Source organism: Rhodococcus sp. NPDC056506 (genome assembly GCF_042794945.1).
In the GTDB taxonomy this organism is placed as follows: domain Bacteria; phylum Actinomycetota; class Actinomycetes; order Mycobacteriales; family Mycobacteriaceae; genus Rhodococcus_F.
Map to the genome: position 1 here is coordinate 54,818 of NZ_JBHTSW010000011.1, position 56,844 is coordinate 111,661.

The 56,844-nt window shown below is 63.8% G+C and carries 57 protein-coding genes and 1 riboswitch (2 of these 58 only partly in view); of the genes, 26 read left to right on the forward strand and 31 right to left on the reverse strand.

What is annotated here, in order from left to right; all coding sequences use genetic code 11:
- Window positions 1-270, forward strand: the 3' portion of a protein-coding gene (locus tag ACFQ6H_RS12375; protein WP_378537292.1) for a nucleoside deaminase. Its footprint begins 228 nt before the window's first position; the window shows 270 of its 498 coding nt (coding positions 229-498); the start codon falls outside the window, past its left edge; the stop codon is at window positions 268-270.
- A 28-nt stretch (window positions 271-298) separates the two neighbouring features.
- On the opposite strand, the gene ACFQ6H_RS12380 is transcribed toward ACFQ6H_RS12375, so the two are convergent.
- Window positions 299-1,240, reverse strand: a complete 942-nt coding sequence (locus ACFQ6H_RS12380; RefSeq protein ID WP_378646323.1) for an alpha/beta hydrolase — start codon at window positions 1,238-1,240, stop codon at window positions 299-301.
- A gap of 114 nt (window positions 1,241-1,354) precedes the next feature.
- On the opposite strand from ACFQ6H_RS12380, the gene ACFQ6H_RS12385 reads away from it, so the two are divergent.
- From ACFQ6H_RS12385 to ACFQ6H_RS12410, 6 genes are all read left to right on the forward strand, one after another.
- Window positions 1,355-2,089 carry a hypothetical protein gene (locus ACFQ6H_RS12385; protein WP_378646325.1) on the forward strand — a complete coding sequence of 245 codons (735 nt, stop codon included), beginning with the start codon at window positions 1,355-1,357 and terminating at the stop codon, window positions 2,087-2,089.
- Window positions 2,089-2,562, forward strand: coding sequence for an RDD family protein (locus ACFQ6H_RS12390; RefSeq protein WP_283305840.1), 474 nt, complete (start codon window positions 2,089-2,091; stop codon window positions 2,560-2,562). Before ACFQ6H_RS12385 ends, ACFQ6H_RS12390 begins: the two co-directional genes overlap by 1 nt.
- Window positions 2,559-2,906 carry a YidH family protein gene (locus ACFQ6H_RS12395; protein ID WP_378548969.1) on the forward strand — a complete coding sequence of 116 codons (348 nt, stop codon included), beginning with the start codon at window positions 2,559-2,561 and terminating at the stop codon, window positions 2,904-2,906. Before ACFQ6H_RS12390 ends, ACFQ6H_RS12395 begins: the two co-directional genes overlap by 4 nt.
- A 95-nt stretch (window positions 2,907-3,001) precedes the next feature.
- Window positions 3,002-4,015: a glucose-6-phosphate dehydrogenase (coenzyme-F420) gene (gene fgd, locus ACFQ6H_RS12400; RefSeq protein ID WP_003944371.1), complete on the forward strand. Its 1,014-nt coding sequence runs from the start codon at window positions 3,002-3,004 to the stop codon at window positions 4,013-4,015.
- Window positions 4,016-4,161: 146 nt separating this feature from the next.
- On the forward strand, window positions 4,162-6,240 hold the full coding sequence (gene pta / locus ACFQ6H_RS12405; RefSeq protein ID WP_317552592.1) for a phosphate acetyltransferase: 2,079 nt from the start codon (window positions 4,162-4,164) through the stop codon (window positions 6,238-6,240).
- Window positions 6,241-6,242: 2 nt separating this feature from the next.
- Window positions 6,243-7,442 (forward strand): acetate kinase, encoded by a 1,200-nt coding sequence (locus ACFQ6H_RS12410; RefSeq protein WP_378646327.1) that lies wholly within the window; start codon window positions 6,243-6,245, stop codon window positions 7,440-7,442.
- 33 nt (window positions 7,443-7,475) lie between these two features.
- Here the strand turns inward: ACFQ6H_RS12410 and ACFQ6H_RS12415 are convergent, their stop codons facing one another.
- Genes ACFQ6H_RS12415 through ACFQ6H_RS12425 form a run of 3 tightly spaced genes read right to left on the reverse strand, consistent with a single transcriptional unit; the run spans window position 7,476 to window position 12,173 of the window.
- On the reverse strand, window positions 7,476-9,803 hold the full coding sequence (locus tag ACFQ6H_RS12415) for a tetratricopeptide repeat protein (protein WP_378646329.1): 2,328 nt from the start codon (window positions 9,801-9,803) through the stop codon (window positions 7,476-7,478).
- Window positions 9,804-9,810: 7 nt separating this feature from the next.
- Window positions 9,811-10,764 (reverse strand): glutamate ABC transporter substrate-binding protein, encoded by a 954-nt coding sequence (locus ACFQ6H_RS12420; protein ID WP_378646395.1) that lies wholly within the window; start codon window positions 10,762-10,764, stop codon window positions 9,811-9,813.
- A 47-nt stretch (window positions 10,765-10,811) separates the two neighbouring features.
- On the reverse strand, window positions 10,812-12,173 hold the full coding sequence (locus tag ACFQ6H_RS12425; protein ID WP_378548981.1) for a hypothetical protein: 1,362 nt from the start codon (window positions 12,171-12,173) through the stop codon (window positions 10,812-10,814).
- A 161-nt stretch (window positions 12,174-12,334) separates the two neighbouring features.
- Between ACFQ6H_RS12425 and ACFQ6H_RS12430 the strand changes: the two genes are divergently transcribed.
- Entirely contained in the window at window positions 12,335-12,946 is a 612-nt protein-coding gene (locus tag ACFQ6H_RS12430; protein WP_378537315.1) for an NUDIX domain-containing protein, read from the forward strand.
- A 93-nt stretch (window positions 12,947-13,039) separates the two neighbouring features.
- Here the strand turns inward: ACFQ6H_RS12430 and ACFQ6H_RS12435 are convergent, their stop codons facing one another.
- Together ACFQ6H_RS12435 and thiE are read right to left on the reverse strand one after the other, a co-directional pair.
- Window positions 13,040-13,171, reverse strand: coding sequence for a hypothetical protein (locus tag ACFQ6H_RS12435; RefSeq protein ID WP_003944354.1), 132 nt, complete (start codon window positions 13,169-13,171; stop codon window positions 13,040-13,042).
- A gap of 249 nt (window positions 13,172-13,420) precedes the next feature.
- Window positions 13,421-14,116, reverse strand: a complete 696-nt coding sequence (thiE, locus tag ACFQ6H_RS12440) for a thiamine phosphate synthase (protein ID WP_378646331.1) — start codon at window positions 14,114-14,116, stop codon at window positions 13,421-13,423.
- A gap of 26 nt (window positions 14,117-14,142) precedes the next feature.
- Window positions 14,143-14,289, forward strand: a riboswitch (TPP riboswitch).
- Here thiE and thiO point away from each other — a divergent pair.
- From thiO to ACFQ6H_RS12475, 7 genes are all read left to right on the forward strand, one after another.
- Window positions 14,289-15,368 (forward strand): glycine oxidase ThiO, encoded by a 1,080-nt coding sequence (gene thiO, locus ACFQ6H_RS12445; protein ID WP_378646333.1) that lies wholly within the window; start codon window positions 14,289-14,291, stop codon window positions 15,366-15,368. (Overlaps the previous riboswitch by 1 nt.)
- Entirely contained in the window at window positions 15,365-15,580 is a 216-nt protein-coding gene (gene thiS, locus ACFQ6H_RS12450; RefSeq protein WP_378447028.1) for a sulfur carrier protein ThiS, read from the forward strand. The genes thiO and thiS overlap by 4 nt, the downstream gene beginning before the upstream one ends.
- Complete coding sequence (locus ACFQ6H_RS12455) at window positions 15,573-16,325, forward strand: thiazole synthase (protein WP_007726857.1); 753 nt, start codon at window positions 15,573-15,575, stop codon at window positions 16,323-16,325. The genes thiS and ACFQ6H_RS12455 overlap by 8 nt, the downstream gene beginning before the upstream one ends.
- A 129-nt stretch (window positions 16,326-16,454) precedes the next feature.
- Window positions 16,455-17,429, forward strand: coding sequence for an ABC transporter ATP-binding protein (locus tag ACFQ6H_RS12460; protein WP_378646335.1), 975 nt, complete (start codon window positions 16,455-16,457; stop codon window positions 17,427-17,429).
- Complete coding sequence (locus tag ACFQ6H_RS12465) at window positions 17,429-18,199, forward strand: ABC transporter permease (RefSeq protein WP_378646337.1); 771 nt, start codon at window positions 17,429-17,431, stop codon at window positions 18,197-18,199. Before ACFQ6H_RS12460 ends, ACFQ6H_RS12465 begins: the two co-directional genes overlap by 1 nt.
- Before the next feature lie 132 nt (window positions 18,200-18,331).
- Entirely contained in the window at window positions 18,332-19,783 is a 1,452-nt protein-coding gene (locus ACFQ6H_RS12470; protein WP_378646339.1) for a M20/M25/M40 family metallo-hydrolase, read from the forward strand.
- A gap of 105 nt (window positions 19,784-19,888) precedes the next feature.
- The gene (locus ACFQ6H_RS12475; protein ID WP_378646341.1) at window positions 19,889-20,740 is read left to right on the forward strand and encodes an adenylate/guanylate cyclase domain-containing protein; all 852 of its coding nucleotides are present in this window, start codon (window positions 19,889-19,891) and stop codon (window positions 20,738-20,740) included.
- Between the two features lie 14 nt (window positions 20,741-20,754).
- On the opposite strand, the gene thiD is transcribed toward ACFQ6H_RS12475, so the two are convergent.
- Complete coding sequence (thiD, locus tag ACFQ6H_RS12480) at window positions 20,755-21,597, reverse strand: bifunctional hydroxymethylpyrimidine kinase/phosphomethylpyrimidine kinase (RefSeq protein ID WP_378646344.1); 843 nt, start codon at window positions 21,595-21,597, stop codon at window positions 20,755-20,757.
- Between the two features lie 167 nt (window positions 21,598-21,764).
- On the opposite strand from thiD, the gene ACFQ6H_RS12485 reads away from it, so the two are divergent.
- Window positions 21,765-22,196 (forward strand): GNAT family N-acetyltransferase, encoded by a 432-nt coding sequence (locus ACFQ6H_RS12485; RefSeq protein ID WP_317552580.1) that lies wholly within the window; start codon window positions 21,765-21,767, stop codon window positions 22,194-22,196.
- Window positions 22,197-22,240: 44 nt separating this feature from the next.
- Here ACFQ6H_RS12485 and ACFQ6H_RS12490 read toward each other — a convergent pair whose 3' ends face one another.
- From ACFQ6H_RS12490 to ACFQ6H_RS12500, 3 genes are read right to left on the reverse strand one after another with little or no spacing between them, the layout of a single operon-like run.
- On the reverse strand, window positions 22,241-23,041 hold the full coding sequence (locus tag ACFQ6H_RS12490; protein WP_054186900.1) for an exodeoxyribonuclease III: 801 nt from the start codon (window positions 23,039-23,041) through the stop codon (window positions 22,241-22,243).
- A 16-nt stretch (window positions 23,042-23,057) separates the two neighbouring features.
- On the reverse strand, window positions 23,058-23,969 hold the full coding sequence (locus ACFQ6H_RS12495) for a GNAT family N-acetyltransferase (protein ID WP_378646346.1): 912 nt from the start codon (window positions 23,967-23,969) through the stop codon (window positions 23,058-23,060).
- Between the two features lie 40 nt (window positions 23,970-24,009).
- The gene (locus ACFQ6H_RS12500) at window positions 24,010-24,609 is read right to left on the reverse strand and encodes a peptide deformylase (protein WP_230816827.1); all 600 of its coding nucleotides are present in this window, start codon (window positions 24,607-24,609) and stop codon (window positions 24,010-24,012) included.
- 245 nt (window positions 24,610-24,854) lie between these two features.
- Here ACFQ6H_RS12500 and ACFQ6H_RS12505 point away from each other — a divergent pair, with 245 nt between their 5' ends.
- From ACFQ6H_RS12505 to ACFQ6H_RS12525, 5 genes are all read left to right on the forward strand, one after another.
- Window positions 24,855-25,205, forward strand: a complete 351-nt coding sequence (locus ACFQ6H_RS12505; protein WP_378447035.1) for a DUF3263 domain-containing protein — start codon at window positions 24,855-24,857, stop codon at window positions 25,203-25,205.
- 53 nt (window positions 25,206-25,258) lie between these two features.
- Entirely contained in the window at window positions 25,259-25,855 is a 597-nt protein-coding gene (locus ACFQ6H_RS12510; protein ID WP_317825021.1) for a LytR C-terminal domain-containing protein, read from the forward strand.
- A gap of 95 nt (window positions 25,856-25,950) precedes the next feature.
- On the forward strand, window positions 25,951-26,652 hold the full coding sequence (locus tag ACFQ6H_RS12515; RefSeq protein WP_378537338.1) for a superoxide dismutase family protein: 702 nt from the start codon (window positions 25,951-25,953) through the stop codon (window positions 26,650-26,652).
- Between the two features lie 90 nt (window positions 26,653-26,742).
- The gene (locus ACFQ6H_RS12520) at window positions 26,743-27,867 is read left to right on the forward strand and encodes a glutamate--cysteine ligase (RefSeq protein WP_378537341.1); all 1,125 of its coding nucleotides are present in this window, start codon (window positions 26,743-26,745) and stop codon (window positions 27,865-27,867) included.
- Window positions 27,868-27,974: 107 nt separating this feature from the next.
- A complete protein-coding gene (locus ACFQ6H_RS12525; protein WP_378646348.1) occupies window positions 27,975-29,342 on the forward strand; it encodes a DUF5933 domain-containing protein in 1,368 nt (455 codons plus the stop codon).
- Here the strand turns inward: ACFQ6H_RS12525 and mnhG are convergent.
- From mnhG to ACFQ6H_RS12555, 6 genes are read right to left on the reverse strand one after another with little or no spacing between them, the layout of a single operon-like run.
- Window positions 29,308-29,652 (reverse strand): monovalent cation/H(+) antiporter subunit G, encoded by a 345-nt coding sequence (mnhG, locus tag ACFQ6H_RS12530; RefSeq protein WP_058038511.1) that lies wholly within the window; start codon window positions 29,650-29,652, stop codon window positions 29,308-29,310. The two genes, ACFQ6H_RS12525 and mnhG, sit on opposite strands and share 35 nt — an antisense overlap.
- Window positions 29,649-29,918, reverse strand: a complete 270-nt coding sequence (locus tag ACFQ6H_RS12535) for a monovalent cation/H+ antiporter complex subunit F (RefSeq protein ID WP_003945061.1) — start codon at window positions 29,916-29,918, stop codon at window positions 29,649-29,651. The genes mnhG and ACFQ6H_RS12535 overlap by 4 nt, the downstream gene beginning before the upstream one ends.
- Window positions 29,915-30,487 carry a Na+/H+ antiporter subunit E gene (locus tag ACFQ6H_RS12540; RefSeq protein WP_050655100.1) on the reverse strand — a complete coding sequence of 191 codons (573 nt, stop codon included), beginning with the start codon at window positions 30,485-30,487 and terminating at the stop codon, window positions 29,915-29,917. Before ACFQ6H_RS12540 ends, ACFQ6H_RS12535 begins: the two co-directional genes overlap by 4 nt.
- Window positions 30,484-32,169: a Na+/H+ antiporter subunit D gene (locus tag ACFQ6H_RS12545; RefSeq protein WP_378549007.1), complete on the reverse strand. Its 1,686-nt coding sequence runs from the start codon at window positions 32,167-32,169 to the stop codon at window positions 30,484-30,486. Before ACFQ6H_RS12545 ends, ACFQ6H_RS12540 begins: the two co-directional genes overlap by 4 nt.
- Window positions 32,166-32,798 (reverse strand): Na(+)/H(+) antiporter subunit C, encoded by a 633-nt coding sequence (locus tag ACFQ6H_RS12550; RefSeq protein ID WP_378537348.1) that lies wholly within the window; start codon window positions 32,796-32,798, stop codon window positions 32,166-32,168. Before ACFQ6H_RS12550 ends, ACFQ6H_RS12545 begins: the two co-directional genes overlap by 4 nt.
- Window positions 32,795-35,632: a Na+/H+ antiporter subunit A gene (locus tag ACFQ6H_RS12555; RefSeq protein WP_378646350.1), complete on the reverse strand. Its 2,838-nt coding sequence runs from the start codon at window positions 35,630-35,632 to the stop codon at window positions 32,795-32,797. The genes ACFQ6H_RS12550 and ACFQ6H_RS12555 overlap by 4 nt, the downstream gene beginning before the upstream one ends.
- A 190-nt stretch (window positions 35,633-35,822) precedes the next feature.
- Here ACFQ6H_RS12555 and ACFQ6H_RS12560 point away from each other — a divergent pair, with 190 nt between their 5' ends.
- Window positions 35,823-36,248, forward strand: a complete 426-nt coding sequence (locus tag ACFQ6H_RS12560) for an NUDIX domain-containing protein (protein ID WP_378637886.1) — start codon at window positions 35,823-35,825, stop codon at window positions 36,246-36,248.
- Here the strand turns inward: ACFQ6H_RS12560 and ACFQ6H_RS12565 are convergent.
- From ACFQ6H_RS12565 to ACFQ6H_RS12585, 5 genes are read right to left on the reverse strand one after another with little or no spacing between them, the layout of a single operon-like run.
- Window positions 36,205-37,584 carry a hypothetical protein gene (locus ACFQ6H_RS12565; protein WP_378637889.1) on the reverse strand — a complete coding sequence of 460 codons (1,380 nt, stop codon included), beginning with the start codon at window positions 37,582-37,584 and terminating at the stop codon, window positions 36,205-36,207. The genes ACFQ6H_RS12560 and ACFQ6H_RS12565 overlap by 44 nt on opposite strands.
- Window positions 37,585-37,632: 48 nt before the next feature.
- A complete protein-coding gene (locus tag ACFQ6H_RS12570; protein ID WP_378646352.1) occupies window positions 37,633-38,820 on the reverse strand; it encodes a hypothetical protein in 1,188 nt (395 codons plus the stop codon).
- Window positions 38,736-39,047, reverse strand: coding sequence for a hypothetical protein (locus ACFQ6H_RS12575; protein ID WP_378646354.1), 312 nt, complete (start codon window positions 39,045-39,047; stop codon window positions 38,736-38,738). The genes ACFQ6H_RS12570 and ACFQ6H_RS12575 overlap by 85 nt, the downstream gene beginning before the upstream one ends.
- 13 nt (window positions 39,048-39,060) lie before the next feature.
- Window positions 39,061-40,479, reverse strand: a complete 1,419-nt coding sequence (locus tag ACFQ6H_RS12580; protein ID WP_378646356.1) for a hypothetical protein — start codon at window positions 40,477-40,479, stop codon at window positions 39,061-39,063.
- 9 nt (window positions 40,480-40,488) lie between these two features.
- Entirely contained in the window at window positions 40,489-41,124 is a 636-nt protein-coding gene (locus ACFQ6H_RS12585; RefSeq protein ID WP_378646358.1) for a TetR/AcrR family transcriptional regulator, read from the reverse strand.
- Between the two features lie 128 nt (window positions 41,125-41,252).
- On the opposite strand from ACFQ6H_RS12585, the gene ACFQ6H_RS12590 reads away from it, so the two are divergent.
- The 3 genes from ACFQ6H_RS12590 to ACFQ6H_RS12600 are packed head-to-tail and all read left to right on the forward strand — an operon-like array spanning window position 41,253 to window position 44,342.
- Window positions 41,253-42,521 carry a cytochrome P450 gene (locus tag ACFQ6H_RS12590; RefSeq protein ID WP_378646360.1) on the forward strand — a complete coding sequence of 423 codons (1,269 nt, stop codon included), beginning with the start codon at window positions 41,253-41,255 and terminating at the stop codon, window positions 42,519-42,521.
- Window positions 42,522-42,567: 46 nt separating this feature from the next.
- Window positions 42,568-43,320, forward strand: coding sequence for an isocitrate lyase/phosphoenolpyruvate mutase family protein (locus tag ACFQ6H_RS12595; RefSeq protein WP_007730096.1), 753 nt, complete (start codon window positions 42,568-42,570; stop codon window positions 43,318-43,320).
- Window positions 43,321-43,322: 2 nt separating this feature from the next.
- On the forward strand, window positions 43,323-44,342 hold the full coding sequence (locus ACFQ6H_RS12600; RefSeq protein ID WP_378646362.1) for a DUF2804 domain-containing protein: 1,020 nt from the start codon (window positions 43,323-43,325) through the stop codon (window positions 44,340-44,342).
- Between the two features lie 89 nt (window positions 44,343-44,431).
- Here ACFQ6H_RS12600 and ACFQ6H_RS12605 read toward each other — a convergent pair whose 3' ends face one another.
- The 8 genes from ACFQ6H_RS12605 to ACFQ6H_RS12640 form a co-directional block, all read right to left on the reverse strand.
- Window positions 44,432-45,670, reverse strand: a complete 1,239-nt coding sequence (locus tag ACFQ6H_RS12605; RefSeq protein WP_378646364.1) for a DUF222 domain-containing protein — start codon at window positions 45,668-45,670, stop codon at window positions 44,432-44,434.
- 65 nt (window positions 45,671-45,735) lie between these two features.
- Entirely contained in the window at window positions 45,736-47,358 is a 1,623-nt protein-coding gene (locus ACFQ6H_RS12610) for an amidohydrolase (RefSeq protein ID WP_378646366.1), read from the reverse strand.
- Window positions 47,359-47,367: 9 nt separating this feature from the next.
- On the reverse strand, window positions 47,368-49,545 hold the full coding sequence (locus ACFQ6H_RS12615) for an AAA family ATPase (protein WP_378447050.1): 2,178 nt from the start codon (window positions 49,543-49,545) through the stop codon (window positions 47,368-47,370).
- A gap of 21 nt (window positions 49,546-49,566) precedes the next feature.
- The gene (locus ACFQ6H_RS12620; protein ID WP_029254795.1) at window positions 49,567-50,397 is read right to left on the reverse strand and encodes a phosphatidylcholine/phosphatidylserine synthase; all 831 of its coding nucleotides are present in this window, start codon (window positions 50,395-50,397) and stop codon (window positions 49,567-49,569) included.
- A gap of 59 nt (window positions 50,398-50,456) precedes the next feature.
- A complete protein-coding gene (locus ACFQ6H_RS12625) occupies window positions 50,457-51,170 on the reverse strand; it encodes a phosphatidylserine decarboxylase (protein ID WP_378646368.1) in 714 nt (237 codons plus the stop codon).
- A gap of 72 nt (window positions 51,171-51,242) precedes the next feature.
- Window positions 51,243-52,262, reverse strand: coding sequence for a MerR family transcriptional regulator (locus ACFQ6H_RS12630; RefSeq protein ID WP_378646370.1), 1,020 nt, complete (start codon window positions 52,260-52,262; stop codon window positions 51,243-51,245).
- A complete protein-coding gene (locus ACFQ6H_RS12635; protein WP_378549050.1) occupies window positions 52,252-52,704 on the reverse strand; it encodes a hypothetical protein in 453 nt (150 codons plus the stop codon). Before ACFQ6H_RS12635 ends, ACFQ6H_RS12630 begins: the two co-directional genes overlap by 11 nt.
- 34 nt (window positions 52,705-52,738) lie before the next feature.
- The gene (locus ACFQ6H_RS12640) at window positions 52,739-53,209 is read right to left on the reverse strand and encodes an SRPBCC family protein (protein ID WP_378646372.1); all 471 of its coding nucleotides are present in this window, start codon (window positions 53,207-53,209) and stop codon (window positions 52,739-52,741) included.
- A gap of 189 nt (window positions 53,210-53,398) precedes the next feature.
- On the opposite strand from ACFQ6H_RS12640, the gene ACFQ6H_RS12645 reads away from it, so the two are divergent.
- The gene (locus tag ACFQ6H_RS12645) at window positions 53,399-54,790 is read left to right on the forward strand and encodes an amino acid permease (protein ID WP_378646374.1); all 1,392 of its coding nucleotides are present in this window, start codon (window positions 53,399-53,401) and stop codon (window positions 54,788-54,790) included.
- On the opposite strand, the gene ACFQ6H_RS12650 is transcribed toward ACFQ6H_RS12645, so the two are convergent.
- Both ACFQ6H_RS12650 and ACFQ6H_RS12655 read right to left on the reverse strand, forming a co-directional pair.
- The gene (locus ACFQ6H_RS12650; RefSeq protein WP_378646376.1) at window positions 54,762-56,015 is read right to left on the reverse strand and encodes an NAD(P)/FAD-dependent oxidoreductase; all 1,254 of its coding nucleotides are present in this window, start codon (window positions 56,013-56,015) and stop codon (window positions 54,762-54,764) included. The genes ACFQ6H_RS12645 and ACFQ6H_RS12650 overlap by 29 nt on opposite strands.
- Window positions 56,016-56,170: 155 nt before the next feature.
- Window positions 56,171-56,844, reverse strand: the 3' portion of a protein-coding gene (locus ACFQ6H_RS12655; RefSeq protein ID WP_378646378.1) for a PucR family transcriptional regulator. The gene runs 472 nt beyond the window's last position; only the last 674 of its 1,146 coding nucleotides appear in the window; the start codon falls outside the window, past its right edge; its stop codon occupies window positions 56,171-56,173.

Below are 56,844 nucleotides of genomic sequence, written 5' to 3' on the forward strand. Positions count from 1 at the left end.
TTGGCGGTCAATCTCGAACCATGTCTCATGTGTATGGGTGCCGCGATCACGCTCGGTGTGACTCGGGTGTGGTTCGCTCTCGAATCCCCGAACGACGGTGCGGCGGAACTCGTGCAGCTGTGGGCGCCGCCTGTGGAGCTTCCGTTTTTCTGTAAGCCGCGTGAAGTCCTCGGCGGCATCCGCCGTGACGAAGCGCGAAATCTGTTCGCTGAATACGCCACTGGCACTGGCCCCGCCGGGATGCGGGACTGGGCGCGCAGTCTCACCTGACGCCATGGCATTAGGAGGGCCGTGAGGCTCACGCCCCGATAGCGCCCGCGATCATCGGCCACGATGCACGCATGTCAGCTTCGAAGAGTCCCCAGGTGTGGGTGCCCTCGGGGCGGAAGCTGAACGTCGCGGGAATGCCGAGTTGATTGAATCGACCCTGCAATGCGGCAGTGCACATGTTGGTGATGCCTTCGAGCACAGCGCCGGGAACGACCCCGGCAGCCATCGCCAGTGAGTTGATTCCGTCCACCGGGCCGGGAAGTCCGTTGCCGGTCGAGATGAACAGTGCTGTACCGCGCAGTTTCTCGGCGTTGATCAGCGGGTCGTGCGCAGCCCACTGCGGGCTACCCCACGGCCCCCACATGTTGCCTGCGTTTCCGCCGCCGAGTATCTCGACCATCGAACGCACCGCTGCCTGACCGAGCGGGTCGCCGGCGCGCGGGCAGCCGCTGTACGAGCCGACGGCGCGGTAGGTGCCGGGCGACTGGATCGCGAGGTCCAGGACCGGCCCACCAGCCATCGACACACCACCGAGCGCGTTGACGCCGGTCGTGTTGTACCGAGCGTTGACTGCAGCCGGTAGTTCCTTGGTGAGGTATGTCTGCCATTTGTTGCGCCCGAGTACCGGATCGTCGGCGTTCCAGTCGGTGTACATGCTGAACTTGCCGCCGACCGGCATGACCACGTTGACGTGCTTGTCGTTGAAGAAGTCACGGACTCCGGTGTTGTTGAACCACGAGATTCCGTCCTCACCGCCGCCGACGCCGGTCAACAGATAGAACGTCGGGGCAGCGCCGCCGCCGGCCGGGGAGATCACGTCGTTGGCGATCCAACGGTCCATCGAGGGTGAGTAGACGTCGATGCGACTGACCACGGAATCCGCGCTCGCAGTCGGCGCACTGAGGCCGAGAAAGCCGGCAGCCATTGCCACCGCCATCGTCAGCCGAACCGTGAAACGACGTGTCTTCATATTTCCCCCAGGCGCAAGCCGGACAGCGTATTTGTGCCTTCCAACAGTGGCACAATGCGAAGAAGAGTGACGAATGTCCGGGTAACAGTCCGATAAGAAGATGGAGACAATTGCGTGGGATCGCAGTCGCACCACCCCGAATCCGACGTGATTCGGCTGGCCTTCGGGCTGGCTGCGATCACGGCCGGTGCGGCGCGCAGAACCGCTGGTCTCGCCCTTGATTCGGTGCAGCGGATCCCCGTAGTCGGTGGCACTCTCGACGATGCGATCACCCAGGTCACCACCCGCGGCACGGACGCGATTCGCTCGACCGCGGAGTTCGCCGACTCCACCCTGCGGACGGTGATCAAAGCTGTCGTCGACGCTGCTCTGGCCGAAGTCGACATCACGAAAATCGTCGTCGACCACGTGGACATCGACAAGATCGCCGAAAACATCGACGTGGACAAGATTGCCGAGCGAGTCTCGCTCGAACCGATCATCGACCGGGTCGACGTGGACGAGATCGCAAGTCGCCTCGACGTCAAGGCGGTGATCGATCGCCTCGACCTCGACGGGATAGTCGACACCGTCGACCTCGAACGCCAGGTCAACCGCATCGACCTCGTCAAGATCGCCGACCAGGTCATCGAGGGCGTCGACCTCCCCCAGATGATCCGTGAATCGACCGGCTCACTCTCCACGGAAGCGGTGCACGGAGCGCGGGTACAGGGCATGCAGGCGGACGACGCCGTCGCGGGATTCGTCGGGCGACTGTTCGGCCGCGATAACGCACCGTCACCAGAAAAGCCGTCACCAGAAAAACCGTCACCCGAGGCCGATCCGAATACGAACGCAGGCGAACGCTAGTGGCCCAGGAGAGTTCCGGCCCGGCCGGCATCGTCACCCGTGGACTCGCCGGACTGATCGACCTGGGCGTCGTCCTGCTCCTGATGGGTTCCGTGTACGTAGGCTTCGCCTTCGTCCGACTGCTCTTCTCACCGCAGAGTTTCACGTTCTCGGAACCGGGAATCTTTCTGTCCACGACGGCATTTCTCGGTGTCTCGGTGGCGTATCTGACTGCCTGCTGGGCGACCACCGGCCGAACCGTCGGCTCCCTCGTGATGGGGCTCCGCGTGATCACGTCCGGGCATCGCCTCGTGCGCTGGCCGTTGGCGTTCGTCCGCGCCGTGCTCTGCGTACTCTTCGCCTTCGGATTGTTGTGGTCGGCGGTCGATCGACGACGACGATCGCTGCAGGACATCGTTCTACGCACCGAGGTCGTCTACGACTGGCGTCAGGACCCGGATCTGGTTGCACCGCACGGAGGCGAGCACGCATGAGCGAACCCAATCGCCCGGACGAACGCTTCACTCTCGCCAGTGAGCGCACCTTTCTCGCCTGGATGCGTAGCTCACTCGCCTTGCTGGCGGGCGGCATCGCCGTCGTCCAGTTGGTGCCGGAGTGGAGCACAGGGTGGGTCCGCACGGCGCTCGGTCTGATCTTGATCGGACTCTCGGCGGCAGCAGCCTTGGTAGGTATGCGACGCTGGCTACAGGTGAAGAAGGCGCTCGAGGACGGAGCCGCGATGCCGGAACCGCACGCACTGTGGCTGTTTGCCCTGGCGTTGGCGGGGGTTGCCGTCGCTGCCGGTATCGCGACAGTGGTCACCAGCCTCGCTCGCTGAGATACGCAGAGAAGTCCTTGCGGTGTCTGGATAGTCTGCAAAGAACGAGAAGCATGTCAGAGAAGTACACGAAACAGACGACAAGGGAGTGCACGGTGGCGCAGGAACTCAAGCTCGGATACAAGGCTTCGGCTGAGCAATTCGGCCCTCGCGAACTGGTAGAGCTGGCAGTTCTGGCCGAGCAGCACGGCATGGATTCCGTTGCGGTGAGCGATCATTTCCAGCCATGGCGCCACAACGGTGGACACGCGCCGTTCTCGCTCGCCTGGATGACGGCCGTCGGTGAGCGCACCGAGCGTGTGCAGATCGGCACGTCCGTGATGACGCCGACGTTCCGCTACAACCCGGCGGTCATCGCTCAGGCGTTCGCGACGATGGGATGTCTCTACCCGGGCCGCATCATGCTCGGCGTCGGCAGCGGCGAGGCTCTCAACGAGATCGCGACCGGCTTCCAGGGCGAGTGGCCCGAGTTCAAGGAACGCTTCGCGCGGCTGCGTGAGTCCGTGCGGTTGATGCGTGAGCTGTGGCTGGGCGATCGTGTCGACTTCGAAGGCGAGTACTTCACCACTCGCGGCGCGTCGATCTACGACGTTCCCGAGGGCGGCATTCCCGTTTACATCGCGGCCGGCGGACCCGTTGTCGCCCGGTACGCGGGACGTGCCGGTGACGGCTTCATCTGCACTTCCGGAAAGGGCATGGAGCTCTACACCGAGAAGCTGCTTCCAGCCGTTGCCGAGGGCGCAGCCAAGGCCGAGCGCGACGTCGCAGACATCGACAAGATGATCGAGATCAAGATCAGCTACGACACCGATCCGGAGGCTGCACTCGAGAACACCCGCTTCTGGGCTCCGCTGTCCCTGACACCGGAGCAGAAGCACAGCATCGAGGATCCGATCGAAATGGAAGCCGCTGCCGACGCTCTGCCCATCGAGCAGGTGGCCAAGCGCTGGATCGTCGCTTCTGATCCGGACGACGCCGTCGAGCAGGTCAAGGCCTACGTCGATGCCGGTCTCAATCACCTGGTGTTCCACGCACCGGGCCATGATCAGCGCCGGTTCCTCGAACTGTTCGAGCGTGACCTCGCGCCCCGCTTGCGTGCTCTGGGCTGATCCTCGAGATCAACTGAACGGTGTCTGCCACTCGACGTGTGGCGGGCACCGTTCGTCTTTCTCGTAGCTGCCGGTTGTCGGCACGAGCGTGAGCGTGGCCACGATCAGTGGCAGGGTGGGCGGAGGCCCACACTAGGCTGTTGGGCATGCCAGAAGCGCCCGCTGCCGTGTCGAGTGTCTACGTCGCCTCTCCTGAAGGTGACACCGGAAAATCCACCATCGCGCTCGGCGTGCTGCAGATGCTGTGCGCGACCGTCGCCCGGGTCGGTGTCTTCCGCCCGATCGCCCGCTCGACCGAGGAAACCGACTACATCCTCGAACTCCTGCTCGAGCACACCACCGCCGATCTCTCCTACGCCGACGCACTCGGCGTCACCTACGAGCAGGTTCACGCCGATCCTGAAGCCGCACTGGCCGACATCGTCGCGAAGTACCACACCGTGGCCGAGCAGTGCGACGCCGTCGTGATCATCGGAAGTGACTACACCGACGTCGCCAGCCCCAGCGAACTGAGCTTCAATGCCCGCATCGCCGTGAACCTGGGGGCGCCGGTCCTGCTCGCGGTACGCGGCGCTCGGCGCAGCGTCGAGGAGGTCGCCCAGCTCGCGCACCTGTGCGCTGCCGAGTTGGCCGCCAACCACGCTCATCTGCTCGCCGTCGTCGCCAACCGTTGCGATCCCGACAAGCTCGACGAGGTGACCGCAGCGCTGTCCGACATCGGTGTTCCGACGTGGAGCCTGCCGGAGATTCCGCTACTCGTCTCACCCACGATGGCCGAGTTGATGGAGGCCACCGGCGGCGAGTTGTATTCGGGTGACCCGGAACTGCTGCACCGCGAGGCACTGAAGGTGATGGTGGGCGGCATGACCGCCGAGCACATCCTCGAGCGTCTCGTCGAGGGCATGGTCGTGATCGCACCGGGCGACCGCTCGGACGTCCTGCTCGCGTTGCTCAATGCTCATGAGGCGGAGGGATTTCCGTCGCTCGCGGGCATCATCATGAACGGCGGGATCACACCGCACCCGGCCATCGCGGCGTTGATGGCCGGCCTCAAACAGCGCCTTCCGATCCTCACCACAACTCTCGGTACTTTCGACACCGCAAGCGCCGCGGCCCAAACCCGCGGACGCGTGGCAGTCGGTTCGCAGCGAAAGGTCGACACCGCCCTGAGCTTGATGGAACAGCGCGTCGACGCAGACGTCCTGATGGACCGACTGGCACTGCCGATCCCGTCCGTTGTGACCCCACAGATGTTCGAGTACAAGCTGATCGACCGCGCTCGACGCGACCGCAAGCACATCGTCCTGCCGGAAGGTGACGACGACCGGATCCTGCGCGCTGCCGGTCGACTACTGCAACGTCAGGTTGCCGACCTGACGATCCTCGGTGACGAACCGAGTGTGCGTCGACGCGCGGCGGAACTCGGCGTGGACATCAGTGGCGCACAGGTACTCGCACCGGCGCAGTCCGAGTACACCGAGCGCTTCGCACAGGAATACACCGCGCTGCGTGCACACAAGGGCATGACCATCGAGCGAGCCCGCGAGGTGATCGCCGACATCTCGTACTTCGGAACGATGATGGTGCACTTGGGTATTGCCGACGGCATGGTCTCCGGCGCCGCCCACACCACCGCACACACGATCCGGCCCTCCTTCGAGATCATCAAGACCGCCCCCGGCGTCTCGACGGTCTCGAGCATCTTTCTGATGTGCCTGGCCGACCGCGTTCTCTCCTACGGCGACTGCGCCGTGGTTCCAGATCCGACGTCGGAGCAGTTGGCGGACATCGCGATCTCGTCGGCGCAGACGGCGTCGCAGTTCGGGATCGATCCGCGTATCGCGATGCTCTCGTACTCCACCGGCGATTCGGGTAGCGGAGCCGACGTCGACAAGGTTCGTAGCGCGACCGCGCTGGTACGCGAGCGTCGCCCGGATCTGTTGGTGGAAGGGCCCATTCAGTACGACGCCGCTGTCGAGCAGAGTGTGGCCGACAAGAAGATGCCGGATTCGTTGGTGGCGGGCAAAGCAACGGTGTTCGTGTTCCCGGACCTGAACACCGGCAACAACACGTACAAAGCAGTGCAGCGTAGCGCCGGCGCAATCGCCGTCGGCCCGGTTCTACAGGGACTGAACAAGCCGGTCAACGACCTCTCGCGTGGTGCGTTGGTCCAGGACATCGTCAACACCGTGGCTATCACGGCAATTCAGGCACAGGGAGCGTAAGAGTGAGCGACGGCACCGTACTGGTCATCAATTCCGGCTCGTCATCCATCAAATTTCAACTCGTGCATCCGGATACGGCGGAATCGGTGGCGCACGGTCTCATCGAACGCATCGGCGAACCCGACGGACACATCGTCTACAACCACCGCACCGGAGTCGAAGACCGGAGCCTTCCGATCGCCGATCACCGCGCGGGCCTGAAGATGGTGCTCGACATCGTCGCCGAGGTCGGGCGGCCGCTGAGCGAGGCCGGAATCATCGCAGTCGGTCACCGCGTCGTGCACGGTGGTGACATCTTCTATTCGCCGACGCTCATCGACGACGGCGTCGTGAAAGCCATCGCGGATCTGTCGAACCTTGCGCCGCTGCACAATCCGGCCAACGTGATCGGTATCGAGGTGGCACGCGAAGAACTGCCCGACGTTCCCCACGTAGCCGTCTTCGACACCGCGTTCTTCCATACGCTGCCCGCGGCAGCGTCGACCTACGCGATCGATCGGGACGTGGCCAAGGCCAACCAGATTCGCCGGTACGGCTTCCACGGGACCTCACACGAATACGTGTCGGGCCGCGTCGCGGACTTCCTCGGCAAGGATCCGGCCGAACTGAATCAGATAGTTCTGCACCTCGGAAACGGCGCTTCGGCCTCGGCGATCAAGGGCGGCAAGGCGATCGACACCACGATGGGCCTCACCCCGCTCGAGGGTCTTGTCATGGGCACTCGCAGCGGCGACATCGATCCAGGCATCATCTTGCACCTCAACCGCAACTCGGGAATGAAGGTCGACGAGATCGACGACCTCCTCAACCGTCGTTCCGGTTTGAAGGGACTCTCCGGAGTCAACGATTTCCGCGCTCTGCTCGCACTGATCGAGGGTGGCGACGAAGGCGCACAACTTGCGTACGACGTCTACGTGCATATGCTGCGTAAGTACATCGGTGCCTTCATCGTTCAACTCGGCGGCGTCGACGTCATCACCTTCACCGGCGGCGTCGGGGAGAACAACATCGACGTACGACGCGACAGCCTGGCCGGGCTTTCCCGTCTCGGTATCGAGGTCGACCCGGCTCTCAACGAGGCGAAGAGTCGCAACGAGCGTCGTATCTCCGCGTCGTCCTCGGCCGTCGAGGTACTCGTGGTCCCCACGAACGAGGAGTTGGCGATCGCCCGCGCGGCGAAGGCTTTGGTGGCCGCACTGTAGGTTTCTGCAGCACTGTAAACCTCGGGGCGTCCGTCAGAAATTGCTGCGCGGACGCACCGCATTCGCCCGGTCCACGAGGGCGTAGCGGTGCGTGCGGGAAGTCGTGGCGCGGGCAAGGGCGCGAAGGCAGGCCTCGGCTCCCGTACGCAGACCCTGCTCGGTGAAGGGTAGATCGAGGATGGGTTCGAGTTCGGTGTGCGAGCGGTTGCCGTAGCGAATCCAGTCGAGTGCCGTGCCCAACACCAGCGTTCGCATTTGCAGGCTTCGGCTCTCCTCGGCCGGTAGCGCCCGAACGCGACGGGCGGCTTCCCGCAGAGTCGATTCGTCGAGTTCGGCGATCGGAACGCCGGACAGCATCGTCAACGCGCTCGACATCCGTGCGACGTTGTAGTGCCGGGAGGATGTGGGCACTTCGTCGAGGGCGGCGATGGCGGCCTTCTTGTTGCCGTGATCGGCGAGTTGGCGAGCGAGCCCGAATGCTGCGCTCACGTAGTTCCGTTCGGTCCGCCAGACGGTGCGGTAGTACTTCTCGGAGAAGCGGCACCATTGGTCCGGGTCGTCGCTCTCCCAGTGCTGGAGAATCAGTTCAGCCGTCGCTGCCAACGCCAGCTTGGGGGCAGCCTCGCCGGGCAGTGCGGTGAGAACTGTCTCGAAGTGACTGAAAGCGGGCTCGAATCGGCCTGATTGCAACGCCGCAAGTCCTCGATACCACTCGATCTTCCAGTGGTCCCCGATGTTCTGCTGGAGTTCGCCCAGAACTGTCAGTGCGGTTTCCGGATCACCGAGATCGAGATGAGCCTTGGCCTCGGCCAGTCGAACCTCGCCCGAGAGGGAGGCCGCGGGTGTGCCCGACGTTCGGTCGATTCCGTTCTCACGGGCGTGTTTCAACGCATCGAGGGTCTGCGACGGCTCACTGTGCACGGCCGCTGCGAGCAACGGCGCACTGGGATCGGTGGGGTCCACCAGCGGAATAGGAAGTGCATGCGCGACTTCGCGCGGATCGAGAGCGGCGTCGTGGCTGACTCCGTCGACGTACACATCGGTTTGCCCGACCAATTCGTCAGTGCCGAAAGATGTTCGCTGCCTACTGAACACGAGTGAGAGTCCGGGGTTCTCCTGCCCGGTCTGTTCCGCGAGGATTTCTCGCAGAACGCCGGTGAGCTGGCCCGCGATCTCCTCGGCGGACTGAAATCGCTTCTTCGGGTCCGGGTCGGTGGCGCGCAACAGAAGGCGATGGAAGAACTCGTGGTCTCGGAGCAGTGGCTCGTCCTCGGGTTCGGGGAGGCCGTCGAGATACCGTCCGTGCTTCGAGGGCATGTCGAGGGTGAGAACCGCGAGTGTTCTTCCGACGGTGAAGATGTCGGACGCGATGGTCGGACCGGTCTCGATGATCTCCGGTGCTTGATAACCGGCAGTGCCGTACAGGTATCCGTAGTCTTCGATTCCGGACACGGCGCCGAGGTCGATCAGCTTCAACTGATCCTCTGTGACCATCACGTTCTCGGGTTTGAGGTCGTTGTACGCCAGGCCGGTGGAATGCAGATAGCTCAGCGCCGGAAGGATTTCCAACACGTAGCCGATCGCCTGCTCGATCGGCATGTGCTTGCCGTCCGGGAATTCGGCCAGCACCTCGCGCAACGATCGCCCACCCACGTACTCCATGACGATGTACCCCATGGGTGTCCCGTCCGGGCGCGGATGCTCGACGAAATTGAAGATCTTGACGATGCTGGGGTTGGCGACCTCGGCGAGGAACTGACGCTCGGCCACCGCGACGGCCTGTGCTTCGGAATCACCGAAATGCAAGAGTCCCTTGAGAACAACCCACCTGTCGCTGACATTGCGATCGATCGCGAGGTAGATCCATCCCAGGCCGCCGTGCGCGATCGGTCCCTGGACCTCGTATTGACCCGACACCAGTTCGCCCTCTTCGAGGAGCGGGCGGAAGTCGAAGGTGGAACCGCATTTGGGGCAGGTTCCGTGCTGAGTTGCCTTGGTGCTTGCGCTCTTACGGCCGACCGGCTCGTTGCACTTCCAACAGAAGCGTTTGCGCTCGGGGACCGTCGGGTCACTCATCACCGCGGATGCCGGGTCGATCTGCGGGACGGGGGGAACCTCGACCAGGCCGCCGCCGAGGCGCAGCTTGCGCCCCGACCTGCTGCGGCGGGATCGAGTAGAGCGGCCGGTGGGGGAGGAGGACGCGGACGGCGTGGTTCCCCGTATCTGCGCCGACGTCGGTTCTAGGCGCTCGTAGGCGCCGGTGGCTTCAGGTTCGGGACGCTCGTAGGCGCCGGTGGCTTCGGGCTCGGGACGTAGGGCCGCCTGGGTGGCGTCGGGCTCGGGGCCGGTCTCTTCGGTCATGTCGGCCTCAATCCCGGTAGACGGCCGGCGGGGGACCGGGTGACGGACCGAGGACACTGAGCCAGCGGTCGTAGATGCGGTTCCAGGTCCCGTCGCCCCTGATCCGATCCAGTGTTCCGTTGACGAATCGGACCAGATCGGGGTTGTCCTTGTTGACGCCGATTCCGTAGGGTTCGACGCCCAGTGATCCGCCGACCATCATCAGGTAGGGATCTTGCGAGGCGAGCCCGGCGAGAATCGTGTCGTCGGTGCTGATCGCGTCCACCTGCCCCTGCTGCAGGACGACCAGGCAGTCGGACCACATCGGGACGGTCACGACGGTGGCTTCCGGTTGGAGTTGCTGGATGCGAGTGGCCGACGTCGTTCCCCGGGCAGCGCAGACCCGTTTGCCTGCGAGGTCGTCGATGCCGCGGACGGGAGACCCCTGCAAGACCTGAATTCGTTGTTCAGCGGAGAAGTACTGCGTCGAGAAGTCGACCTTCTCGCGCCGGTCACACGTGATGGTCATGGTTTTGACGACCACGTCGACCATCGATTCCTGCAGCGCAGCGATCCGGTCGTCCGACGTCAGGATCCGATACTCGATCTTCTCCGGGTCGCCGAGCAGATCACGGGCGATCTCGCGGGCGATGTCGACGTCGAAACCTTCGAGGCGTCCGGTGGCCGGATCGCGAAAGCTCATGAGATTGGAGCCGGTGTCCAGGCCCACGATCAGACGTCCGCGCGCTCGGATGGCGTCGAGGCTCGGGGTGGGTGGCCGCGGAGATGCCTCCGCGGGGGTCGGCCGCAGGCTTGCGGTGAGGTTGGTGCACGAGGTGGTGGTCGTCGGCGTCGGACTGGGAGCGATCGTGGCTTCGGCGGGTAGCGGCGGTTCCGTGTACGACGTCACGGCTGCGTTGTTCAGGTCTTCGACTCGTCCCGCACCGCACCCAGCGAGGAGCAGCACGGCCGCCGCGAGCATCGCGATGCACGCAACCGAGTGCTTCCGCTGTAACCCTGTTCTTCCAGTCACTGGTACTCCCGCAGTCGGGGCCAGAATCCGATGAAAATTCCGGCTACACCGAGAACTGCCAATACAGTCATGCCCGGTGCGGAGGCCGCCAACACACGTGAGGCGTACGAGACGTCCGATCGAAGATTTGTACGCGAATCCACGATTCCCTGCCAGAGTTCGTGATCGAGCTTTCCGTACTCCGCGGCCGAATCCTGTTCTCCGGCGCCGATGGTGATGGCTGCGGCGGACGTGAAGTCGCCGTTTCCGAGACGGTCGTACATGCGCGTGTGCGCAGCCACCCACTGCTGGCGCGAGTCGAGTGCGGCGGTCAGCACTTCGCTGTTCACTCGGGCGCGATCATCGTCTTGCAGGCGCTCGAGAATGTCGCGCAAAGCGTCGACCTTGCGGGTGAACGTCACGTTGTCCTCGGCGGTTGAATCCCGCCTCGCCAAGGTGAGAGTTTCGACGGTGCGTGCTTGCTGCGCCATGATTCGTGCTTCGGTCAGTTCGTGCAGTGGCTCGGCGCCCGCGTCGAGAGCGCGCCCGGTTGCCAGCGCGGAGACCAGTCCGACTGTGAGCAGCCACAGCAGCGCTGCCGCGACCGCGAGCGAGGCGAGGATCAACCCGAGATTGAAGCGTCGGCGACTCTTGCGGGAGAAGTACACCTGCACCGCGAGCAACGCACACAGGACAAGGACGAACGCCACGATCGGCCACCACGGTGGAGTCTCGAAATCGCGCTGTACCTGGGAAACCAGAGTCTCCTGCGACGCGTGCAGTTGCTGAGCCATCGGCAGCAGCGAGGTTTGCATCAACTGCGAGGCCTCGCTCAAATACGCTGCCCCGACGGGGTTTCCGACACGATTGTTTGCCCGTGCGGTTTCGACCAGCCCGGTGTAGACGGACAGGTCGGTCGAGATGGTGGTCAACGCGCTGTGGCCGGCGAGATCCGTCGAGTCGAGGCCGGCCGATGCCTGCACAATCTCCGCCGACGCTTCACCGATCGACTGCGTGTATCGGTCACGTACGTCGGCGGGTTCGAGGCCGCCGGAGATGAAGGCAGTGGCCGCGGCGGCGTCTGCCAACGACAGCGCGCTGTAGAGATTCTGGGCAGAGTTGGCGAGAGGTTCGGTTTCGACGAGGAGGAGGTCGAGATTTGCCTGACGGTTCTCGATCGCTGCAGTGGCGAGAAGTCCGGCGATCAGGGTGATCGCGATCAGGATCAGTCCGACGACGGTCAGCCGACCAGGTGTGGACGACATGAATGCCTGGAGTTCGCGCCGCAGAAGTGCCCGCTCGTCCTCCGCCGACACCGTCGTGGCCTCGGAGGGCGGCAGCGACCGGGGTTCGATGGACGGGACGACACGGTCGACCATCGAGCACCTCACTTCGCTGCTGTACGCGGGCTACCGAGAAATGATGTCGCCGAGAAATGATTCAGGGCATCTTCGCGAGCATATAAGCATCACCTACACCTGGAGCAGATTGAAACGGTTAGTGTGGGACAACGGCGAGAGCAGGCGGAGCGAGGTAGTCGATGCGTGGTGACGGTGACGGTTGGTCCATCGGGTCGGACGGTACGCGGCATTGGGGTAAACACGGTGCCGCCGGGCTGCTCTTGCGCGCCCCCGATTCGGACGGATCGCCCATGGTCCTGCTGCAGCATCGTGCGGCGTGGAGCCATCAGGGCGGAACGTGGGCACTGCCCGGCGGAGCGCGGGACTCCCACGAGAGCACGACGCACGCCGCGGTCCGGGAGGCTCACGAAGAAGCAGGTATCGCCGAGGACGCCGTCCGCGTTCGCGGAGAGGTAGTCACCATGCGCGCCGAGAGCGGGTGGACTTACACCACCGTCGTAGCTGACGCGGCGCATCCTCTCTCGACGGTTGCCAACGGTGAGAGCACCGAGTTGCGGTGGGTCCGTGAAGCCGACGTCGACTCGCTGCCACTGCATCCGGGATTCGGTTCCTCGTGGCCCGAACTCCGGACTGCGCCGGTTGTGTCGGTGGACGCCGATCCGCACACCGTCGTGCTCGAGGACGGCGGATTCGGATGGTTGTCGGGTAGTTCCCCCGAAGACAGCGCCCACGAAGACAGCGACCAGAACCTGTCCGAGGCGAGCAGGACGGCGAGCAGTACCCAGTCGTAACAACTCGAGTATTGACAGTTCGTACACAGCAGAAGGGCCGGACTCCTCGGGAGTCCGGCCCTTCTGTGTTTCGGTCGTCGACCGAAACGAGGCTCAGCTGAGCGAGTTCAGCGCCGTGATGAAGCTGACCGCGGTGATACCGAGCTTGAGCAGCTCGCTGATCTTGCCGAGATTCAGGTCTTCGAGCGATTCGGTGCTGAGCGAGCCGGTGTCGAGGGATCCCATTTAGTGCTCCTAGGTTTCAGTTAGTAACTGGGAGTAAACTACAACAAACCGAATGGGATGCGACACGCAATCGAACTAACTGTGATGAAGATCACTTAATCCGACTTTTCGGACATCCAATCGCACCTAGGAACTGGGGATTTGTTGTCTAATTGGACAACTTCCATTCACGTTTCGCGTCAGGCGTGCTGACCCGTAACTGTGTGGGAACGGCCCGGCTAACAGTTGACGGTCGCCAGTTACCGGTTTTCAGTGCCCGGCGACTGCCGCGGCGAGGCGTTGCGCGGCGGCCTGGGGATCCGATGCTTGCGTGATTGCACGCACGACGACGATGCGAGTGGCACCGGCATCGAGAAGCTCGGGCAGGCGTTCCTCGTCGATGCCGCCGATCGCGAACCAGGGTCGCGGCGGTGCGGCGTCGGCAGTCGATCGAACAAGTTCCAGGCCGGAAGCACTTCGATTCGGTTTGGTCGGTGTAGCCCAGACCGGCCCGGTGCAGAAGTAGTCGACGCCCTCTTCGATGGCGGCAAGACTCGCCTGCGCGCGGCTGCTCGTCGAACGGCCGATGACGACGTCTTCGCCGACGACAGTTCGCGCGTAGGGGACGGGGATGTCGTTCTGGCCGAGGTGGAGGATGTCGGCACCGGAAGCCATTGCGAGATCCGCGCGGTCGTTGACGGCCAACAATGCGCCGTGACGCCGCGCTGCAGTTGCGAGAATGCCCAGCGCTACCAGTTCGTCTTTGGCCTCGAGCGGGCCGAACTCGCGCTCACCGGCAGAGCCCTTGTCGCGCAATTGGATGATGTCGACTCCGCCGGACAATGCTGCCTCGGCGAACTGCGCGAGGTCGCCTTTCTCGCGGCGCGCGTCGGTGCACAGGTACAGCCGTGCTGCTGCCAGGCGCTCGCGCCGGTCGATGACGTTACTGGGATGTGTGGGGTGCACGGAGCAAACGGTAGCCTCTAGGGAGCAAGGTTCGACACGGGAGTCCTGAAACGTCGTCGTCACTTTTTGTCGTGACTGCGAGGTTCGTAGGGCTGAGAGGGGATCGCGACCAGATCCCGACCGTCAGACCTGACCCGGATCATGCCGGCGCAGGAAGTGGAGGTGGAGTTTCGTGAATACACACGCTCGTACGGTGTCGGTGGTCGGCGGCGGTGTCATCGGTCTCGCCATAGCGTGGCGCGCAGCCCGCGACGGTTGGACTGTTCGGTTGTACGACCCGTCCATCGGATCAGGGGCTTCGTGGGTGGCGGGCGGAATGCTTGCCCCACTGTCCGAAGGCTGGCCGGGTGAGGAAACAGCGTTGACCGTCGGCGCGGCCTCCCTGGAGCGGTGGCCGACGTTCGGTGAAGAGCTCGGAAAATTCGGTCCCTCGGTCTTCACTGCGGACAGCTCGCTGACGGTCGCTCTCGATGCTGCCGACGCGCAGGACCTGCAGACCATCGCCGAATGGGTGAGCTCGCAGGGCCATGAACTCGAAATCCTCGGTCGCGCCCGCATCCGTGAACTCGAACCGATGCTCGGCCGCGGCATCCGGTCGGGACTCATGGCTGTCGGTGAGTCCGCCGTCGACAACAGACTTCTGCTGGAGGCCTTGCAGAAGGCCTGTGCGGAATCCGGCGTCGAATTGATCGCGCGTGCCGTCGACGACCTTGCCGAACTCGATACCGATCAGATAGTGCTCACCGCCGGTATCGCGTCACCCAAACTGTGGCCCGGACTGCCGGTGCGACCGGTCAAGGGCGAAATCCTTCGCTTGCGCAGTAGGCCGGGAGTCACCCCGGCGCCCAGCCGTACCATCCGTGGCAGCGTCCACGGGCGACCCGCCTACCTCGTCCCGCGCGGCGACGGAATCGTCGTCGGCGCAACACAATACGAGTCCGGCGAGGACACACAGGTCACCATGGCCGGCGTGCGGGACCTGATCAACGACGCCGAGGCCCTGATGCCGGCGATCGGCGAATACGAACTCTACGAATGCGCGGCAGGCCTGCGTCCGATGACGCCGGACAACCTGCCGTTGATCGGGCGCGTGTCCGATCGTGTTGTCGTCTCCACCGGGCACGGCCGCAACGGCGTTCTACTGACGCCCGTCACCGCCGATGCAACGCTCGCGTTGCTGAACGGCACATCTTTGGTCGAGGTAAAAGGAACCGAACCCGAGCGGTTCGCAGCAGCTAAGGAAAATTCATGAGTGAGCAGATCCCGATCGGGATCACCGTCAACGGCGAAGATCTCGAGTTCGATCGAGCAGTCACGGTGACCGAACTACTGACGCACCTCGAGTTGCCCAGCAAGGGCATCGCCGTCGCCGTCGACGGTGCACTGTTTCCGCGCGGGCGTTGGGACGAATCCGTCGGACGTGGTTGGGAAATCGAGATCCTCACGGCGGTGCAGGGTGGCTGAGCAGGATCTTCTCACCATTGCGGGCCGTAGTTTCGGTTCCCGGCTCATCACCGGGACAGGTGGCGCCGCCAACCTCGCGGTGCTCGAAGAAGCTCTGGTGGCCTCGGGCACCGAACTGACCACCGTCGCGATGCGGCGAGTCGACGCGGCCGGCGGCACCGGTGTTCTGGACCTGCTCCGCCGCCTCGGAATCGAACCGCTCCCGAATACCGCCGGTTGTCGCGGCGCCGCCGAAGCGGTCCTGACGGCACAGTTGGCACGCGAAGCGCTAGAGACGAACTGGGTGAAACTCGAAGTCATCGCCGACGAGCGGACGCTGCTGCCCGATGCGATCGAACTGGTCTCCGCCGCAGAACAATTGGTGGACGACGGTTTCACCGTCCTGCCGTACACCACGGACGATCCGGTTCTGGCGCTTCGCCTCGAGGAGGTCGGCTGCGCGGCAGTCATGCCGCTCGGTTCACCCATCGGGACAGGGCTGGGTATCGCGAATCCGCACAACATCGAGATGATCGTCGAGCGCGCCGGTGTGCCCGTCATCCTCGACGCCGGAATCGGAACGGCCAGCGACGCCACGCTTGCCATGGAGTTGGGCTGCGACGCAGTCCTACTTGCGACAGCAGTGACGCGCGCCAAGAATCCCGCACTGATGGCGTCGGCGATGCGGCACGCAGTTGTAGCCGGTTTCGAGGCGCGTCACGCCGGCCGGATTCCCAAGCGGTTCTGGGCCCAAGCATCGTCCTGACGGACCATTTCCGGGTGTTTTCTCAGGGTTATGCCCGGATTGTCCGGCTTCGTGTCCTACCTGAGTACCACTCGGAACTAGACCTGTGGCCGATGTGCTGGTCATTGCCGGTAGGGCAAAGTTCTCCTCATGATTGAACTGAGGGGATTGACCAAGGTTTACGGACCGACGAAAGCGGTGGACGATTTGTCGTTCACGGTCAAGCCGGGCATCGTGACGGGCTTCCTGGGCCCGAACGGTGCAGGTAAGTCGACGACGATGCGGATGATCCTGGGTTTGGATCAGCCGACGTCGGGTGCGGCGTTGATCGACGGCAAGCCGTACCGCGAGCTCAAGACGCCGTTGCGGACGGTGGGCGCGTTGCTGGATGCGAAGTGGGTGCACCCCAATCGCAGTGCGCGGGCGCATCTGCAGTGGATGGCTGCCTCGAACGGGATCCCGAAGTCCCGCGTCGACGAGGTGCTCGGGTTGGTCGGATTGTCCGAGGTGGCGGGCAAGAAGGCCGGCGGGTTCTCGCTCGGTATGTCGCAGCGTCTCGGGTTGGCGGGTGCGTTGTTGGGTGATCCGAAGGTGTTGTTGTTCGACGAGCCGGTCAACGGTCTCGATCCGGAGGGCATCGTCTGGATTCGTAAGTTCATGCAGCGGTTGGCGGCGGAGGGCCGCACCGTGCTGGTGTCGAGTCACCTCCTGTCGGAGATGGCGTTGACGGCGGAGCAGTTGGTGGTGATCGGTCGGGGTCGGTTGATTTCGGATTCGACGGTCGCTGAGTTTGTGGATCGTTCGTCGGAGTCGACGGTGCGCGTGCGTAGTCCTCAGCTCGATGCGTTGCGCAGTGTGTTGCTCTCGCAGGGGTTGACGGTGCGTGAAGACGGTTCCGGTGTTGCGCCGGCATTGGTGGTGGTGGATTCGACCACTGATGTGATCGGTGGTTTGGCTGGTTCGCAGGGAATCGTGTTGTACGAGTTGGCTTCTCAGCAGGGATCGCTCGAGGATGCGTTCATGAAGTTGACCGGAGACGATGTCCAATACCACGCATCCGGTATCGAAGCAGTCCCCGGAACTCAGAACGCAAATACACAGCAGGCTATGGGAGGTGCACTGTAATGGCTGTTCTCAGTGCTGAACGAATCAAGATCACCACGACCAAGTCGCCGCTGTGGTGCTCGGTCATCATCGTCGTGCTCGCTCTCGGCTTCGCGGCCATCATGGGCGCCGTTGCCAAGTCGGCTCTGACGTCTTCGGACGTCCAGGGGGCGCCCGACCTCGACACCGCCGTCGCCACGGCCGGCATCTCGGGTTTCGGAATCATGGTTCTCATGATCATGGCGGCCCTCGCGGTCACCAGTGAGTACCGCTTCGGGACCATCCGCACCACCTTCCAGGCAGTTCCGAACCGCGCCTCGGTTCTGATCGCCAAGGCCGGCTTGATCGGTGCCTTCGGTGCTGTACTGACATTCGTTCTCGCTTTCGGTGCGTACGCCATGGCCAAGGCCATCGCCGGTACCGAGGCGAGCGCCGGGTTGACGTTGTCGAGCGGCAGTGACTGGCGCGCGATCTACGGCATCCCCGTTTACGCGTTCCTGTGCGTGATTCTCGCTGTCGGCGTCGGATCGATCATTCGCCAGTCGGCCGGCGCAATTGCGTTGCTGCTGCTCTGGCCGCTGCTCATCGAGAGCCTGTTCGGACTGTTCGGCAGCTTTGGGGAGAAGATCACCCCATTCCTGCCGTTCGCGAATGCCAACCACTTCCTCAGTGCGAGCAGCGGTGGCGTCGACTTCCACTGGGGACCATGGGGAAGCCTGATCTACTTCGCGGTCTTCGTTCTGGTGATTTTCGGAGCAAGTATCGTCATCGTGAATCGTCGCGACGCCTGATCTTGTCGCTCCCTCGGTAGGTGTTGTCGGGAGACCTACCGAGAACCAGGAGTGACAGCAGAGTAGGGACCCAGTACGAAAAACCATTCGTACTGGGTCCCTTTCCTGTGCTTCGGCCGATATCCTCCGAAGATGAGACTCTTCGGTGTGGTTGTGGTCGCAATGGCTGGAGCACTCGTGGTGAGTGGATGCTCGTCGGGAAGTGAAGCGGCCGTCCCGACAGACCCGGTTGCATTCTCCGAGACCGTCACGGTCGACGCCGTGACCGGGCATCTGGAGCAACTCGAGAAGATCGCCGCTAACAACGACGGCAATCGATCGGCCGGAACCTCCGGTTACGACGCCAGTGTCGACTACGTGGCAAACCTGCTCGAAGACAAGGGTTTCGAGGTCAGCACCCCGGAATTCGATTTCAGCTCCTTCGATCCCGGCACCGAATCCCTGAAAGCCGCTGACGGCTCCGATGTTCCGGTGCGGGCGTTGACGTATTCGACGTCCACGGGACCGACCGGAATCACGGCGCGTCTGGTGGCGATTCCCGCCGACGAGACCCCCGGTTGCGAGGCCACCGACTACGACGGCCGCGACGTGAACGGCGCGATCGTGCTGGTCACCCGTGGAGTGTGCCCGTTCGGCGACAAGCAGAAGATCGCCGCAGAGCGCGGCGCAGCAGCGTTGCTGGTTGCGAACAACGAGGACGCAATGCTGGGCGGGGCTACCTTGGGTGAACCCGAAGACGCCCGCATCCCGACGGGTGGGGTGAGTAAGGCGTCGGGCGAGGCTCTTGCCGCAACTCCCGGAGATCTCACGCTGATTCTCGACACGTCGACGGAAACGACGAAGTCGCGCAATGTGATTGCGCAGACCAAGACCGGCGCGACCGACAACGTGGTTGTCGTGGGCGCCCACCTCGACAGCGTGCCGGAAGGTCCCGGAATCAACGACAACGGAAGCGGTACCGCAGCCGTACTGGAAACCGCGCTGCAGATGGGAAGCTCACCGAGCATCGAAAATGCCGTGCGCTTCGCATTCTGGGGAGCGGAAGAAGTGGGATTGGTCGGCTCCACTCGCTACGTCGAGGGCCTGAGCGATCAGGAACGGGCCGACATCGCCCTGTACCTGAATTTCGACATGCTCGGTTCGCCCAACGCCGGATACCTGGCTTACGACGGCGACAACTCGGATGCCGTGGGGGAGGGGCCCGGGCCCGAGGGCTCGGCAGGCATCGAGCGCACTTTCGTCGATTTTCTCGCCGGGCGGGGGATTGCGGCGGACGGAACGGACTTCGACGGGCGCTCCGACTACGGCCCGTTCATCGAGATCGGAATCCCGGCGGGGGGAGTGTTCAGCGGCGCCGACGAACGCAAGACGCCGGCACAGGCGGAGAAGTGGGGCGGAGAAGCGGAGGAGACCTTCGACCCGAATTACCACAGTGCCCAGGACAACCTCGCGAACATCGATCGCGAAGCGCTCGCTGCCAATGCTTCTGCAGTAGCCTTCGGAGTTGCGACCTATGCCCAGGACTTGAGCGGGCCCAACGGAGTGCCCGTCGGCGATGCCCGGACACAGGCCAGAACCGAATGATCGACTGACCGAATGATCGACTACTCGATTGCGCGAGCGACCAGGAGGCCACTGTGCGAGAACCGCGGCAGCACACTGTCTGTAACTCTGAGTTACGCTTGAGTTATGGCTGATCTGTCCCCGGAGAGCACCGACACGACAGGTGCTTCTTCCTCCTCGGTTCGAGGCGTCGTCGACGTCGTCTTGAACTCTGCGGCAGAACTGAACCGTCGACAGCAGCTCATCGATGCGCTACGGCGGCTCAGGCGGGCATTACCCGGCGATCCCGGGTTCGGGGATCCGCTCTCGCTCGCCGGCCCCGGTGGTGCTCGCGCCGTGGCCCGCGTCGCTGACAGATTGCTCGATCAGAAGCCGGCAGCCACTCGCGAAGTGAGCCTCGGAGCACTGCAGGTATGGCAGGCAGCGCTGGAAAAGATGGGCCGCGGCCGCGGAGATCAAGAACTGACCATCGTCTTCACCGATCTGGTCGGCTTCTCCACGTGGTCGCTCGAAGCCGGTGACGCGGCCACGCTGACCCTTCTGCGTGCGGTGGCGCAGGCCGTGGAAACACCGATCACCGACAACGGCGGGCACGTCGTCAAACGGATGGGCGACGGCCTGATGGCGGTGTTCATTCGCCCGGATGCGGCTTTGAAGGCGGTGTTCACCGCGCAGGACGCGCTCGCGGGAGTCGACCTCGACGGATACGTCCCGCGCATGCGCGTCGGCCTCCACACGGGAACTCCGCGTCAGATCGGCGACGACTGGCTCGGTGTCGACGTAACCATTGCCGCCCGGATGATGGGCTTGGGCGGCGACGGCAACGTCATGATGTCGGCGACAACTCTCGAGGAACTCGAAGCCGGCACCCTCGAGGATCTCGATCTCACGATCCGGCCGTGGCGGCGAGGGTTTTTCGCGACCACGCCCAACGGAGTTCCCGTCGATCTGGGAATCTGGCGCGTACGACGGAACTAGCTAAACCTCGAAAGTTAGACCTGGAGCCGCCAGAGCGGGGACACCGGACCATGGCCCGCGCCCAGGTCGTACGACGCCTCGAGGCACTTGGTCACCCACTCCTTGCCGAATGCCACTGCATCCGGAACGGAATAGCCATGTGCGAGTGCGCAAGTGATGGCAGCAGCCAGTGTGTCACCACCGCCGTGATCGTTGCCGGTGTCGATCCGGGCACTGCTGAATTCGAGGAAACGGTCGCCGTCGAACAGCAGGTCGGTGGACAACTCCGACGTACGAAGGTGACCGCCCTTGACGATGGACCACTGAGCGCCGAGGGCATGCAGCGCTTCTGCCGCCTGGCGGGCGCTCTTGTCGTCGACGACCTCGATGCCGGTGATCAAGCGGACCTCGTCGAGGTTCGGAGTGACCACCGTGGCAGCCGGAATCAAGGTGTTGCGGACCGCGTCGAGCGCTTCTTCGTGCAGCAGCGGATCACCGTGCATCGACGCGCACACCGGGTCGACCACGAGTGGGGTCGGTCGGTCGCGCCCGATCCCCACCTCGGCGGCCACCGCGGCTACCGCTTCGATGATCGTCGTCGATGCCAGCATTCCCGTCTTCGCTGCGCCGACACCGATGTCCGAGACCACGACGCGTACCTGGTCGGCGACGATCTCGGGCGGAATCTCGTGGAAACCGCTGACGCCCACCGAATTCTGGACCGTCACAGCGGCGACGGCCACGCAGGCGTGCACTCCACACATCGCCATCGTGCGGGAATCGGCTTGAATACCGGCTCCACCGCCGGAATCGGTTCCGGCGATGGTCAATGCCCGAATCGGGGTCTGTCCGGCGGGGGTCAGGGGCAGCAGCTTCACGACGACGAGCCTACCGATCGGACCTGGGGAAACGGCAGCTCGGTCCACCCCTTGCATGAACGACCGCACGAACGACCGCACGAACTGCGATTGCCATCCGGTCGCTTCCGGTGCAAAAATTGGTCGAATCCGGGACAGCGTCGTCGGCAGCTGATTCTATGAGTGGCATGGATCACAGTTATGGAGAGCGTGCGAACGCAGCTGTCGCCGATCGCGCAGGTGCACATCGTGCCGTGGAGGTCGCCGCAATGAACGACATCGAAAATTCGAAAACCGGAACCTCACCGGAAGTGACGCTCGTGGACAATCCGTCGCACGAACGATTCGAACTGCTCTCCGGCGACGAGTTGGTCGGCATCCTCGGGTACCGCGACGAGGACGAGATTCTGGGCAGCGGAGCCGAAGCCGGCGACGTGGTCGCGTACATGCACACCGTGGTCAAGGAAGAGTACGGCGGGCAGGGGCTGGCAGCGGTACTCGTGCAGTTCGCGATGGACTGTGCCCGTGACCGTGAATGGTCGGTACGGCCCGTGTGCACCTACGTTCAGCGGTACCTCGGCGAGCATCCCGAGTATCTGGAACTGCTCGTCGAAGACTGACCGCCGGCAACTACGAACAGACGATCAGGCTCCGAGATCGACGCTTACCCAAGATTTACGATCACCGGAGCGTGATCGCTGGCGCCCTTGCCTTTTCGCTCGTTCCGATCGATCTCGGCCGCCTCGACGCGCGCTGCGAATGCCGGTGAACCGAGGATGAAGTCGATTCGCATTCCCTGCTTCTTCGGGAAGCGAAGCTGCGTGTAATCCCAGTACGTGTACACACCGGGGCCGGGGGTGTACGGGCGGACGACGTCCGCGAACCCGGATTCGGTGAACGCCGTGAAGGCCGCTCGCTCCGGCTCCGACGTGTGGGTCTTGCCCTCGAAGAATGCGGGATCCCACACGTCGTCGTCCGTGGGAGCGACGTTCCAGTCGCCGACCAGGGCGATCTGCGCGTCGGGATCCTGCTTGAGCCAGCCCTCCGCGTCGTCGCGCAGCTTGGCCAGCCAATCCAGCTTGTAGGCGTAATGCGGGTCTTCGAGCTCACGGCCGTTGGGGACGTACAGGCTCCACACCCGCACACCGCCGCAGGTCGCACCGATCGCACGTGCCTCGCGGACCGGATCGGCCTCCGGGTCCTTGTCGAAGCCGGGCTGATCCTCGAAGCCGATCTGCACGTCTTCCAGGCCGACGCGGGAAGCGATCGCGACACCGTTCCACTGGCTCAACCCGACGTGGGCGACCTCGTAGCCGATCTCCTTGAAACGCTCGTACGGAAACTGCTCGTCCTTGCACTTGGTTTCCTGCATTGCCAGGACGTCGACGTCGGATCGACCGAGCCAGTCGATGATCCGGTCGGTACGGGCACGGACGGAGTTGACGTTCCAAGTAGCGATGCGCACGAGGGCAAGCCTAGCGTCAGCCGCCGACAGGATCGGTGGCGTATCGGTAGCGGTGGTGTTCGACGAACCCGAGCCGCTCGTAGAGCGCGATCGCCGCGGAGTTCCCGGCCGAAACCTGAAGGTACGCGTGCGTCGCACCGTTCTCGCGACCCCAGGAGAGTAGATCCCCGCAGATCAGCGACCCGATTCCGTGACGACGGTGTTCAGGGGCGACGTGAATGCCGGTCAGCCCTACCCAGCGTCTGTGGTCGGGTGCCTCGGTGAGCGCAGCGCGCCCGATGGCAAGCGTGGTGTCTGTGTTTCCGATCGCGCCGAAAGTTGCAGTGCCCACGACAGCCGTGAGGACCGCCTCGACGTACGCCGGGTTGCCGTGGGCGTCGTACATCGACAGCCAGTTGTGGTCGGGGCGGTCGGCGAACGAGGTGACCGGAGGACCGAGCGGCAGCGTGACATTGCCCAGATCGGCGGCCATCACGATGGTTTCCTTCTCGCTGGTCCACCCGTCCGGAGCGGTGCCGAGTCGATCGGGGAGGAGCAGCAGGGTCGGCAGTCCGCGGTCACCGAACCACTGGCGTATCCGCTCGATGGTGCTCGCGTCGAAGCCGGCAACCGCCCCCGCACCGCCGAGCGGCAAAGCGGAATTGGCGCGACCGGTGACACCGTGACCGGCGCGCAGCAACCAACCGTCGATCCACGCCTGCTCGACCCCCGGCCACGCCGCCGCAGCAGCCGTTTCGAGGTTTCGAATCTCGCCGATGCGAATCGGGCGGGCCGAGAGACTCTTGAGCGCGATCACCTGATCGGCGGAGACCTGGACCAGCCGACCGTCGCCGGCGCGGACGGCGATGGGATCGGCGCCCTCGAGGATGCCGATGACGTCGGTCATGGGATGCGAATAGCCGGGTGGGAGCTTGTATCGCAAAACCACCCGGCTACCGATCGAAAGGTTGCCGTTCAGAGCAGAATTCTCAGTCTTCGTAATCGTCGTCGTCGTGACCGAACGGATCGTCGACGGTCCCCGGCGTCCACGTCAGACCGGGCTTGCCCCAACCGGAACGCTTGATGATCTTCTTGGCGGCGCGCGCGTTGCGGCCGATCAGCACGTCCGTGTAAAGGAAGCCGTCGAGATGGCCCGTCTCGTGTTGGAGCATCCGTGCGAAGAATCCGGTGCCCTCGACCTCGATCGGGTTGCCGTCGGCGTCGGTGCCGGTGACCTTCGCCCAATCGGCGCGGCCCGTCGGGAACTGCTCGCCGGGGACGGACAGGCAACCCTCGAAGTCTTCGTCCGGGTCGGGCATCGTCTGGGGGATTTCGGAGGTCTCGAGTACCGGATTGACGACGACACCGCGTCGACGCTCGCTGGTGCGGTCGTCACCGGGGCAGTCGTAGACGAAGACTCGGAGTGAAACACCGACCTGATTGGCCGCCAGACCGACGCCGTTGGCGGCGTCCATCGTCTCGTACATGTCTGCGATCAGTTCGGCGATCTCGGCCGGGGACTGAGTGACCGGCTCTGTCGCCTTGTGCAGTACCGGGTCGCCGACGATTCGGATGGGGAGGATAGCCATGCGGACAAGGATAGTGCGGCGCGCCCGCGTAGTTATCACGGCCCGCACACTCGATCATGGTTCAATGGTTGCTGAAGAACAGCGATGTAATTCGTTGCTCGGTCGGAACGTGGGCCGCGGGGGGAAATTGTGAGTTACCTTCGGGCCAGGGGACCGGGAAACTCACGGCCGCGAGAATTCGGTCGGAAAAAGAACACCGGGCATACGAGTCTCGCTGACGCCGAGCACAGCAGTCGAGGAGTGACATGGACGGCGCAACCGCGCGTAGTCGGAACCAGTCCGAAGGCACTGGCGCCGACGATTCGGTAGTAGATACAGCAGGCATGCACGAGGTCGGCGACGACGGCCTCACCCGCCGGGAACACGACATCCTCTCCTTCGAGCGCCAGTGGTGGAAGTACGCCGGTGCGAAGGAAGAGGCCATCAAGGAGTTGTTCGACATGTCGGCAACCCGCTACTACCAGGTTCTCAATGCCTTGGTCGATCGCCCCGAATCCTTGGCGGCTGATCCCATGCTGGTCAAGCGCTTGCGTCGTCTGCGTGCCAGCCGTCAGAAGGCCAGGGCCGCCCGTCGCCTCGGCTTCGAGGTCACCTGAATCACGCGCACATATGAGCGGGCTGTCCACGTACTGGCGATAAGGTCGACATCGTGAGTACCCCGAAAGAGCAGCCGTCCGGACCTCCGCTTCGCGCAATCGCCATGGTGTTGATCGCTCTCGCGATCGTGTTCATCGGTCTCGGAGCAGCCTCTCTCGGTGGATCGGGCGACGGTGGATCGGGCGACGAGAACACTGCAGCAGAGCAGACCGAATCTTCGGCGCCTGCCACGACGAGTGCTCCCGCGGCGGCCCCTGCCACCTCCAAGCCGGCAGCGACGACGCAACCCGCTTCGGGCGATACCACCACCACGTCGCGACCTTCGGGAACTGCGACGACTACGACTTCCAGCTCCGCGAGCGGCACCGACACGTCGAATGTCAGCGTGCGAGTTCTCAACAACAGCACCGTCTCCGGTCTGGCAGCAGGCACTGCCGAGGAGTTGACGGCAGCAGGTTGGAACGTCGAGGAGACGGGTAACTACAGCGAGGGCACCGTCAGTACGACGACGGTGTACTACGGATCGTCCGCGGCGGAGAAGGCAGCGGCGCAGAAGATCGCAGCTGAACTCGGAGTCACCGCAGAACCTCGATTCGCCGGCATCGCGAACGCGTCACCTGGCGTGATCGTGATCGTGACCTCCAACTGACCGGTCGTGAAGGTGGAACTGACCCGTCGGTTCCAGCTACTACACACGCCGTTATGATCAGAAGCACTTTCTCGCCACCTCAAAGGAGCGGTTCGATGGCCCCCAGCAGCACCCGGCGTATGTCCTGGCGCGTCGTTGCCCCTGTAGTCGCGATTGCCGCTTTCGGCTTGACCGCTTGCAGTAACAGCGAAGAGCCCAGCAGCGTCCCCGGCACGACTCCTCCGGTGTGGACCGGTGCAGCCGATCCCAGCGCGCACGAAAGCGCGGGCGGCCACGGTTCCGAGACGGCTCACGCCGGCGCGTCTGCCGAGACGGTCACCGCAACGCTGAACGGCACCGACGGCGCCAAGGTCGGAACGGTCACGTTCGCGCAGGAAGGTAGCGACGTCAAGGTCACCCTCGACGCCAAGGGCCTGACCCCCGGATTCCACGGATTCCACGTTCACCAGGTTGCCAAGTGCGAGACCAATTCCGTAGCTCCCAGCGGCGGAGAGCCGGGTAACTTCCTCTCGGCAGGCGGACACTTCCAGGCCGAGGGCCACACGGGCCATCCGGCCAGCGGCGACCTCACTTCAGTTCAGGTCCTCGAAGACGGCACTGCCACGCTGGTCACCACGACAGACGCATTCACCGTCGACGAACTGATCGCGAACGGCGGAACTTCCGTCATGATCCATGCCGGTGCGGACAACTTCGGCAACATCCCGACGCGTTACGCGCCGGCACCGGATCAGCAGACCCTCGACACCGGTGACGCAGGCGGACGCGTTGCTTGCGGTGTCATCACCAAGAGCTGAACAACTCACCTGAGTTTTGCATCACTTCCGGCGACTACCACGCAGTAGCCAGCACGGTGTTTTTACCGACACTGTGATTGGATTCTCTGCGTGGTAGTTCCATTTCCAGGTTCGCCGCGCCCGACGCTGGGCGTGGAGTGGGAGATCGCGCTGGTCGATCGCAAGACCAGAGATCTCTCCAATACAGCAGCCGAGGTGTTTTCGGCGGTCGAAGAGCTTGCCGGCTCCGAGACCCCGCACATCACCAAGGAACTACTGCGAAATACCGTCGAACTCGTCACGGGTATTCACTCGACGGTCGGCGAGGCGATGAGTGATCTCGACAGGTCACTGGATCTGCTGCGTCGCGCGGCGAATCCGCTCGGCGTCGACCTCATCAGTGCGGGCACGCACCCGTTCGCGCAATGGTCGACGCAGTTGGTCACGCGGACGCCCGACTACGACGAACTCATCGAACGCACGCAGTGGTGGGGCCGGCAGATGCTGATCTGGGGCGTGCACGTTCACGTGGGTGTCTCGTCCGCGGACCGCGTGTTCCCCATCATCAACGCACTGCTGCAGCGCTATCCGCACCTGCTGGCACTGTCGGCTTCCTCGCCGATGTGGGCCGGTGTGGATACGGGATATGCGTCCAATCGCGCATTGATGTTCCAGCAGCTGCCCACCGCAGGCCTTCCGTACCAGTTCGAGAACTGGGCCGAATACGAGTCGTTCATCGACGACCAGATGAAGACCGGTGTGATCACCAAGATCGGTGGCATGCACTGGGACATCCGCCCCGCACCGAAGTGGGGAACCATCGAGGTCCGGGTGTTCGACGGCGTCTCGACGCGCGCAGAACTGGGCGCACTGGTTGCTCTGGTCCACTGCCTCATCGTCGACCTGGATCGAAGACTGACCGCCGGTGAGACTCTGCCGAACATGCAGCCGTGGCACGTCAAGGAAAACAAGTGGCGCGCAGCGAGATACGGACTGGACGCCGAGATCATCCTCGACTCCGACGCGAACGAGTGCCTCGTCACTGACGATCTGGATCGCCTGCTCGACGACTTGGCGCCGATTGCGGTCTCACTCGGGTGCGCGGACGAGTTGGCGTCGGTAGCGGACATTCCCCGTCGGGGCGCGTCCTACCAGCGTCAACGCCGTGTTGCGGAAGCGACGGGCGGCGATCTGGTTGCGGTCGTCGACGCCCTGGTCGCAGAGTTGGGCACCTAGCAAGCTCAAGGCTCGAAGGGCTGTTTCGCGCGCTGGAAATCCGGGCATACCAACCGTTTGTCCAGTGGGTGTCCATATTCGGTTCACACGCCGTTTACTATTGTCCGGTGTTGATAGACAGTTGGTCCCAACGAGGGGACGCACCCGGACAGTCGGATCGTTCGTGGTCGAGTTCTCATCGAGTCCTTCTGATCGGCACAGCAGCATTGACCGTGCTGGTCCTGGGCGTGCAGGCGTTCGCGTCGTACAAGGGCTATCTCGGTCCGGTGGAAAGCCTGTTCGGTGACTACTTCCTCGTTCCCCGATCCGCGACGATGCCCTGGGTTGGCCTCGCTCTCGCACTGGTCGGACTGAACAACAAAGAACGCATCTACGCGGTATCCGCGGCCGTCGTGATCGACGTGGTCGTCGGGGCGATCCGCTGGTTCTCCGGTGGGCCGCTGACGATGGGCACCGGCGGCACCTGGGTGCTGACGGCCATCGCGGGGTACGCGGTGTGGAAGTTGTCCGGTGAGCGTCGACTGAGCGTTCTGCACGGCGTTGCGCTGGGCGCGTTGCTCATCATCGCGGCCAAGGTTGCCGAGACGTGGCTGGAGATCACCATTCTCGTCGGCACCGATGTGTGGGACGAGTACGTTTTCCTCGCCGACCAGGCTCTCGGGAACCCGTCGTGGGTGATGGGCCAGATCGTCGACGCCATGGGCCCCGTCGGCGCCGCAGCGCTCGACTGGATCTACGTCGAACTGCCGGTAGCGGTGATCGTGGTCGCGCTCTATCAAGTACGCAAGGGATGGCCGTCGCATCACCTGCTGCGTACGTTCCTGCTCATCGGGTTGATCGGCCCGATCTTCTACGTCCTGTTCCCGGTGGTCGGTCCGGTGTTCGCCTTCGGTCCGCGTGGTTTCGGATTCCAGATCGGTGACTTCTGGCCGAACATCGTGCCCAACTTCGACTTCGCGTCACCGTCGTCGCTGCCGTTCGACGACGCCGCGCCACGAAACTGCATGCCGAGCCTGCACACCGCGTGGGCAGTCGCGTTGTTCATCCACTCTCGCAGCGGGCCGTGGTGGATTCGCAGCCTGGGATCGTTCTGGCTCGTCGCGACCCTGACGGCGACGCTCGGTTTCGGATTCCACTACGGCGTCGACCTCATTGCCGGTGCGGTTCTGTGCTTGACCCTCGATGCGGCGCTGCGGGATCCGGAGCGCGGCTGGGGTTGGTTCCGAATACGTCTGTTGCTCGGTGGCTCGGCCCTGCTCGCGGGGTTGTTGCTCTCCTACAGATTCGCTTCGGTGCAGATGGCCGAGTACCCGGCGATCTTCGGTCCGCTGCTGCTGGCTGTTCTGGTTCTCATGTCGGTGGCGTACTTCGCCACCTTCTTCGCCCGCCCCGGCACCGCTCTTGCAGTGTGGGGCGAGCGCGACGGTGAGTGGGATGCCGCTACCGGAGAGAGTCCGGGTCTTCCAGTTCGTTGATCTTCATGAGGTCGTCCTCCTCGCGCTGTTCGCGGTAGGCGACCCGTCCGACGCTGTGTGCGATGACCGGCGCGGTCAGCAACGTGAAGATGCCGACCAGTACCAGCATCCAGATGTCGACGCTCCCACGAAGCAGGAACACGGCACCCATCAGAACAAGGATGAGCCCGACCACCTGAGGCTTGGTGGCCGCGTGCATACGGCGCAGGGTGTCGGGGAAGCGAACGATTCCCACTGCGGCGGTCAGCGCGAGCAGCGCTCCCAGGAAGATGGAGATGGCCCCGATCGTGTCGAGGATGTTGCCGATCACTGGTCACTCACCCGGAAGCGTGCGACGGACACCGAACCGATGAAGCCGACCAGTGCCAGCGCGACGATCGCGGGAACGATGGTCGTGTCTTTGCTGTACGCGGCCCAGACCGCGAGCCCACACATCGAGACCGCAATGATCGTGTCCAGGGCGACGAGGCGGTCGAGTGAGCTCGGCCCGTCGAGCAATCGGAACGTGGTCAGTACGGCGGCGATCAGGAGAATCACTCCCGAAATGATCAAGATCGTGGTGATGAACCCGTTCATGGTCGGTCCTCCTGCCGGGGTGCATCGAATTCGTAGTCGCGCTGGTGCCACGGGCTGGGCTGCCAGTCCGAATCACGTTCGAACGACGCGATGAACAACCGCTCGAGATCCTCCACCGAGCGGTAGAACGCGCTGACGGCTTTCTGCGAACCGACGTCGAGCACGTGGACGTAGACGATGCGCCGGTTCTGGTCGATCTCGAGAACCATCGTGCCCGGGATCAGGTTCAGAACGTCGATGCACAGCGTGAGAACCAGGTCCGACTTGATCCCGAGTTGGTACCGCAGAACTCCGGTGACCGGCGGCGGCGACGGACGGATCGCCAGCCAGGCGACCTGGATACTCGACTGGATCGCGTAGTACACGATCATCCACAGCAGACGCAGGATCGAGAGCAGATGGACCCGGCCCTCCACCGGTACGCGGGGGAGGGGAAGCAGGACCATGATGATCAGGCCGACGGCGAGTCCGCCGAAGATGTTGCCGAAGCTGATGTTGCCCCACAACAGGATCCACACGACCATCAGCCACAGCAGGATCCCGACGCGGAGTACCTGTTCGCGTTTCATCGCGGAGCCTCCTCGGTGTTCGGGGCATCGGTACTGGGAGCTTTTGCAGGGTCGTCTGCAGCGACGGGGGCTTCGTCGACCGGAACGGGTCGGTGGTTGCCGAGAACCGCGTCGATGTAGATGGACCGGTCCTGCAGATCCTTCGCCGCTCGGTCGCTGATGTCGATGATCCGGCCCGCGAACACAGTCAGCCCCAGGCCGACGATGACGAGCCCGACCGTCGGAATCAGCATGAAGATCGGAATCTTGCCGACGTCCTCGCGGTCGACGAACGCGATGTCCTCTTCGGATTCGTCGATCAACGCTGACGGGCTGACGTCGGCGAGGTCACCTTCGGGCGCGTCGGCGCGGGCTCGCCAGAATGCCTTTGTCCACACGCGGGCGACCGCGTAGAGCGTCAGCAAGCTGGTGATCGTGCCGCCGGCGACGAGGATCCAGGCCAGCGCGCTCGCGTCGGACGCACCGGCTTGCAGGAGTGCGACCTTGCCGATGAAGCCCGAGAACGGTGGGATACCACCGAGGTTCAGGGCCGGGATCAGGAAGACGATTGCGAGGATCGGGCTGGCCGCCGCGAGACCACCGAGACGACGCAGCGACGACGACCCGGCTTGTCGTTCGATCAGACCCACCACGAGGAAGAGCGTCGTCTGCACGATGATGTGGTGGGCGACGTAGTAGATCGCGCCGGACAGCCCGGACGTCGTGGACAACGCGATACCGAAGATCATGTAACCGATATGGCTGACCAGGGTGAACGAGAGCAGACGTTTGATGTCGCTCTGCGCGATGGCACCCATGATGCCGACCACCATCGTCAGCAGGCCACACACCATCAATACGTTGTCGAGTTCTCCTTGCGGGAACAGCAGCGAGTGCGCCCGGATGATCGCGTACACACCGACCTTGGTGAGCAACCCCGCGAAGACGGCGGTAATCGGTGCGGGCGCGGTCGGATACGAGTCCGGGAGCCACGCCGACAGCGGGAAGACCGCAGCCTTGATGCCGAACGCCACGAGGAGGACACCGAAGATGGCGGTGCGTGTTCCTGGCGGAATGTTGTCGAAGCGCAGGGCCATGTCGGCCATGTTGAGGGTGCCGGTCGCCGCGTAGGCGAAGGCGATGCCTGCCAGGAAGATCAGCGAAGACACCATCGAGACCATCACGTACGAGATGCCGGCCCGGACGCGGTCGGCGCTGGCACCGAGCGTCAGGAGCACGAAACTCGCGGCGAGCAGGACCTCGAAACCGACGTACAGGTTGAAGAGGTCACCGGCGAGGAACGCGTTGGAGATACCAGCAGTCAACGCCAGATAGGTCGGCAGGAAGATCGAGACCGGCTGGGCCTCGCTGCCGTCGCGAATACCCTGACCGATCGCGTAGATCATGACGGCGAGCAGTACCACCGACGAGACCACGAGCATCATCGCCGAGAGACGGTCGACCACGAGTGTGATGCCGATGGGCGAATCCCAGCCGCCGACCTGAACCGCGGTCGTACCGTCGCGGTCTGCGAGGTAGAGAAGCAGGCCCGACACCGCGACGACGCCGACGAGCGCGATCAGTGTGATCACACGCTGGAAGCGCGGGCGTCGGCCGACGACCAGCGTCGCGGCTGCGGCCAGCATCGGGATCAGGACGGGTAGGGGCGCAAGGGCTCCCATCAGGTTGTCCGAGATGGTCATGCGCCTCCACCTCCCTCGATCTTGGTCTGGCGAGCGTCTTTGCGCCGCTTCTCGGATTCCTTCTTACGAGCAAGGTCGGTGGCCCAGTCGGGTACCGGTTCGTCCTCGAAGTCGCCGTCGTGGAGGTCGTCGTAGCATTCGATGTCCTCGAGGTTGACCAGTTGTTCGAGGGGAATAGGGTTGCCGTCCTTGTCGAATGCGTCGCCGCCGATGCTCGGGGCACCGGTGAGCGGGTCGTCGGAGCGGTCGTGGTCGGGAGCGTCGGCGGGCAGGCGGCGCTTGAGAACCTTGGTGTCCTCGGGATCGTCCTCGACGGCGTCGGCGGTGTTGATCTTGTAAGACCGGTACGCCAGTGCCAGAACGAAGCCGGCGATACCCATCGTGATCACGATCGCCGTCAGGATCATGCCCTGGGCGAGCGGATCCGCTATCTCCTCGTGGACCGAATCTCGGCCGACGATGGGCGGATTCCCGTCCGATCCACCGACGGTCAGGATCAAAAGGTTGATGGCGTTGCCGAACAGGAGCAAGCCGAGGAGCATCCGGGTGATGCTTCGTTCGATCAGGAGGTAGACACCGGCCGACGTGAGGACGCCGATCAGGATCAGCATTCCGATGTTTGCGCTCATGGTGCTTTCACCTCGATTTCTGCGTCGAGGCGGGCGCCGAGACTTCGGAGTACGTCCAGGACCAGGCCGACCACGATGAGGTAGACGCCCAGGTCGAAGAACAGTGCGGTGACCAGTTTGACGTGGCCGATGAGCGGGAGGGTGAACTCGAAGACGGCCGACGAGAGTGCCGGGGCGCCGAGGAACAGCGACACCAGGGCGGTGCCCGCGGCCAGCGCCAAACCGAGGCCGAGAATCTTGCCCGCGTCGATGGGTACGGCTTCACCGAGTTCGTAGCGGCCACCGGCTAGGTAGCGAAGTACCAGTGCCAGGCCCGCCGTCAGGCCGCCGGCGAAACCGCCGCCGGGAGCATTGTGGCCGGAGAAGAAGAAGTAGATCGACAACACCATGATGGTCGGGAAGATCAACCTCGTGGTGACCTCCAGAACCAGCGAACGGTGTCGCGGATCGATCAGGTCTCCGCCGCGCAACCACGTCGTGTCAGAGTTGGCGGCCGCCTTGTCGACGATGACGGAGGGTGCGTCTGCGACGCGAGGCGCAATGCCGAAGCGGCGGTTGCGGAACACGAGGCTGGCGACGCCGGTTGCCGCGACCAGCAGCACCGAGATCTCACCGAGGGTGTCCCATGCGCGGATGTCGACGAGTAGGACGTTGACGACGTTCTTGCCGTTGCCCAGGTCGTAGGCCGCGTCGGGAAGCAGTTCGTAGATCGGACGAGTGTTTCGGGCATTGGTCGCGAAGGCCGCGATGGTGGTGACGGTGATACCGACGGCGACGGCGAGTGCGGCACGCGGCCACTTGAAGCCGATCGCCTTGCTCTCGTCGACTTCGGCGGGGAACTTCCGGAGCACGAGCACGAAGATCACCAGTGTCAGCGTCTCGACGAGGAACTGGGTCAGCGCGAGGTCGGGTGCACCGTGCAGCGCGAACAACACGCCGCAGCCGTAGCCGGTGAGTCCGACCAGGATGACGCTGGCGAGGCGGTTGCGCATCAGCGTCGCGGCGATGGCGGCCGAGATCATCATCAGCGCGATAGTGAACTGGATGGGCGAATCCCACATCCGAAGGTCGACTCCGCCACCCTTGGTGTCGATGATCAGCAAGAACAGCGGCACCACGACCAGCGTCGCGAGAATCGTCGACTGCGTGCGGGGGAGCGAACCACGCTGAGTGGCGCCGGTCAGGCGCATCGAGATGGTGTCCATGCCGCGCAGGGTTGCGTCGTAGATACGGTCGGCGTTGCCGAGCGGCGGGTGCTCGAAGTGCAGGCGGCTGATCTGACGCTGCGCGATGTAGAGCGCGACGCCGCCCGCGATGACGATGCAGGTCAGCAGCAGCGGAGTGTTGAATCCGTGCCACAGTGCGAGGTGGTAATCGGCGTGCGGTCCGGGAGCCAGCGTGGTGGAGTACGGCGTCAGCAGCTTCTCGAGCTGGGGCGAGAGAATGCCGGCGGCCAGACCGAGAACAGCGAGCAGGCCGGGCGCGAACAGGAACAGCCAACCAGGCTTGTGCATCTTGCTCACGGCCGGACTTGGCTTGCTCAGGGTCTTGCGTCCGAAGGCGCCCCAGATGAAGCGGACGCTGTAGCCGACGGTCAGGATCGAGCCCAACACGATCACCGTGACGACGGCGATGGACGACCAGTGCCCGAGCGCGTTCGTTTCGAGCACCGATTCGAGTGCGGCTTCCTTGCCGACAAATCCGAGGAGTGGTGGCAGACCGGCCATGCTGGCGGCAGCGAGGCTCGCAATGATCGCGAGAGCTGGTGCCGCCTTACCCAGATGAGCCAGTTTTCGCAGGTCACGGGTGCCGGTGGTGTGATCGATGATGCCCACCACCATGAAGAGCGCGGCCTTGAACATCGCGTGCGCCACGACCATCGTCATGCCGGCGAGGGCGGCGTCACGCGTGCCGATGCCGACCAGGACCATCATGAAGCCGAGTTGGCTGACGGTTCCGAAGGCAAGGACGAGTTTGAGGTCGTACGCGCGCATGGCTCGCCAACCGGCGAGGATCATCGACAGCAGACCCAGACTGATGATGGTGATGCGCCACGGCGGCGAATCGGCGTACCCGGGAGCCAGACGCGCGACCAGGTAGATACCGGCCTTGACCATCGCGGCAGCATGGAGATAACCGCTGACGGGGGTGGGCGCGGCCATGGCACCGGGCAGCCAGAAGTGCAGCGGCACGATTGCCGATTTGGAGAGCGCACCGATCAGAATCAGAACGATCGCGACGGACGGGAGCCAACCCGTCGGCGGGTTCGCGACCAGTTCGGAGAGGTTGTAGCTGCCGCCGACCTGACCGAGGATGATCATGCCGACCAACATCGCCAGACCACCCGCCGTGGTGACGAGCAGTGCCTGGGTTGCGGCGCGGCGACTGGTGGCGCGCTCGGCGTAGTGACCGACCAGCAGGAACGACAGGACGGTCGTCAGTTCCCAGAACACGTAGAGAAGCAGCATGTTGTCGCTGGTCACGAGCCCGAACATGGCACCCGCGAAGGCGACCATCTCGGCGGCGAAGATGCCGAGTCGAGGTTCGTCGTCGTTGAAGTAGCGGGCGCAGTAGATCAGGATCAGCGTGCCGACGCCCAGGACGAGGACGGCCATGATGGCCGAGAGCGCGTCGAATCTGAAGTCGATGTCCATGGACAGGCCAGGGACCCAGGTGATGTGCAGCGTCTCGACGGCGCCCCATTTGTCGATGACCCAGCCGAGGCCGGCAAGGGGGACTATCGCGAGGGGGAAGAAGCCGTTTCGCCCTAACCTGCGCACCACAAGCGGAGCCAAGAGGGCGGCAACGGCATGGGCAAGCAAGATAGCGAGCAAAAGGCACTCCGTCGTGTTGTCAGCGGGCGGCGGGGTGTCCGAACAAAATCGAACCTATCGGATTAACGAGACAATTCACCTAGTCGGAGAGGTTGTCTTTGCGTACATATTACCGGGCGTGGCAGTTTCGATGTGCAGCGAGTCGATTCGGACATCATCAGCGCTCGCTGATACACGTAGGTTGGACGACGTGAATTCGTCCACTCCCTCCACGATCATCCGTACCGCTGCCCTCGCGCACATTCGTGACCGCAAGCTGATCCAGACCCGCTCCGTGGGCAAGACCGCGTTCTACATGGCCGGCGGAAAGATCGACCCGGGCGAGACACCCGAGCAGGCGCTGCACCGCGAAATTCGGGAGGAACTCGACGTCGATCTGGTCGACGGAACGGTGAAGTTCCTCGACGTCTTCGAGGCTCACGCTTTCGGACATTCCGCGGACACCGGGCTGCACATGAGTTGTTATCTGGCGGAGATGGCCGGAGACCCGCACCCGACCAGTGAGATCGCCGAGTTCCGATACTTCACGCTCTCCGAGTACGCGGCGATGGACGAGGTGGCGCCGGGATCGCTCAAAGTGTTCCATCGCCTGGCGTCGATGGATCTGATCGACTGATCGACGGAGGAACGGATCGTGTTATCCGGCCCAATCGCAGACTTGTGTAGGCGCAGACGGCCACGATGATCAGCGCGACGGCGTCGAGTATCAGGATGTCGGTCGAGATCTCGAACGGGCCGACCGTAGTGATGCCGTTGAAGGGCTTGTTCTCGTCCAGCGGGGTGTACGCCGTCCATCCGTAGTCGAACTGCGGATAGACGAGCAGGGCCAGCGCCGTTGGGCCGAAGATGACACCGAGCCCGACGAGGGCTCGTGACGCTCCGGTCCGCGGTGGTTCCCGGTACATCGCGCTGGCGATCGCGTAGGTGACGACCGCTGCGGTCAGGGCGACAAGAAGATCGCTGATCGTGAGAAGGTCACCGATCTTCGGCGAAGGCGACGTGGCATAGCTGACGATCCCGGCGACCGTCACCGTCAGGAGCAATCCGTAGCCGACGACGCGGGACGGTGCGAGAGCGCCGACGGCTGCCGCGGCAACGATGACGACGCCGATCACGACGGCGGTCGAGGCCGGGGTTTTCGACCACTCCATCGCCTCGGTTGCCGGACGATTCGCCGAGACCGCTGCCAGAGTTGCGACGGCAGCGGTACACATCAGCAGGATCCGACTGCCGTCGCCCAACACCCGCGCGCAGATCACCGTGATCACCAGCGCGACGAGTAGGAGGGGCACAGCTGCCGTGACGGTGGTGATGTCGAACCACCAATTTGCCGCGACGCCGAAGAGGGTGAGCACCGCTGCGATCGTCACCGGCCGAACGGCCATCCGTTCTTTGGGGTGGTCCTTGTCGAAATCGTGGAACCAGAATGCGGCGACACACGCGGCGGTCAATGCCAGTGCGATCAGTGTTGCCGCCAGCACTGGTGGTTGAAACTGGTTGGTGTTGTCGGCGATGTAGTCCGCGTACCGCCGAGGAATTGCGTCCTCGTCCAGGAGCGAATCCGAGACATGCACGGCAACAATCGTTCCCGCGACCGAAGCCGCTCGGACGCGAGGAGCGGCAGCAACCGTGACCGCGCCGACAGCGACTCCCGCACCGACGGGCGAGAGTGCCTCGAAGTTGTGATCGTAGAGTCCGGGCAGTTCGAGGAGGAGCCCACCGAATGCCGTCATGGCGGCGGTCCGTAACCGGCAACGGGCCATCATCGCGGCTGTCCCGACCGCGACGACAGCCAAGACGCCGGCACCGATGGTCGAGATCGACCAGAATCGGTCACCCGTCGAAATCGACGTCGACTGGCTGTTGACGAAGGGCGCCAAAGCGACGACGGTGACGACGAATGCCGTCACACCACTCAGTGCGACGAGCAGCGTCCTGCGGGCGATGGGCACTGCTCCAAAATAGTCAATCCAGTACCAGTTGCACCGCAATAGCAGGTCTCAGTCCGGTGACGGTGTGTCAACGGCGTTTCGGCGACGAATCGCGATCCCGGAGGCGACGACAACTACACACATCAGGAGTGCGGTACCGACGGAACGAGGTGGCGCCTCGTACGCGTAGGCAATCGTCGCGGCTTCTGCCCGATACGCTGCGCCGGGTTCGATCGCGTCGATGTAGCCGCGCAGTGCGGAGTCCTGCTGGAAGTACGTCGAGGGTGGATCGGGCCGGACGTACGTTGATGACACCGTCTCGATGTCGTGCTGCCCGATCGACATGAAGACCAGGGCAGTGAAAGGAATGGTCAACCCCAGCGTCCCGATGACGGGATTCGAGGGCAAGACGGATCCGAACAGTAGCCCCGATCCGACGCTTAGCGCGACGATCCGGAGCAACAGGGCCACTTCGTGATCGCCGCTGAAGATCAACTCGGACAACGGGATCGAAGCCAGGAGCGCCAGACCCGCGATCCTGCGATCTCGGTGTCGAGAACGTCTCAACCCGACGACGACCGCGATGACCGCGAGGGCAGTGATCACCAACGGCGAGGTTCGGTCACCGTCGAGAAAGAAGCGGTCGGTCAGATCGGCGAACACCGTCGTGGCGGCGGCCGCAACGGCGGTTGCAGCCCAGAGGAATCCGCCGCTGTCTGAAGTTGCGTCGAGTTTCCTCGTACAGAACCAGGTCAGGGTGAGGACGGCGACGGTGGACGCGATCATGACCAGCCAACCCGAATACGTCGACGGGTCCTCTTGCCGGTCGACGACCGAACTGAGAATCCGTTGGGTGACGGCGAGGCCGGTGACAACCGCCAGAGCGGTTGCGGCAATGCCCGGTTCGCTTTTGCCGATCGTCGATTCGGGGTCAACGGTGATGGCGCACGCTACTGCGCAGATCAGCGTCAGCCACAGAAGTGCCCAGGCGGGTTCACCGATGGACGACGTGCTGACGGGTATCAAATCTCCGGTGGACGATTGCGCGGCCAACCACGTCGACACCAAGCCCACGATCAGCAGGTTGCGACCGATGCGACTGTCCCACGAGGCGGCGACCGCGCCACCCAGGATGAGTCCTGCGGCAATGGTTTTGGCAAAACCCAGAACGCTCAGCAGATCAAGACCAAGTTCTTCTCGGGGACGACGTATCTGATCAGAATCAGCACGACGACGCCCACGTACACAAATGCCCACGCGCGCTTTCGAGAACCGCGGTGCTGGAGATAGGCGCAGGCTGCCACGACGACGATGGCGCCGACCACGACGCTGGTGGATTGGCTGCTGATCCATTGGTCGACCTTCGACTGCGGCTCGGTGACAGGCCATCTCATGCGGGCTGGGCTCGTCAGCGCCACGGCCGCAAGGATTCCCGAGAGAAAGGCCGCAAGGGCGACGGTGCATGACCGGACATCGATGGTCATCGGTCTGTCCTGATCAGGCGGTCTCGGTCGGTTCCGGTAACTCGACTGGCGGATGTGAAGGTCGTCGGAGGATCGCCGCGCCGCAGAAGCCGATGATCAGGGTGAAGAGTACCGCTGCGCCGACGGTCTGAGCGGTGACGTAGTCGACGGTGATGCCGATGCCGCGTCCGAATAATCCTCCGTCAGCGCTGACATGCGCCGGGATGGGAAGTTCCATCAATCGTTGAATGTCTGCGGCTGTCAATTCTGGAGGCGCGGTGAGCTGATCGGTGAGGATGGCGATCGACGAGAAGGTCATCGCGGCAAAGGGAATGGCGAGTCCGAGTGTGGCGTCGACCAAGCTGCCGGGAGCCAGGGAACCGAACAGCAGTCCGGCTGCGAATCCCAGTGCGGCGATCTTCAGCGCGATTGACCAGACACCGTGCGCGGAGTCGAAGGGCAGTAGTTCTGACAGTGGTACCGCAACGAGAACCGCGATGGGAACGAGGTGTGGCACCTGCTTGTGCAGTCTCAATCCGACGGTCACCGGCAGGGCTGCGAAAAGCACCAGTACCCAGGGGGACTTCAGGTCTCCCCAGTGACCGGAACCCTTCGCGATGGCGACGAACAGCGGAGCTGACGCAGCGGCCAGAGCGGTTGCCGCCCAGAGGAACTTGCCACCAGCACCGGAGGTGTCGCCGAGACGGTAGGCGGCGATCCACGTCAACGCGAGCGCAGCACCTGCCGCCAAAACCATGGCAATCCAGGCGGTCGCTTCGGACGCGTATTGCTGGCGGTCGATCACGGCGCCGAGAACGCGATGCCCGATCGCCAGCGCGGCGATCACCACGAGAGCGATGCGGATTTCACCCGCGTCGGGCTTGCGGATCCGGAAGCCGGCCTGCGCGGTCACTGCGCAGGCGATCGCTGCTGCGGCCGTGGCGCCGATCAGCCACCATGACGGCTCACCCACCGAAGACGTTGTCATCCTGGCTGTCCCACCGGCGAACGTGCGGATCGCGAGGAAGGTGGCGAGTACTCCGAGGAGTGTCGCGTTCTTCGTGGCAGTGCGGTCCCAACTGACGGCAGCCACACAGCCCAGAATAGTGCCGGCTGCAACACTTTTGACGATGATCAAGGCGATCAGCAGGTCCAGTGACGCAACCTCGGGTACGACTGCACGAATGATCGCGATGACGGCGACCCCGACAGCGATCGCGTTCCAGGCTGCCCGACGGGAACCGCGACGCTGTGAGAGTGCGCAGGCAAGCACGGCAACTACGGCGCCGAGTCCGACAGCAGTGGGTCCACTGCTGATCCAGCGATCCACTTCCGATGGTGAGGCGACGATGGCCCAGTCACGAAGAACTGGATTGGTCAGGGCCAGCGCAGCGAGTATCGCGGACAGGAGCGCAGCGACGGTGGTGAGGATCGCTCGAGGATCGAGTGGCATCGGGCCAACCTATCGCGGCGCCGCGACTTCGGTAGTGGGCGGCGTGAGTGCCGGAAACCAGATGTCGGTGAGAACGTCTGCCGCGACGTCCGCACCCGCGGTGATTGCGCCCTGCTCGGCCCAGCGAATGAAGAAACGCTCGATTTGTGTGAGCAGGAGCTCTACTCGGAGTTTTGCTTCGTCATGCCGGTCCTGCGGCCACCGGGCCAGGTACGACGGCATCGCGTTGGGCAGTGCGGAGATGCCTTCGCGGGCCAGTGTGCGGAACTCTGGTTCGAGGACCATGGCCTCGTCCCACGCCCGCATCATGTGGTGGTGATCGCGGCACCAGTCGAGAGCGCGGTTGATCCAGCCGGCGAATTCTTCGCGCGAACCGGAATCGAGTACATGGTCGAGATCCTGGAATATGGCGAGGGTGCTGGATACGACAGTGTTCGAGCCGAGGGCCTTGAGAATGTCGATCTTTCCGGGAAAGTGCAGGTAGAAGGTGGCTCGGCTGCAGCCGACCCTGCCCGCGATGTCTTCCACGGTGACAGCCGCGTATCCGCGTTCGGTGAAGAGCGCACCGGCGGCGTCCACGAGGTCTGCGCGGGTTCGCTGCTTCTGCTTCTCTCGCAGCGTCAGTCTGCCGGAGGTATCTGTCATTACCGGGATCCTAGTGCCGCGGGGGCTCTTGCGGGACGGTTGCACGAGACTCCCCGTCTTTCACTTGACAGGCCGTTAGTGAAAGCTACTCTGTGGTGTAGCGCACATTCGACCGATCAGAGGACGCCATGACCATCTCGGACACAACACGCACGCCCGACCTGCCGGCCGGATTCGACGTCACCGATCCTGCTGTCCTCGGGGAGCGGATCCCTTTCGAGGAGTTCGCCGAACTGCGTCGCAACGCACCCGTGTGGTGGTGTGAGCAGCCGCCGACGGTCGGCGGATTTCAGGACGAGGGCTACTGGGTGGTCTCGCGTCACGCTGACGTCAAAGAGGTCAGCCAGCGCAGCGATGTGTTCTCGAGCTGGGAGAACACCGCGATCGCGCGTTTCGCCGACGACATGCCCCGCGAGGCCGTCGAGATGCTCCGCCATCTTCTGCTCAACAAGGATGCGCCGGAGCACACCAAGCTCCGCAAGCTGATTTCGAAGCTGTTCACGCCGCGCGCTATCAACGGCATGCGCGACGAGTTGGATCGTCGTGCGCGGAGCATCGTCGACACCGCTGTGAGCGAGGGCCCGGGCGACTTCGTGAAGCAGGTTGCCAGCGAGCTGCCGCTCCAGGCGATCGCGGATCTGATCGGAGTGCCGCAGGACGATCGAGACAAGCTGTTCAAGTGGTCCAACGAGATGATGGGCTACGACGACCCGGAATACCAGGGTGATCCGGCGGTCGCGTCCACCGAAGTCCTCGGATACGCGTACCAAATGGCAGACGCGCGTCGTACCTGCCCGGCAGACGACATCGTCACCACACTGGTCCAGGCGGATATCGACGGCGACTCTTTGAGCCCGGAGGAGTTCGGGTTCTTCGTGTTGATCCTGGCGGTGGCGGGGAACGAGACCACCCGCAACGCCATCACGCACGGAATGATCGCGTTCCTGGACAACCCCGAGCAGTGGGAGCTGTACAAGAAGGAACGTCCCAAGACGACGGCCGACGAGATCGTTCGTTGGGCGACGCCGGTCACCGCGTTCCAGCGCACCGCGCTCGAGGACACGGAATTGGCAGGAGTGTCGATCAAGAAGGGGCAGCGCGTGGTGATGCTGTACAGCTCCGCAAACTTCGACGAGGACGTGTACGAGAACCCGATGACGTTCGACATCACTCGTAACCCCAATCCGCACTTGGGTTTCGGTGGAACGGGCGCGCACTTCTGCATCGGTGCCAACCTCGCTCGCATGGAGATCGACTTGATGTTCAACGCGATTGCCGACAACGTCCCGGACATCACCAAGATCGGTGATCCGCGCCGTCTGCGTTCGGGTTGGATCAACGGCATCAAGGAGTTCCAGGTCGATTACAAGAGCACAGGCTGCCCGGTCGCTCACTAGAGTCGGTAGGTGAGAGGTACACCCCACGATCTCGAGGAGCCACCGCATGACTTCGATCAACGACAAGGCAACAGCTCTACTGGCGTTGCACCAGCCAGGCAACCCGGTCATTCTCCCCACAGTCTGGGACGCGTGGTCGGCGAATCTTGCGGTGGCTGCAGGTTTTGCAGCCCTGACGGTGGGCAGCCACCCGGTTTCCGATTCCATCGGCAAGCCGGACAACGAAGGCATTACCTTCGACGAACTTCTGCACCGGATCAAGCAGATCACCGGTGCGGTCGACGCCCCGATCTCGGTGGACATCGAGGGTGGCTACGGGCTCGAGCCGGCAGTTCTCATCGACGGGCTGATCGATGCCGGCGCTGTCGGACTCAACATCGAGGACACCGTTCACAGTGAAGGCGGACGCTTGCGAGAGGCGCAGGAGCACGCCGACTTCGTGGGTGGGCTTCGCCAGGCCGCCGACGCCGCCGGAGTTCACGTTGTCGTCAACGCACGTACCGACCTGTTCGTGAAGCAGGTCGGTGACGAGTCCGATCGCGTCGATCGCGCCATTGCACGCCTCAAGTTGGCAGCCGATGCCGGTGCCGACGTTCTCTACCCCGTCGGGCGTCACGACGACGCTACCCAGCGCCGCTTGACGTCCGAACTCCCACTTCCGATCAATGCGATCGGAATCCCGGATCAGGACGACCCGGCAAGTTTCGGTCCGCTCGGAGTGGCGCGTGTGAGCTTCGGTCCGTTCTTCCAGATGGCCTTGGCCAACCGCGCAAACGAGATCTTGGGACGCTGGAAGTAAGAATGCAGACACTGATGTCGCCCGGCCCGCTGCTCGACGATCGCGGACATCTGGTCGAGACGGGTTGGGCCTCATCGGAGATTCGCAAGTATCGACGCTCCGCAATCACCGCCCCGAAGTTCCGAATCAAGGAGTGGGACTACTACTGCGTTCTCACGGCGGATTACGGCATCGCGCTGACCGTCGCCGACAACGGGTACATGGGCTTGCTCGGGGTTTCCTGGCTCGATTTCCGAACGCCGCACGAGATCACCGAAAACGTGATGCTGCCGTTCCCGATGGGAAGGCTCGGTCTGCCCGAAAGTGCGGACGACGGTGATGTCGTGGTGTCGAAAGGTAAGGCTCGGTTCGAGTTTCGCCATGTAGACGGCGGGCGACACCTGATCGTCGACTATCCGGCTTTCGACGGTGGGCGAGGTCTACATGCCGATCTGTTTCTGGCGAGTCCTGCCGATGATCGGATGGTGATCGCCACGCCGTTTCCGAAGGCGCCCCGATCGTTCTATTACAACCAGAAGGTCAACTGCCTGCCCGCTGCCGGGGCCGTGCGAATCGGGAGCGACGACTTCACATTTCGCTCGGAAGACTCGTTCGGCGTTCTCGATTGGGGCAGGGGAGTCTGGACTTACGACAACACCTGGTACTGGGGTTCTGCATCCGGACTGGTGAGCGGCGAGCGGTTCGGATTCAACATCGGTTACGGCTTCGGGGACACTACGGCGGCCAGTGAGAACATCGTGTTTGTCGGCGGGCGGGCGCACAAACTGGACAGGATCAACTTCGATATCCCGCAGGGAGCGTACGACGGCGCCCCGTGGACCTTCTCGAGCAGCGATGGTCGCTTCGAGATGACTTTCGAGCCGGTTATCGACCGCGCCGCGACTTTCGACGTCGGGGTGTTGCGTTCGATTCAGCATCAGGTGTTCGGGAAGTTTTCCGGCACAGTGATCCTCGATGACGGTTCGTCTCTGGTGGTTCGAGATCTCCTCGGATTTGCCGAGGAGGTTCGGAACCGCTGGTAAGCCGTGCGCATCCGCGAAGGTGTCGGGAACGCAGCACGAGCACCGAGGCATGGAGGTGCCCCGGTGCTCGCGTCTTCAGTTGTCGCGGTTCACGCCGCTGTCGGTGGACTGTTCCCACCGATCGGATGCTGGAACGGATCGATCGACATCGGCGGATAGAACACCGTCTTCCGATCGGGACCGATCTCCACCCGCCACTGCGTGTGGTGCAGTGTCCGATGATGGTGACCGCACAACAAGATCAGGTTGTCGAGATCTGTTGGGCCACCATCGTTCCAGTGAACGATATGGTGGGCATCGCACCACCCCGATGGTGTCCCGCACCCCGGAAACGCACACCCACCATCCCGGACGGCCAACGCCCGCCGCTGCGGAACCGTCGCGGTTCGTACTTCATTGCCGCAGTCGAGCGGAACACCATTCTCGTCCAGGAGGATTCGGGTGACGGTGCAGTCGCAGGCGAGCATCCGCGCGGTGTCGATGCTGATCGGGCCCACCCAATCCGTCCACGCGAACCCGAGTTCCTCGGTCGACGGCAGTAGATCCTTCAAGGCTTTGAGGTCGGTCATGTCTTTCGCCGACGCAGTCACAGTGATGTGCGGTTTCACTCCGCCTTCGATCGGACCCAACCCCGCCCGCTCATACCGCCGCAGAAGTTCACAAAACCCATCCGCCCGCCGTAGTGCCGGAGTGCGGGTGTCTTTGACGCCGTCTTTCTCCGGCGTCGGAGCGGACAGGCTCGACAGCAACGTGATCAGACGGGCCCCGTTGACCGCATCCAGATCACCCTTCACAGTTACTCTGCCGTACAGGCCTTTCGAGGCGTAGAACTCGTTGCGCTCCGAATCCTCCCCGACCGGGACACCGTCCTCGCGTTTGCCGTACTGCTTCTCGATCCGCCGGATCGCCGCCCGCACCGCATCACAATCGGCAATGTTCTTCGACGCCAACCCCAACAGGATCCCGCGGGCCTTGTCGACGTCCGCCGGGGTCATGTTCTTGGGTGGATGCTGACAAAACGACGCCACCTGACGGGCCTTCAACGCATCCACATCGCCGCGGTGGAATGCATCCGCGACTACAGGTTCGAGCAGAAGCAACCGAGCCAAGCTGACCAGCAGGCTGCACTCACCGATCTCCAAATTCGTCGAACCGTGCAGCCATTGCGCGATCGCCCGAAAACCCTTCCCGACCACAGTTTCCCGGGAAAACATTTCCACGATCAACAACACCATGCGCGACTGCAACTCGTGCCGGACGCGCACCAGATCCAGAACCTCACTCTTGAGGTCCTCGCCATCCACCTGCCACGCTTCCCGACTGTCCATGCTCAAAGTTTAATCGAACATACTTTCGATAACCAGGGACATATCGGACGACTTTGAGTTCGAGATCAGCCGATCGCGCTCAGGTCCCCGTACACCGTCCGGCCCTCCAGGACGGTGGCGAGCACCGTGATGTCGGCCAGCTCGGTCGGCTCGACGTCGAGGGGATTTGCCGACAGCACAACAAGATCCGCGTAGGCACCGGGAAAGATGGACCCGATGTGATCTTCGCTGAACAGCTGCCATGCGGCGTTGACCGTGTGGGCGCGAACAGCGGCGTCCACGGGGATCCGTTCTTGGGGGGCCACGACGCGACCGCTGGGCGAAAGCCTGGTGACGGCGTCCTGCATGTTTCGTAGCGGATTGGCGGGGGTGACGGGACCGTCGTTGTGGAAGGTGAACCGTTGTCCGGCCGCGAGTGCAGATCCTGCTGCGGCCCAAACGGATCCGTACTCGGGGCCGAACAGGTCATCCACCAGAACGTCACCCCAGTAGTGCAGGTGGTCGATGAAGATGCTGACCGTGACGCCTAGTTCCGCTGCGCGGACGAACTGATCCGGACGCATCGCGCCGACGTGTTCGAGACGCAACCGGTGATCGGGCCGGGGGTGCTCTTTCAGAAGTCGTTCCCACGCGTCGAGAACCATGGTGATCGCGTCGTCGCCGTGGGCGTGGCACGCCATCTGCCACCCCTTGGCGAAGTAGGCGGAACTGATGTCGTGGATCTGTTCGCCGGTGTAGTTGGCGTGCCCGTGCGTGCAGGCGATCCCGAGCGCGCGGGTGGCTTCGGTATCGAGATACGGGAAGCTGGTGGCGATGTTACCGACCCACGGTGAACCGTCGGACCAGACCTTGATGCCGATCTGGCGCACCAGGTCGTTTCCGTCGCCCGGCGATGCCTCGGTAGTGCGCGCGTCGTTGGACATTTCGTAGAGCCGCAAGCGTGTGGTGAGCAGTCCGGCGTCAGCTATCGCGGCCAGGGCGGGCCGCATCTTGGGGTCGAACGACAATTCGGCGATGGTGGTGATTCCGGCAGCGTTCAGCCGGGCGCATTCGGCCGCCACCAGTGCGGGAAAGTCGTCGCCGATGGTCACTGCGTGGCCTGCGACTGCAAACACGGCAGGCATTTCGTACGCGGATCCGTCGAGTGCGCCCGTCGTGTCGTGGCCGTACGATCCGCCGATCGGATCGGGGGTATCGCGGGTGATGCCGGCCTGCACTGCTGCCGCCGTGTTGAAATACGCGACGTGGCCCGAGTTGTGCATGATCACGAGCGGGTACTCCGGTGCGACGGAGTCCAGCCAGGCGATGGTCGGGTCGGGTAGGCCCTTCTGCAGCAACGGGTCCCAGCCATTCAGAGAAGCGCCGGCAGCACCTCGCGAACGAACTGTGTCGACGACGGCAGCGACTACGGCATCCGCCTCGGCGATCGTGACAGGCCGGATGTCGACGACGTCAGGTCCGAGCACGATGGCTTCTTCCAAAGGGTGACCGTGTGGCTCGATGAACCCCGGCAGAACAGTGGCACCTCCGACGTCGACGACGCGGGTATCCGGCCCCACCAGTTCCTCGACGTCCGTGCGCGCGCCAACGGCCGTGATCCGGCCGCCCGTCACGGCGAGCGCCTGGGCGCGTGGTGCTTCCTCGTGCATGGTCACGATGTCGCCGTACAGAACCAGATCAGCAGCCATGGTCAGTCCTTATCGGTTGTCCGCGTACGCCTGTAGGTGTGCCACCTGCTCGGGATCGAGTGAGGGACGTACCTTCTCACGGGCGGTCGCCACGTCCGCGGCCGTCACGTCGGCCGCGTCCATGCTCCGACGCATGGCGGCGAGTGCAGCCTCACGCAGGAGAGCCGAGCAGTCTGCTGCCGAGTATCCCTCGAGATCGACGGCCAGAATGTCCAAATCGACATCTTCGGCGAGCGGTACCGACTTGCCGGAAGCACGCAGAATCGCTTTGCGAGCCTCCGCATCCGGAGGCGGTACGAATACGAGACGTTCGAGTCTGCCGGGGCGCAGGAGAGCCGGGTCGATCAGATCCGGTCGATTGGTGGCGCCCAACACCACGACGTCGCGTAGCGGTTCGACGCCGTCGAGTTCGGTCAGCAACGCGGCTACGACGCGATCCGACACCCCGGAGTCGGAACTTTGACCACGACGCGGGGCAAGGGCGTCGATTTCGTCGAGGAAGATCAACGAGGGCGCCGAATCGCGTGCGCGCTGGAACAACTCGCGTACGGCCTTTTCGGAGGCGCCGACCCACTTGTCCATCAGCTCCGCACCTTTGACGGCGTGGACGCTGAGGTGACCTGAGCTGGCAAGGGCACGAACGAGATACGTCTTACCGCAGCCGGGAGGGCCGTAGAGGAGCACGCCGCGGGGTGGGTCGACACCGAGGCGTGCGAAGGAGTCGGGGTGCTGTAGCGGCCACAGCACCGCTTCGGTGAGGGCCTGTTTGGTTTCGACCATGTCGCCGACGTCGTCGAGGGTGACGCTGCCGATCGACAGTTCTTCGGTACTCGAACGGGACAGTGGCCGAATCACTTCGAGGGCACCGACAAGATCTTCCTGCGTGATCTCCGGAGAATCACCGGATTTGGACGCCCGCGTCGCCGCTCGCAATGCAGCTTCACGGCAGAGCGCCGCGAGGTCGGCGACCACGAATCCGGGTGCGCGCGAGGCGATGGCGTCGAGTTCGAGGGTTCCGGTGGGCACTCGGCGGAGCAGGAGTTCGAGCAACGCCTTGCGAGTTGCGCCGTCCGGCAGGGTAAGTGCGAGTTCTCGATCGCAGAGATCCTGGCCGCGAAGGCGCGCGTCGACGGTCTCCGGATGGGCGGAGGTCGCGACGAATGCCACGCCCGGGGTTGCGACGGCGCTGCGCAATTGTTCGAGGATCAGTGCGGACACCGGTTCCGCGGTGGCCGGAAGCAGAGCGTCGATGTCACTGATCAGCAGTACGCCACCGCCGCGCACGGCAGCAACGGCGTCGACGATTCGCTGCAGGCGGGTATTCGCCTCGGTGGCACCGACTCCCGGGCCGTCGAGTTCGACAAGTTTGCGCGAGGACAGGACCGAGCGGGCCAACGTGGCTTTGCCCACGCCGGCGGGGCCCGTGACGAGGACGCCGAGGTGTGGTGAGGCGCCGAGCGTACGAAGCAGTTCTGGTTCGTCGAGTGCCAGGCCGAGCCACTCGGTCAGCTTGGCTGCCTGCGCCTGCGCGCCGACGAGGTGATCCAGCGGAACCGACGGTGCGGGTTCGATCGCGACGGCAGCGGGACTGGAAACAAGCGCACTCGGCGTCAGTGTGCCCGCCGAGCCGGAACCCCAGTTGACTGCCGAATTCGGCTGGACGCTGACCGGACCACCGGCAGGTTCGACGGCCGTGACGGTGAGCAGTTCGGATGTCCACGCGACGCCGAAGGTACGGGAAAGCGCTTGGGTGGCTTCGGAAGTGCTCGTACCCGGACCGAGATCGCGGGGGAGGAGCGAGACCGTGTCGCCGACGCTGACGACCTTGCCCAGAAGGGCTTGTCGCAGAACCGTCGAGCTGATCGAATTTGTCGCCATGGACGAGCCGGTGACGGAGACGGATCGCGCTCCGTACACCGTCACCGGACCGACCACGACGGAAGAGTTCTCGGTCAAGCCGACGTTCGACATGGTGACGTCGTCGAGAAGGATCGTGCCTGCCGGGGTTCCGGTGGGCGCACGGCCCGCGACGGTCGCGGTGCCGCGGGCTCCCATGAGTGCGATGGCATCCCATTCGCGGATGCCCAACGCCGCCAACGCTTCGGGGTGCAAGCGCACGACCCCGCGGCGTAGGTCGGCGGCAGAGGTGTTGAGTCGAACGGTGAGGGCGAGTTCCGGCGAAGTCACCTCTCGAGAGTACGTCGTGGACTAGCGGGGTCGCCGCAATCCGAGACGAGCGGCCGAGCGGCGGCCACCGACGTTGGGTTGGCGTCGGATCGCGCGGCGTTCGGAAGGCTTGATGTCCCAGGTTTCGGGACGTGCTGCCACCCACCGCTTCGAGTGCACGGCAAACGGGATGTGCACCAGGTAGATCGCGATGAGAACGATCAGCAGGATGTACGGGTAGGTGATCAGTGCGGCCGCAGCCAACGTCACCAGGACGAGCAGGCCGGCCGCCATGTGCGGCGGCACGGATACCGACTTCATCGCCAGCGTCGGGATGCGGCTGACGATCAGTGCAGCCGAGAAGAGCGTCCACACGATGACGACGAAGTGCGAAGACCACCAGCCGTCACCCCACTGAGCCGTCGCGGCCAGGGGAGTGAGGGCGATGAGTGCGCCGGCCGGAGCCGGCACGCCGACGAAGTACTCACGTGCGTACGCGGGGACGTCGTCGTCGTCGAGCAGGGTGTTGAAACGTGCGAGTCGCAACACGATGCTGACCGCGTAGATCAACGCGATGATCCAGCCGATGCTGGTGCCGTCCAGCAAGGTCACGTACAGGACCAGGGCCGGGGCGACGCCGAAGGAGATGGAGTCGGCCAGTGAGTCGAGTTCGGCGCCGATCTTGCTGGTGGCGTCGAGCAGTCGCGCGATGCGGCCGTCGAGTGAATCGAGGACGGCTGCGGCGCCGATCATCGCGAGCGAGGTACCGGGCTGACCGTCGAGAGCGAACTTGACGGCGGACAGCCCGGCGCACAGCGCCAGGATGGTGATGACGGACGGCAGCAACCGCACCGCCTGGGTGCGTTTGGGCATCTTCGCGCCGGGTTGGGCTGCTCCCGGCTTCTTCACGGCTGACTTCATCTTCGGCGTCTTCACGGCAGTTGCGCGATAACTGTTTCAGCACCGATCGTGCGTTGTCCCGGCTCGACCAGGAGAGTGGTTCCGGCGGGGAAATACGTGTCGACGCGTGAGCCGAAACGGATCAGTCCGTACGTGTCGCCGATCGGCAGTACGTCACCGACACCGGCGTAGCAGACGATGCGGCGCGCGAGCAGTCCCGCGATCTGGACAACTGCCACGTCGTGACCGTCGGCGGTTTCGATGAGCATGCTGTTGCGCTCGTTGACCTCGCTGGCATCGGCGAGATCTGCGGAGAGGAACTTGCCTGCCTGGTGAACGACCTCTTTGACCGTTCCACCGACAGGGCTGCGCTGGACATGCACGTCGAGAACCGACAGGAAGATGCTGACGCGGGGGCGCGGTTCGCTTCCGAGATTGAGCTCGGCGGGCGGAACGGCGTTGTCGACCAGAGCCACCTCGCCGTCGGCGGGTGCGACGACGACGCCGATGCGGTTGGGCGGCACCCGGTGCGGGTGACGGAAGAACGTGGCGCATGCGGCGGCGGTGGTCAGACCGGCTCGGCGCACCCACTTACGGTTGCGGCCCAGTGCTGCAACTCCCAGCGGGGCCAGCACGAACGGCAGGCCGGCGGGATGAAGTGGCGGAATCGCATGGCGAACCAGATCGACGAGATGTCCGATCCCGGTGGGTTGCGGGGTTCCGGGGGGTGTGGGTCGGCGTGCCACAGGCTCCTCTAACTACTCGGTAGGTCTTCTGCTGGTCGCACTGACAGTACGGGGTGGTAGAGCATCCATAGATTACGTGAACGCCTTCTCTCCTACAGGCTGTAGTGGCATCAAGTACGAGTAGTACCCGACACAGTCGCCGGTGCGTATCGCCAGCGGGAGCGTCGCACCGCTTACTCGGATCACCAGTTGCCGCCCCGGTTGGGCTGCGGCGGCGTCGCGCAGTCGCTGCCGGTCGACCAGTACGCGGAACCTCTCCCGGGGATCCATTCCACCCGGATCCACCCGGGCACCACCGTCTTCGCCGACGCTGACGACGGCACTGTCCTCGGTGCCGTTGAGCAGGGCGGCAAGGTGGTCGCCGCTCAGTTCGACGGCGTTGTGGTGCTCGCGCAGGATTCGGTGATCGGGGAACTCTCCGTCCTCGATCAGGGGACTGGACACTTCACCTCCTGGATACGACGCAGTCACCGTGCGCGCGGAGAAAGTCAGCGTCACGACGCCGGCGACATCGCGTAACAATCGCGCGAAGGCCACGGGAACGACGGCGGACACTGCCAGAGCGGAGTGAACTTTCACCTCGGCGACCGCGAGCCGGAACTGATCAGTGGTGACAAACGCAGCGACGCCGTCGTGAATGTCGAGGTGGACGCCGCGAAGTATCGGGAACTCCGATTCCTCGTTCACGGCGAACATCACGGCGTCGAGTGCGCGTCGTAGATCCCAGGAGTCGATCTCCACGCCGCCGGAGGCAGGTAGCGAGTCGATCAGGCGGTGGATTCTCTCGAGTTCGGCGCGGGCGTCGGCGAGGCCGTCCTCGAGATTGCGCAGATGGGCGTTCAGGCACGAATGAGGTTCCGGTCCGGTCAGGACGGCCATCATGTCGCGGATCGGAACACCGACGCGTCGCATACCGGCGATCACGCGGGCGTTGCGGAGCTGGTCGTCGGTGTACCAGCGGTAACCGGTGTGCGGATCGACGGAATGCGGGACGAGCACGCCTTCCTTGTCGTAGAACCGCAGCGCGCTGATCGGGAGCGCCGACGCCCGGGACATCTCGCCGATCGTCAGGAGGGCGGAACTAGTGGTCACGGATCAATTCTGCCCGCAGTCGCTCGATACCGCCCCTGATCATCCGGCCGTAGCCGTCGTCGGCGAGGGCGCCGACCGACGCCTCGGCCTTCGTCAGATGCTCGACGGCCTCGGCGTCGCGTCCGAGTTTGCGGTAGTCGGCAGCCAGGTTGAGGTGCAGGGACGGATAGAAACCGGCAACCTGCAGTGACGCATGGTGTTCCTGAGCTCGCGCCTCGGTCAACGAATCGGCAGCGTCGAGGGCGCGCAGGTCCCAGCAGAGCTCCAGAGCGGGATCGTCTTGAACGTCGGCCATGTAGTGCGCGAGGGAGACGATGTGGAGCGCGTCTGGGGCGGCGCTGATCTCTTCCCACACCTTCTCGAACGCAGAGCGAGCCCCGGCTCGATCGCCGGAGCTCGCCAATTCTTGTGCCTGCGCTATCTGTGTCATCACGGGATCCATGGAACGGATCCTGATGCCTCGACCTGGTCGAGGGTCAAGCGGAGGTGCGTGCAGCCGCCTCGGCTTCGCTCTTCACACGCTTCAAGGTGGCGTTCATGCCTTCGACCAGATCGACCTCGAAGTCGTCGTTCCCGCCGAACACGGTCTTGACGAGGAACTGCGAGACCTTCGACGTTCCGGTGGGAGCCTCGCGACGCTCGGTCACCTTGGTGCCCGTAGCGGTCGGCTCGAGTTCGTAGGACCAGATCGTGCGGTTCTCCGCGATACGGAACGCCACCGACTTGTTCGGTTCGAAGCGAACAACCTTCGACGACGTCGGCCAGACCAGCAGGCCCTTGCGGTTGACGTTGATCGTCTTGGCACCCTCACGCACGGTCCCGCCGATTACCTTCATCACCTTGCACTGGGGGCTCCATTCGCCCATGCGCTGCAGGTCGGCGACGATTGCCCACACGTCCTGCGGTGATGCGTCGATGTCGATGCTTGCTTCGAGCGTGTTGGACACAGTCTCTCCAGTCGAGTTGATGCTACGTAAAGTTACAAACACTTTTGTCGATCGTAAGCGATCCGTCAATGGACCATGTGTGTCAGGTCACTGTACGGCCGTCCAACAGGGTCGTGCGGGAACACGCGCGGTGGTAGCGGACAATGGTTCGCGCACGTATGACGATCCATCCGACTGGAGTACCGAGAAGTGAACAGCGACGCCGCGACGCAGGATGGCCTCAAGCGAGGGCTGACAGCGCGCCACATCCGCTTCATCGCCCTCGGATCAGCCATCGGAACCGGACTGTTCTACGGCAGCGCCGAGGCCATCAAACGAGCCGGCCCGTCGGTGCTCCTGGCCTACCTGATCGGCGGCATCGCGGTCTACCTGGTGTTGCGAGCGCTCGGCGAGATGGCGGTCCGCAACCCGGTCTCGGGTTCGTTCAGCGAGTACGCGAACAAGCACCTCGGACCACTCGCCGGTTTCATGACCGGGTGGACGTACACGTTCGAGATGGTGATCGTGTGCCTCGCCGACGTCACCGCCTTCGGTCTTTACATGCAATTCTGGTTCCCGGACGTACCGAGATGGATCTGGATTCTGGCTGTCGTCTTCTTCATCGGCGCGATAAACCTGTTGAGCGTCAAGGTTTTCGGTGAACTGGAATTCTGGTTCACGCTCGTGAAGATCACTGCCATCATTGCGATGATCGCCGGTGGCATCGCGATCATCGTGTTCGGATTCGGCGTTCACGACACCGATGCCGGAATCAGCCACCTCTGGTCGGACGGCGGGTTCTTCGCGACGGGCTTCGGCGGATTCGTCGCGTGCTTCGCGATCGTCATGTTCGCGTTCGGTGGCACCGAGATCATCGGTATCACCGCGGGCGAAGCCGAGGATCCGGCGCAGACCATCAGGAAAGCCGTCAACACGGTCCCGGTGCGCATCATTCTTTTCTACATCTGCACCCTCGCCGTCATCATGGCGATCATTCCGTGGCAGACCATCAACTCCGACAACAGCCCGTTCGTCCAGATCTTCGAGAACCTCGGATTGGGAACGGCCGCATCGATCCTCAACATTGTCGTCATCACCGCGGCCCTGTCCGCCATCAACAGCGACGTTTTCGGTGCGGGTCGCATGATGTTCGGAATGTCGCATGCCGGCCAGGCCCCGCAGGTGATGAAGAGAGTCTCCGCCAACGGTGTTCCGTGGATGACCGTTGTCATCATGACCGGTGCCCTGCTGGTGGGAGTACTGCTCAACTACCTGATCCCGGACCAGGTGTTCCTCGTCATCGCCTCGCTGGCGACCTTCGCCACCATTTTCGTCTGGATCATGATCCTGCTCTCGCAGTTCCGTTCCCGCGCTCAGATGAGTGCAGACGAAACAGCGGCACTGAAATTTCCAGTGCCGCTGTGGCCGTACGGTCAGATCTTCGCGATCGTGTTCCTGGCTTTTGTCATCGTGTTGCTCGGCGTCATCGCCGATACCCGAGTTGCGCTGCTCGTCGGTGCCGGATGGCTGGTTCTGCTGACGGGCGCGTACTACAAGTGGGTGAAACCGGCTGTCAGCGCAGCGGATCGAAGTGACGCATGACGGTCGGCGTCTGAGCACCGGTCATCGAGTCGGCCACCATCTTTCCGGTCAACGGACCCAGGGCGATTCCCCACATCCCGTGACCACCGGCGACGTGCACGCGCGGCGAGCGCGTGGCTCCGATCAACGGCAAGCCGTCGGTAGTGCACGGTCGTGAGCCCACCCATTCCTCTTCCCGCGCAGTCCAGTCGATGCCGCTGAGCATCGGCTTGGCCGCATCGACGATCGCCTGCACGCGGCGCGGATCCAACGGCGCGTCGGGGCTGCGGAATTCCATCATCCCGGCCACTCGGAAGCGATCGTGCAACGGAGTGCACGCAACGCGCTGGGTGGGGAAATACACAGGATTCTTAGGGAGGTGCTCGGGCTTGACGCTGAAGCTGTAGCCGCGTCCGGCCTGCACCAGTTTGCGCACACCGAACGGTGCGGCGAGCTTGTTCAAGCGGGCACCGCTCGAGATGACCACGGCGTCGCCGTCGCGTGAATCACCGTGTGCACTGCGAACAGTGACTCCGCCGACCCGATCGTCGATCTGCGTGACGTCGAAACCGCTGACGATTTCTCCACCGCGTTCACGAACCGCGTCCGCCAACGAGTTCACGAACAACGGGGGATCGATGAAACGCTGATTACGCAGACGCAAACCGGCTTTCACACCCTGGCCGAGTGAAGGCTCGAGCGAATGAATCGCGTCGTAGTCGAGGAGGTCGAAGTCGACCTCGCCGCCCGCGGCCTCGACGTGATGGAACTCGTCCACCAAAGTCTGTCGGTCCTTCTCGGACGCAAACGCGGCGAGGAAAGGATCGGCCAGGCGGGTCAGCTCTTTGACGCCACCGTCGGCGAGTTCGTCGTACGCGCCCAAGGCTGTTCGGTTGACCTCGGTGTAGACCGACATCGCTTCCTGCCACTTCGACGGCGTGCAGTGGCGCGCGAACCCGACCAGGAACCGAATCAGCTTCAGATCGGTGGTCAGTGGCACGTACACCGGGGACGACGGGCTGAGCATCGCGCGCAAGCCGTATTGGAGCACTGCGGGTTCGGGCAGCGGAAGCGTCAATGCGGGGGCTAGCCAACCGGCGTTGCCCCAGCTCGCGTCGGCTGCGACGCCGTCGCGATCGACGACGGTGACCTCGACTCCACGTTCCTGCAAGAACCAGGCCGTCGACAATCCGACAACACCCGCACCGACCACGACCACACGATCGGGGCTCTGACGAGTTCCCATGACGCACTCCTTCTACAGACTCTGCTCGAACCGAGACGCCGGTCACATCCGGGTCTGTCTCAAGCATGAATCGCGGGGCTGGCAAAAGGACTGGCCGTTCGGCCATCGTCGGAGCTACCTCGTTGTGGATTCGCACAACGCGCAGCCGCGCCTGCTCAGCGAGCGAGTTTGAACTGCAGCATCAGAATCAAGCGGGTGTCGGCATCGGTCAGGTCGACGCCGCACATCTCCTTGCCTCGGCGCAAGCGGTTGCGGAGTGTGTTGGTGTGAACATGCAGTGCGGCAGAAGAATTCGCTACGTCACCGCCGTGCTCGAGAAAGGCCTTTGCCGTCGCGACCAGATCGCTGCCGTGCTGAGAGTCGTGACGTTCGAGGCTCCCGAGCGGCGTGGCGTCGCCGAGTCCGTCGATGATGTCGGCGACGTGCAGCGCGAGTACAGAGGCCAACGTGTCCCTCATTCCCGCGACGGTTCCGCCGGACCGGCCATGACGAAGCGCTCCGAGAACATGGTCGGCGTCCGAACGTGAAAGATGTGATTCGCTTGCAGACTTCACTGTCCGGCCGACGGCTACTGCCAGGAATTCGCGGCCACGGGCGCGGGTGAGGAAGTCGGCGGACAATCGGCGAGCGTTGGTCTCGTCGGCCGCGATGACAAGGTAGATGGTCTCGGACAGTTGAGCGGCAACGGCGTCGACGGCCAGAGTGTCGAGGTACAGGCTCAAGGACGCGACCAACCCCGCCGGCAGTGGTCCCGCGACTGTTCCGACGGCGACGACGGTGAGCGGGCCTGCCAACCGCAAGTCGTCTGCGGCGCGGAAAGCTGGTTCAC

Coding starts and splice junctions, on each gene's coding strand:
- ACFQ6H_RS12380 (WP_378646323.1), bottom strand. CDS start 1,240: ATGAAGACACGTCGTTTCACGGTTCGGCTGACGATGGCGGTGGCAATG.
- ACFQ6H_RS12395 (WP_378548969.1), top strand. CDS start 2,559: ATGAGCGAACCCAATCGCCCGGACGAACGCTTCACTCTCGCCAGTGAG.
- pta (WP_317552592.1), top strand. CDS start 4,162: ATGCCAGAAGCGCCCGCTGCCGTGTCGAGTGTCTACGTCGCCTCTCCT.
- ACFQ6H_RS12415 (WP_378646329.1), bottom strand. CDS start 9,803: ATGACCGAAGAGACCGGCCCCGAGCCCGACGCCACCCAGGCGGCCCTA.
- ACFQ6H_RS12420 (WP_378646395.1), bottom strand. CDS start 10,764: ATGCTCGCGGCGGCCGTGCTGCTCCTCGCTGGGTGCGGTGCGGGACGA.
- ACFQ6H_RS12425 (WP_378548981.1), bottom strand. CDS start 12,173: ATGGTCGACCGTGTCGTCCCGTCCATCGAACCCCGGTCGCTGCCGCCC.
- ACFQ6H_RS12430 (WP_378537315.1), top strand. CDS start 12,335: ATGCGTGGTGACGGTGACGGTTGGTCCATCGGGTCGGACGGTACGCGG.
- ACFQ6H_RS12435 (WP_003944354.1), bottom strand. CDS start 13,171: ATGGGATCCCTCGACACCGGCTCGCTCAGCACCGAATCGCTCGAAGAC.
- thiS (WP_378447028.1), top strand. CDS start 15,365: ATGAGTGAGCAGATCCCGATCGGGATCACCGTCAACGGCGAAGATCTC.
- ACFQ6H_RS12460 (WP_378646335.1), top strand. CDS start 16,455: ATGATTGAACTGAGGGGATTGACCAAGGTTTACGGACCGACGAAAGCG.
- ACFQ6H_RS12465 (WP_378646337.1), top strand. CDS start 17,429: ATGGCTGTTCTCAGTGCTGAACGAATCAAGATCACCACGACCAAGTCG.
- ACFQ6H_RS12470 (WP_378646339.1), top strand. CDS start 18,332: ATGAGACTCTTCGGTGTGGTTGTGGTCGCAATGGCTGGAGCACTCGTG.
- ACFQ6H_RS12475 (WP_378646341.1), top strand. CDS start 19,889: ATGGCTGATCTGTCCCCGGAGAGCACCGACACGACAGGTGCTTCTTCC.
- ACFQ6H_RS12485 (WP_317552580.1), top strand. CDS start 21,765: ATGGATCACAGTTATGGAGAGCGTGCGAACGCAGCTGTCGCCGATCGC.
- ACFQ6H_RS12500 (WP_230816827.1), bottom strand. CDS start 24,609: ATGGCTATCCTCCCCATCCGAATCGTCGGCGACCCGGTACTGCACAAG.
- ACFQ6H_RS12505 (WP_378447035.1), top strand. CDS start 24,855: ATGGACGGCGCAACCGCGCGTAGTCGGAACCAGTCCGAAGGCACTGGC.
- ACFQ6H_RS12515 (WP_378537338.1), top strand. CDS start 25,951: ATGGCCCCCAGCAGCACCCGGCGTATGTCCTGGCGCGTCGTTGCCCCT.
- ACFQ6H_RS12535 (WP_003945061.1), bottom strand. CDS start 29,918: ATGAACGGGTTCATCACCACGATCTTGATCATTTCGGGAGTGATTCTC.
- ACFQ6H_RS12540 (WP_050655100.1), bottom strand. CDS start 30,487: ATGAAACGCGAACAGGTACTCCGCGTCGGGATCCTGCTGTGGCTGATG.
- ACFQ6H_RS12545 (WP_378549007.1), bottom strand. CDS start 32,169: ATGACCATCTCGGACAACCTGATGGGAGCCCTTGCGCCCCTACCCGTC.
- ACFQ6H_RS12550 (WP_378537348.1), bottom strand. CDS start 32,798: ATGAGCGCAAACATCGGAATGCTGATCCTGATCGGCGTCCTCACGTCG.
- ACFQ6H_RS12575 (WP_378646354.1), bottom strand. CDS start 39,047: ATGACCATCGATGTCCGGTCATGCACCGTCGCCCTTGCGGCCTTTCTC.
- ACFQ6H_RS12580 (WP_378646356.1), bottom strand. CDS start 40,479: ATGCCACTCGATCCTCGAGCGATCCTCACCACCGTCGCTGCGCTCCTG.
- ACFQ6H_RS12585 (WP_378646358.1), bottom strand. CDS start 41,124: ATGACAGATACCTCCGGCAGACTGACGCTGCGAGAGAAGCAGAAGCAG.
- ACFQ6H_RS12590 (WP_378646360.1), top strand. CDS start 41,253: ATGACCATCTCGGACACAACACGCACGCCCGACCTGCCGGCCGGATTC.
- ACFQ6H_RS12595 (WP_007730096.1), top strand. CDS start 42,568: ATGACTTCGATCAACGACAAGGCAACAGCTCTACTGGCGTTGCACCAG.
- ACFQ6H_RS12600 (WP_378646362.1), top strand. CDS start 43,323: ATGCAGACACTGATGTCGCCCGGCCCGCTGCTCGACGATCGCGGACAT.
- ACFQ6H_RS12605 (WP_378646364.1), bottom strand. CDS start 45,670: ATGGACAGTCGGGAAGCGTGGCAGGTGGATGGCGAGGACCTCAAGAGT.
- ACFQ6H_RS12610 (WP_378646366.1), bottom strand. CDS start 47,358: ATGGCTGCTGATCTGGTTCTGTACGGCGACATCGTGACCATGCACGAG.
- ACFQ6H_RS12620 (WP_029254795.1), bottom strand. CDS start 50,397: ATGCCCAAACGCACCCAGGCGGTGCGGTTGCTGCCGTCCGTCATCACC.
- ACFQ6H_RS12635 (WP_378549050.1), bottom strand. CDS start 52,704: ATGGATCCCGTGATGACACAGATAGCGCAGGCACAAGAATTGGCGAGC.
- ACFQ6H_RS12650 (WP_378646376.1), bottom strand. CDS start 56,015: ATGGGAACTCGTCAGAGCCCCGATCGTGTGGTCGTGGTCGGTGCGGGT.